The 56,495-nt window shown below is 57.5% G+C and carries 56 protein-coding genes and 5 tRNA genes (2 of these 61 only partly in view); 30 read left to right on the top strand and 31 right to left on the bottom strand.

The window, feature by feature from the left end:
* On the top strand, positions 1-106 hold the final stretch of the coding sequence (locus QC816_RS13200) for an efflux RND transporter permease subunit (protein ID WP_309782738.1). The gene continues 3,008 nt to the left of window position 1, outside the view; only the last 106 of its 3,114 coding nucleotides appear in the window; the start codon falls outside the window, past its left edge; its stop codon occupies positions 104-106.
* A 132-nt stretch (positions 107-238) separates the two neighbouring features.
* Here QC816_RS13200 and QC816_RS13195 read toward each other — a convergent pair whose 3' ends face one another.
* Complete coding sequence (locus QC816_RS13195) at positions 239-664, bottom strand: DUF3617 domain-containing protein (RefSeq protein WP_085917432.1); 426 nt, start codon at positions 662-664, stop codon at positions 239-241.
* Between the two features lie 113 nt (positions 665-777).
* On the opposite strand from QC816_RS13195, the gene QC816_RS13190 reads away from it, so the two are divergent.
* Positions 778-987, top strand: a complete 210-nt coding sequence (locus QC816_RS13190; RefSeq protein WP_066322201.1) for a zinc ribbon domain-containing protein — start codon at positions 778-780, stop codon at positions 985-987.
* Here QC816_RS13190 and QC816_RS13185 read toward each other — a convergent pair.
* The 4 genes from QC816_RS13185 to QC816_RS13170 form a co-directional block, all read right to left on the bottom strand.
* Positions 984-1,820, bottom strand: coding sequence for an ABC transporter permease subunit (locus QC816_RS13185; protein ID WP_085917431.1), 837 nt, complete (start codon positions 1,818-1,820; stop codon positions 984-986). The two genes, QC816_RS13190 and QC816_RS13185, sit on opposite strands and share 4 nt — an antisense overlap.
* Complete coding sequence (locus QC816_RS13180) at positions 1,817-2,728, bottom strand: ABC transporter permease subunit (RefSeq protein WP_085917430.1); 912 nt, start codon at positions 2,726-2,728, stop codon at positions 1,817-1,819. The genes QC816_RS13185 and QC816_RS13180 overlap by 4 nt, the downstream gene beginning before the upstream one ends.
* A gap of 63 nt (positions 2,729-2,791) precedes the next feature.
* A complete protein-coding gene (locus QC816_RS13175) occupies positions 2,792-3,973 on the bottom strand; it encodes an ABC transporter ATP-binding protein (protein ID WP_199285058.1) in 1,182 nt (393 codons plus the stop codon).
* 106 nt (positions 3,974-4,079) lie between these two features.
* Entirely contained in the window at positions 4,080-5,183 is a 1,104-nt protein-coding gene (locus tag QC816_RS13170; RefSeq protein WP_199285057.1) for a polyamine ABC transporter substrate-binding protein, read from the bottom strand.
* Between the two features lie 318 nt (positions 5,184-5,501).
* Between QC816_RS13170 and ahpC the strand changes: the two genes are divergently transcribed.
* Together ahpC and ahpF are read left to right on the top strand one after the other, a co-directional pair.
* A complete protein-coding gene (gene ahpC, locus QC816_RS13165) occupies positions 5,502-6,065 on the top strand; it encodes an alkyl hydroperoxide reductase subunit C (protein WP_085917427.1) in 564 nt (187 codons plus the stop codon).
* A gap of 135 nt (positions 6,066-6,200) precedes the next feature.
* On the top strand, positions 6,201-7,757 hold the full coding sequence (ahpF, locus tag QC816_RS13160) for an alkyl hydroperoxide reductase subunit F (protein WP_085917426.1): 1,557 nt from the start codon (positions 6,201-6,203) through the stop codon (positions 7,755-7,757).
* A gap of 118 nt (positions 7,758-7,875) precedes the next feature.
* On the opposite strand, the gene QC816_RS13155 is transcribed toward ahpF, so the two are convergent.
* A complete protein-coding gene (locus tag QC816_RS13155; protein WP_176243618.1) occupies positions 7,876-8,307 on the bottom strand; it encodes a bactofilin family protein in 432 nt (143 codons plus the stop codon).
* A 352-nt stretch (positions 8,308-8,659) separates the two neighbouring features.
* Between QC816_RS13155 and QC816_RS13150 the strand changes: the two genes are divergently transcribed.
* Positions 8,660-9,232 carry a bactofilin family protein gene (locus QC816_RS13150; protein WP_085917424.1) on the top strand — a complete coding sequence of 191 codons (573 nt, stop codon included), beginning with the start codon at positions 8,660-8,662 and terminating at the stop codon, positions 9,230-9,232.
* On the opposite strand, the gene QC816_RS13145 is transcribed toward QC816_RS13150, so the two are convergent.
* The 5 genes from QC816_RS13145 to hemA are packed head-to-tail and all read right to left on the bottom strand — an operon-like array spanning position 9,229 to position 13,764.
* On the bottom strand, positions 9,229-9,984 hold the full coding sequence (locus QC816_RS13145) for a HesA/MoeB/ThiF family protein (protein ID WP_085917423.1): 756 nt from the start codon (positions 9,982-9,984) through the stop codon (positions 9,229-9,231). The genes QC816_RS13150 and QC816_RS13145 overlap by 4 nt on opposite strands.
* 3 nt (positions 9,985-9,987) lie before the next feature.
* The gene (locus tag QC816_RS13140; protein WP_085917422.1) at positions 9,988-10,488 is read right to left on the bottom strand and encodes a winged helix-turn-helix transcriptional regulator; all 501 of its coding nucleotides are present in this window, start codon (positions 10,486-10,488) and stop codon (positions 9,988-9,990) included.
* An 11-nt stretch (positions 10,489-10,499) separates the two neighbouring features.
* A complete protein-coding gene (prmC, locus tag QC816_RS13135) occupies positions 10,500-11,366 on the bottom strand; it encodes a peptide chain release factor N(5)-glutamine methyltransferase (RefSeq protein ID WP_309782732.1) in 867 nt (288 codons plus the stop codon).
* Positions 11,366-12,454, bottom strand: coding sequence for a peptide chain release factor 1 (prfA, locus tag QC816_RS13130; protein WP_085917420.1), 1,089 nt, complete (start codon positions 12,452-12,454; stop codon positions 11,366-11,368). The genes prmC and prfA overlap by 1 nt, the downstream gene beginning before the upstream one ends.
* Positions 12,451-13,764 (bottom strand): glutamyl-tRNA reductase, encoded by a 1,314-nt coding sequence (hemA, locus tag QC816_RS13125; RefSeq protein WP_085917419.1) that lies wholly within the window; start codon positions 13,762-13,764, stop codon positions 12,451-12,453. Before hemA ends, prfA begins: the two co-directional genes overlap by 4 nt.
* A 201-nt stretch (positions 13,765-13,965) precedes the next feature.
* Here hemA and QC816_RS13120 point away from each other — a divergent pair, with 201 nt between their 5' ends.
* The 10 genes from QC816_RS13120 (at position 13,966) to QC816_RS13075 (ending at position 22,747) form a co-directional block, all read left to right on the top strand.
* A complete protein-coding gene (locus tag QC816_RS13120) occupies positions 13,966-15,720 on the top strand; it encodes a tetratricopeptide repeat protein (RefSeq protein ID WP_309782730.1) in 1,755 nt (584 codons plus the stop codon).
* A gap of 63 nt (positions 15,721-15,783) precedes the next feature.
* Positions 15,784-16,437 carry a lipoprotein insertase outer membrane protein LolB gene (gene lolB / locus QC816_RS13115; protein ID WP_264826336.1) on the top strand — a complete coding sequence of 218 codons (654 nt, stop codon included), beginning with the start codon at positions 15,784-15,786 and terminating at the stop codon, positions 16,435-16,437.
* Between the two features lie 10 nt (positions 16,438-16,447).
* A complete protein-coding gene (ispE, locus tag QC816_RS13110) occupies positions 16,448-17,296 on the top strand; it encodes a 4-(cytidine 5'-diphospho)-2-C-methyl-D-erythritol kinase (RefSeq protein ID WP_199285053.1) in 849 nt (282 codons plus the stop codon).
* Between the two features lie 29 nt (positions 17,297-17,325).
* Positions 17,326-17,400, top strand: a tRNA-Gln gene (locus QC816_RS13105).
* A gap of 58 nt (positions 17,401-17,458) precedes the next feature.
* A complete protein-coding gene (locus tag QC816_RS13100; protein ID WP_175474729.1) occupies positions 17,459-18,400 on the top strand; it encodes a ribose-phosphate pyrophosphokinase in 942 nt (313 codons plus the stop codon).
* A gap of 96 nt (positions 18,401-18,496) precedes the next feature.
* Positions 18,497-19,159 carry a 50S ribosomal protein L25/general stress protein Ctc gene (locus QC816_RS13095; protein ID WP_085917415.1) on the top strand — a complete coding sequence of 221 codons (663 nt, stop codon included), beginning with the start codon at positions 18,497-18,499 and terminating at the stop codon, positions 19,157-19,159.
* Positions 19,160-19,318: 159 nt separating this feature from the next.
* The gene (pth, locus tag QC816_RS13090) at positions 19,319-19,903 is read left to right on the top strand and encodes an aminoacyl-tRNA hydrolase (protein ID WP_199285052.1); all 585 of its coding nucleotides are present in this window, start codon (positions 19,319-19,321) and stop codon (positions 19,901-19,903) included.
* Between the two features lie 82 nt (positions 19,904-19,985).
* Positions 19,986-21,077 carry a redox-regulated ATPase YchF gene (gene ychF, locus QC816_RS13085; protein ID WP_085917413.1) on the top strand — a complete coding sequence of 364 codons (1,092 nt, stop codon included), beginning with the start codon at positions 19,986-19,988 and terminating at the stop codon, positions 21,075-21,077.
* Between the two features lie 104 nt (positions 21,078-21,181).
* Positions 21,182-22,609: a membrane-bound lytic murein transglycosylase MltF gene (gene mltF, locus QC816_RS13080; RefSeq protein ID WP_199285051.1), complete on the top strand. Its 1,428-nt coding sequence runs from the start codon at positions 21,182-21,184 to the stop codon at positions 22,607-22,609.
* A gap of 61 nt (positions 22,610-22,670) precedes the next feature.
* A tRNA-Met gene (locus tag QC816_RS13075) sits at positions 22,671-22,747 on the top strand.
* A 63-nt stretch (positions 22,748-22,810) separates the two neighbouring features.
* On the opposite strand, the gene QC816_RS13070 is transcribed toward QC816_RS13075, so the two are convergent.
* The gene (locus QC816_RS13070; RefSeq protein ID WP_199285050.1) at positions 22,811-24,127 is read right to left on the bottom strand and encodes a M18 family aminopeptidase; all 1,317 of its coding nucleotides are present in this window, start codon (positions 24,125-24,127) and stop codon (positions 22,811-22,813) included.
* Between the two features lie 140 nt (positions 24,128-24,267).
* Between QC816_RS13070 and QC816_RS13065 the strand changes: the two genes are divergently transcribed.
* Positions 24,268-26,361 carry a carboxy terminal-processing peptidase gene (locus tag QC816_RS13065; protein WP_309782725.1) on the top strand — a complete coding sequence of 698 codons (2,094 nt, stop codon included), beginning with the start codon at positions 24,268-24,270 and terminating at the stop codon, positions 26,359-26,361.
* A 73-nt stretch (positions 26,362-26,434) separates the two neighbouring features.
* Here QC816_RS13065 and QC816_RS13060 read toward each other — a convergent pair whose 3' ends face one another.
* From QC816_RS13060 to QC816_RS13045, 4 genes are all read right to left on the bottom strand, one after another.
* Positions 26,435-26,821 carry a metalloregulator ArsR/SmtB family transcription factor gene (locus QC816_RS13060; protein ID WP_176243617.1) on the bottom strand — a complete coding sequence of 129 codons (387 nt, stop codon included), beginning with the start codon at positions 26,819-26,821 and terminating at the stop codon, positions 26,435-26,437.
* 183 nt (positions 26,822-27,004) lie between these two features.
* Positions 27,005-27,080 (bottom strand) — tRNA-Asn (locus tag QC816_RS13055).
* A gap of 47 nt (positions 27,081-27,127) precedes the next feature.
* Positions 27,128-27,203, bottom strand: a tRNA-Asn gene (locus QC816_RS13050).
* A gap of 35 nt (positions 27,204-27,238) precedes the next feature.
* A tRNA-Asn gene (locus tag QC816_RS13045) sits at positions 27,239-27,314 on the bottom strand.
* A gap of 179 nt (positions 27,315-27,493) precedes the next feature.
* Between QC816_RS13045 and miaB the strand changes: the two genes are divergently transcribed.
* The 6 genes from miaB (at position 27,494) to QC816_RS13015 (ending at position 33,366) form a co-directional block, all read left to right on the top strand.
* On the top strand, positions 27,494-28,837 hold the full coding sequence (miaB, locus tag QC816_RS13040) for a tRNA (N6-isopentenyl adenosine(37)-C2)-methylthiotransferase MiaB (RefSeq protein WP_309782722.1): 1,344 nt from the start codon (positions 27,494-27,496) through the stop codon (positions 28,835-28,837).
* An 86-nt stretch (positions 28,838-28,923) separates the two neighbouring features.
* A complete protein-coding gene (locus tag QC816_RS13035; protein ID WP_085917408.1) occupies positions 28,924-30,003 on the top strand; it encodes a PhoH family protein in 1,080 nt (359 codons plus the stop codon).
* Positions 30,000-30,467: an rRNA maturation RNase YbeY gene (gene ybeY, locus QC816_RS13030; protein ID WP_085917407.1), complete on the top strand. Its 468-nt coding sequence runs from the start codon at positions 30,000-30,002 to the stop codon at positions 30,465-30,467. The genes QC816_RS13035 and ybeY overlap by 4 nt, the downstream gene beginning before the upstream one ends.
* A 101-nt stretch (positions 30,468-30,568) precedes the next feature.
* Positions 30,569-31,459, top strand: a complete 891-nt coding sequence (locus tag QC816_RS13025; protein WP_085917406.1) for an HlyC/CorC family transporter — start codon at positions 30,569-30,571, stop codon at positions 31,457-31,459.
* Positions 31,460-31,499: 40 nt separating this feature from the next.
* Positions 31,500-32,966, top strand: coding sequence for an apolipoprotein N-acyltransferase (gene lnt / locus QC816_RS13020; protein WP_264826342.1), 1,467 nt, complete (start codon positions 31,500-31,502; stop codon positions 32,964-32,966).
* Positions 32,941-33,366 (top strand): hypothetical protein, encoded by a 426-nt coding sequence (locus QC816_RS13015; protein ID WP_264826343.1) that lies wholly within the window; start codon positions 32,941-32,943, stop codon positions 33,364-33,366. The genes lnt and QC816_RS13015 overlap by 26 nt, the downstream gene beginning before the upstream one ends.
* A gap of 1 nt (position 33,367) precedes the next feature.
* Here QC816_RS13015 and QC816_RS13010 read toward each other — a convergent pair whose 3' ends face one another.
* The 7 genes from QC816_RS13010 to prmB all read right to left on the bottom strand — a co-directional run bounded on the left by QC816_RS13010 (position 33,368) and on the right by prmB (position 39,738).
* A complete protein-coding gene (locus QC816_RS13010; protein ID WP_264826344.1) occupies positions 33,368-33,949 on the bottom strand; it encodes an SCO family protein in 582 nt (193 codons plus the stop codon).
* A 24-nt stretch (positions 33,950-33,973) separates the two neighbouring features.
* Positions 33,974-34,426 (bottom strand): copper chaperone PCu(A)C, encoded by a 453-nt coding sequence (locus QC816_RS13005; protein ID WP_264826345.1) that lies wholly within the window; start codon positions 34,424-34,426, stop codon positions 33,974-33,976.
* A 239-nt stretch (positions 34,427-34,665) separates the two neighbouring features.
* Positions 34,666-36,513, bottom strand: coding sequence for a class I poly(R)-hydroxyalkanoic acid synthase (gene phaC, locus QC816_RS13000; RefSeq protein WP_309782718.1), 1,848 nt, complete (start codon positions 36,511-36,513; stop codon positions 34,666-34,668).
* A 111-nt stretch (positions 36,514-36,624) separates the two neighbouring features.
* Positions 36,625-37,059 carry a phasin family protein gene (locus tag QC816_RS12995; protein ID WP_085917401.1) on the bottom strand — a complete coding sequence of 145 codons (435 nt, stop codon included), beginning with the start codon at positions 37,057-37,059 and terminating at the stop codon, positions 36,625-36,627.
* Positions 37,060-37,213: 154 nt separating this feature from the next.
* Positions 37,214-37,600, bottom strand: coding sequence for a hypothetical protein (locus QC816_RS12990; protein WP_085917400.1), 387 nt, complete (start codon positions 37,598-37,600; stop codon positions 37,214-37,216).
* Between the two features lie 73 nt (positions 37,601-37,673).
* Positions 37,674-38,765, bottom strand: coding sequence for a chorismate synthase (gene aroC, locus QC816_RS12985; RefSeq protein ID WP_085917399.1), 1,092 nt, complete (start codon positions 38,763-38,765; stop codon positions 37,674-37,676).
* Between the two features lie 13 nt (positions 38,766-38,778).
* Complete coding sequence (gene prmB, locus QC816_RS12980; protein WP_085917398.1) at positions 38,779-39,738, bottom strand: 50S ribosomal protein L3 N(5)-glutamine methyltransferase; 960 nt, start codon at positions 39,736-39,738, stop codon at positions 38,779-38,781.
* A 156-nt stretch (positions 39,739-39,894) separates the two neighbouring features.
* Here prmB and QC816_RS12975 point away from each other — a divergent pair, with 156 nt between their 5' ends.
* Positions 39,895-40,464, top strand: coding sequence for a Smr/MutS family protein (locus QC816_RS12975; protein WP_085917397.1), 570 nt, complete (start codon positions 39,895-39,897; stop codon positions 40,462-40,464).
* A gap of 5 nt (positions 40,465-40,469) precedes the next feature.
* Here QC816_RS12975 and QC816_RS12970 read toward each other — a convergent pair whose 3' ends face one another.
* Both QC816_RS12970 and QC816_RS12965 read right to left on the bottom strand, forming a co-directional pair.
* Positions 40,470-41,507, bottom strand: coding sequence for a patatin-like phospholipase family protein (locus QC816_RS12970; protein WP_085917396.1), 1,038 nt, complete (start codon positions 41,505-41,507; stop codon positions 40,470-40,472).
* Positions 41,508-41,517: 10 nt separating this feature from the next.
* Entirely contained in the window at positions 41,518-42,414 is an 897-nt protein-coding gene (locus QC816_RS12965) for an alpha/beta fold hydrolase (RefSeq protein ID WP_309782710.1), read from the bottom strand.
* Between the two features lie 337 nt (positions 42,415-42,751).
* Between QC816_RS12965 and QC816_RS12960 the strand changes: the two genes are divergently transcribed.
* Together QC816_RS12960 and QC816_RS12955 are read left to right on the top strand one after the other, a co-directional pair.
* Positions 42,752-43,195, top strand: a complete 444-nt coding sequence (locus tag QC816_RS12960) for a LexA family protein (RefSeq protein ID WP_085917394.1) — start codon at positions 42,752-42,754, stop codon at positions 43,193-43,195.
* 10 nt (positions 43,196-43,205) lie between these two features.
* The gene (locus QC816_RS12955; protein WP_309782706.1) at positions 43,206-44,519 is read left to right on the top strand and encodes a Y-family DNA polymerase; all 1,314 of its coding nucleotides are present in this window, start codon (positions 43,206-43,208) and stop codon (positions 44,517-44,519) included.
* 6 nt (positions 44,520-44,525) lie between these two features.
* Here the strand turns inward: QC816_RS12955 and QC816_RS12950 are convergent, their stop codons facing one another.
* Together QC816_RS12950 and QC816_RS12945 are read right to left on the bottom strand one after the other, a co-directional pair.
* Positions 44,526-45,989: a sodium-dependent transporter gene (locus tag QC816_RS12950; protein ID WP_199285041.1), complete on the bottom strand. Its 1,464-nt coding sequence runs from the start codon at positions 45,987-45,989 to the stop codon at positions 44,526-44,528.
* Positions 45,990-46,072: 83 nt separating this feature from the next.
* Entirely contained in the window at positions 46,073-47,299 is a 1,227-nt protein-coding gene (locus QC816_RS12945; RefSeq protein WP_309782703.1) for a YbfB/YjiJ family MFS transporter, read from the bottom strand.
* Positions 47,300-47,467: 168 nt separating this feature from the next.
* On the opposite strand from QC816_RS12945, the gene QC816_RS12940 reads away from it, so the two are divergent.
* The 3 genes from QC816_RS12940 to QC816_RS12930 all read left to right on the top strand — a co-directional run bounded on the left by QC816_RS12940 (position 47,468) and on the right by QC816_RS12930 (position 51,117).
* Entirely contained in the window at positions 47,468-48,733 is a 1,266-nt protein-coding gene (locus QC816_RS12940; RefSeq protein WP_199285039.1) for a M20/M25/M40 family metallo-hydrolase, read from the top strand.
* A gap of 341 nt (positions 48,734-49,074) precedes the next feature.
* Entirely contained in the window at positions 49,075-49,290 is a 216-nt protein-coding gene (locus tag QC816_RS12935; protein WP_085917389.1) for a hypothetical protein, read from the top strand.
* A gap of 243 nt (positions 49,291-49,533) precedes the next feature.
* A complete protein-coding gene (locus QC816_RS12930) occupies positions 49,534-51,117 on the top strand; it encodes a methyl-accepting chemotaxis protein (protein ID WP_199285038.1) in 1,584 nt (527 codons plus the stop codon).
* Positions 51,118-51,191: 74 nt separating this feature from the next.
* On the opposite strand, the gene QC816_RS12925 is transcribed toward QC816_RS12930, so the two are convergent.
* The 3 genes from QC816_RS12925 to QC816_RS12915 form a co-directional block, all read right to left on the bottom strand.
* The gene (locus tag QC816_RS12925) at positions 51,192-52,412 is read right to left on the bottom strand and encodes a glycosyltransferase family protein (protein WP_085917387.1); all 1,221 of its coding nucleotides are present in this window, start codon (positions 52,410-52,412) and stop codon (positions 51,192-51,194) included.
* Positions 52,409-53,317, bottom strand: coding sequence for an HAD-IIB family hydrolase (locus QC816_RS12920; RefSeq protein WP_199285037.1), 909 nt, complete (start codon positions 53,315-53,317; stop codon positions 52,409-52,411). The genes QC816_RS12925 and QC816_RS12920 overlap by 4 nt, the downstream gene beginning before the upstream one ends.
* Positions 53,318-53,741: 424 nt before the next feature.
* Positions 53,742-54,731 (bottom strand): OmpA family protein, encoded by a 990-nt coding sequence (locus tag QC816_RS12915; protein WP_264827636.1) that lies wholly within the window; start codon positions 54,729-54,731, stop codon positions 53,742-53,744.
* A 173-nt stretch (positions 54,732-54,904) separates the two neighbouring features.
* Between QC816_RS12915 and QC816_RS12910 the strand changes: the two genes are divergently transcribed.
* Positions 54,905-55,582 (top strand): hypothetical protein, encoded by a 678-nt coding sequence (locus tag QC816_RS12910; RefSeq protein WP_085917520.1) that lies wholly within the window; start codon positions 54,905-54,907, stop codon positions 55,580-55,582.
* Positions 55,583-55,586: 4 nt separating this feature from the next.
* Complete coding sequence (locus QC816_RS12905) at positions 55,587-56,177, top strand: FlgO family outer membrane protein (RefSeq protein WP_176243616.1); 591 nt, start codon at positions 55,587-55,589, stop codon at positions 56,175-56,177.
* Positions 56,178-56,254: 77 nt separating this feature from the next.
* Here QC816_RS12905 and QC816_RS12900 read toward each other — a convergent pair whose 3' ends face one another.
* A protein-coding gene (locus QC816_RS12900) for a GlsB/YeaQ/YmgE family stress response membrane protein (RefSeq protein WP_085917384.1) crosses the window boundary here: on the bottom strand, positions 56,255-56,495 show its 3' portion. 2 nt of this gene lie beyond the right edge of the window; only the last 241 of its 243 coding nucleotides appear in the window; only part of the start codon is in view: it crosses the right edge, with 1 base visible at position 56,495; the stop codon is at positions 56,255-56,257.

The raw sequence follows: 56,495 nt of genomic DNA, 5'->3' as shown, positions 1-56,495 counted from the left end.
TGTGGTGCCGGTCGCCTACGATTTACTGTCTCGACACAGTGGCTCGCCAGGGGCGGTCAAACGTCGACTGGAGCATGAAATCGCTCAATCGACATCGGAACGTTAGCCAAGGCGTGCCCCTGTATTTCGGTTGGCAATAAGCGTTTCCAATACCCCTTTTCCAATAACCCTTTTCCAATAAACAAAGAGGGCGCGCCTCAGCGGCGCGCCCTCTTTGGCATGTCGCGTCAGACTAAGCTCAACAATCGCCTAAGCGCTGACCTTCAATCTGGGTTTGCATGTTCAGCTCGCCCATGGGCGATTGCGTCATGATATCGACAGACCCTTCGATGCGCTCCCCCATAAACTGCATATCACCATCGATATTGGCTTCGCCGCCGTCAGCCCGGCATACCATGCTGTAGGAAAGGCCGTCAGCACTGGTGTCCTGATTGAGCAACTCGCAGCCTTCCTCTTCTTCAATAAAGCCCAAATCGGCATCGTCCAGATCTTCCTGGGTGATGCACTGCTGTTCGGTATCGGTCTGGTCAGGAATCGGCATGTCGCCGGTCACGGTGGTGGTGCTGACAAATTCCCACGACCCGGGCGTTATGTTGGGTGTTTCCGCCCATGCGGCTACCGGCAAGGCCACCAAGGCCGCTATGGCCAACTGTCGTAACTTCATCGCTGCTCTCCATTGCGTTATAAAACGGCGTTTAGCCTAACTGATTGCATACGGCAATGCCTCTCGATGACACGGCTGCTACACTTAAGTGTCAATTGCAAAAGGATCGCACCATGCAAGAAGATACCTTAGTAGAGTATGACGCCTACTGCCCCTACTGCGATACCTTGTTAACACTATTGATTGATCCTTCACAGGGCAGTCATGTTACCTGGGAGGATTGCCACCAGTGCTGCGCGCCCATCCAGTTGGCTATCGAGGTATCGCTGGTCACCGGCGAACTGGAAAGCGTCAGTCTGGGCAGCGATGACGATGTGCTCTAACCTGATGCTTTCAACACCTGTTGTCGCTTGGCCTCGTTGCGACGCATGATATACCACGCCAGCAGCGTTGCCAGGGATACCGCTAAAATGATCAGCGTTGCCAGCGCATTAATTTTTGGCGATACGCCCATTCGCACCGATGAAAACACCACCATTGGCAGCGTATTGGCCCCAGGCCCCGATACAAAGCTGGCAATCACCAGGTCATCCAGCGACAGCGTAAAGGCCAACAGCCAACCTGCCACCAACGCTGGTGCAATTACCGGCAGCGTTACGCAGAAAAAGGTTTTCATCGGCGGCGATCCCAGGTCCATCGCGGCCTCCTCGATAGACCGATCAATCTCACGCAGGCGAGCTGCCACCACCACGGCGACGTAAGCACTGCAGAAGGTGGTATGCGCAATCCAGATGGTCGCCATCCCCCGGTCGGCAGGCCACCCCGTGATCTGGGCCATTTGCACGAACAGCAGTAATAGCGACAGCCCGGTGATCACTTCAGGCATTACCAATGGGGCCGTTATCATGGTCGAAAGCGCCGTTTTGCCGCGAAATTGCCCATAACGAGTCATCACAAACGCCGCGATGGTCCCCAGGCATACCGCCATGCTGGCGGAGAAAAAGGCAATGCGCAGGCTCATCCATATGGCTGAAAGGATTTGCTCATCGCGAAACAGCTCCCCATACCATTGGGTAGAAAACCCCGCCCATACCGTCACCAGTTGGGAGGCGTTGAACGAGTACACCACCAGCACCAGCATCGGCACATACAGAAAGAGCAGCCCCAGGACCAGCATGACGCTGCTAAAACGGAGACGTGGCTTGGCAAGGCTCATTCGTTCAACTCCCGAGACTGATGACGGTGGAACCAGACAATGGGGATCAACAGCAGCAGCAACATGACCATGGCAAGCGCCGAGGCCACGGGCCAATCGCGATTGTTGAAGAACTCCTGCCACAGTATCTTGCCGATCATCAAGGTATCCGGGCCGCCCAGCAGTTCAGGGATCACAAACTCGCCCACGGCAGGAATGAACACCAGCATGGAGCCAGCAATAATGCCGCCCATCGACAGGGGCAACGTGATCTTGATGAAGGTATTCAACTTGCGCGACCCCAGGTCTGATGCTGCCTCGAGCAATGCATTATCCAGCCGGGTCAAGTGAGCATAGAGCGGTAGCACCATGAATGGCAGGTAGGCATAGACAATCCCGATAATCACCGCAAACTGGGTATTCATCATACGCAAGGGGGAGTCGATCAGCCCCATGCCTATCAGCAGGTTATTCAGTAAGCCGCTGTTGCTGAGGATGCCCATCCAGGCGTAGATCCGGATCAGAAACGATGTCCAGGATGGCAGCATCACCAGCAGCAATAAAATCATCTGCCAACGGGCACTCGCTCGCGCCATGGCATAGGCCATGGGGTAACCGATCAACAGGCAGGCCAGGGTCGAGATGAAGGCGGTTTTCAGCGACCCCCAATACGCCGCCACATACAACGAATCCGATGCCAGAAAAAGATAATTTCCCAGGTTGAGCGCAATATTCAGGGTTTGGTCGACCACCTCAACCAGGGGCCCGTACGGCGGCACCGCGATGGCGGCCTCAGAGAAACTGATTTTCAGCACCAACGCAAAGGGCAGCAGAAAGAATAGCGTCAGCCACAGAAGGGGCAACGCAATCACCGCACGCCGTCCCAGTTGCAGGCGCTTCAGCATGGCGGAAAATCGAGCAGGCATCATTTAGGCGATCTCCTGAGCGCCCACCGCAAAAGGCGCTTTTCATAGACGAGTAAGGTGCCCATGCTAACGGTTCAGCACCATGGCGCTATGATCTTCCCAGTACACGTACACTTGATCTTCCCAGGTAGGTCGGTCGCCACGACGCTCGGTATTGGCCATACTGACCTTGATGAGCTGACCACTGGGAGTGCGCACGTAATAAAGCGAAAAGCCGCCCAAATAGGCGATATCTTCCACCTTGCCTTCGCTCCAGTTATGGGGGGCGGATGGGCACTCGCGGGTCAGCCAGATCTTCTCAGGCCTAAGCGCGGCCCACACCCGCCGGTCCACGGCCTGGGTGGTGATCCCATGGTCGATATAAATCGGCCGCTCAAGCACTGGTGACACAATTTTGCAGTGGTCCGCAGCGTCCTCGACGATTTCCCCCTCGAACAAGTTTACGGTGCCTACAAATTCGGCCACCATGCGGCTGACCGGGCTTTCATAGACATCGATCGGTGAGCCCACCTGCTCGATCCATCCGTCGGCCATGATCGCCACCCGGTCGGCCATGGTCATGGCTTCTTCCTGATCGTGGGTGACCATGATGCACGTCACCCCGACTTGCTCAATGATCTCGACCACTTCCAGCTGCATTTCGGTACGCAGCTTCTTGTCCAGTGCCCCCATCGGCTCATCAAGCAGCAGCAGCTTGGGGCGTTTGGCCAGCGAGCGCGCAAGCGCCACACGCTGGCGCTGGCCACCGGAAAGCTGGTGTGGCTTACGCTTGGCAAAACGCTCCATGTGCACCAGCTTGAGCATGTGCGCGACCCGCGCCTCAATATCTGCCTTTGGCAGTTTGTCCTGCTTTAGCCCGAATGCGATGTTCTGGGCCACGGTCAAGTGCGGAAACAGCGCATAGGATTGAAACATCATGTTGATGGGCCGCTTGTGCGGCGGCACGGCGGTAATATCGTCGCCGCCCAGCAAGATACGTCCCTCGGTGGGTGTTTCAAACCCCGCCAACATGCGTAGCAACGTCGACTTGCCAGAGCCGGACCCCCCCAGCAGGGCAAAAATCTCACCGCGCTTTACCTGCAGATTGACGTCATCTACCGCCAGGGCATCATCAAAGCGTTTGCTTAACCGCTTCACCTCCAACACGATGTCATCCGCAAACCGAGGGGCTTTGCCCAGGGCACGCATAGCAGCCGCATTGGCAGGAAGATTGGATGACGCGTCGTTCGATAGCGGCGTGGTCACCATTCGCCACTCCCATGAAAAGGCCCGCAGACAACGGGCAATCAAAAAACGAACAGCGAGCCCAGGCCAATCGTGTAGATGCCTGGGCTCGCCGTCGGATGAACGTATCTTAACGGCCGGATTTTACGCGGTTCCAGATGCGAGTGCGAGCGCGCTGGATGTCCTGAGGCTTTTCAACCTGCACGTAGAGGTTATCCATCACGTCGGTATCAGGGTAGATGGCGGGATCGTTGAGAATCTCATCAGAAAGGTATTCATCCGCCGCAGCGTTAGGGTTGGCATACCGCACGTACTCGGTTATTTCGGCGGCGATTTGCGGGTCGAGAATAAAGTTGATAAAGGCATGGGCGTTATCAGGATTGGGCGCATCGGCGGGAATCGCCATCATGTCAAACCAGAGTGCCGCGCCTTCTTTGGGAATGCTGTAGGCAATTTCAAAGTCACGCCCGGCTTCTTCTGCCCGGTCGGCCGCCTGGAAAATATCACCTGAGTAACCGGCCGCGACACAAATATCACCGTTGGCCAGATCCGACACATAGCGAGACGAGTGGAAGTAGGTTATGTCATCACGTACTTTAGCAAGTAACTCACCTGCCGCCTCAAGGTCTTCACGGCTTTCATTTGTGGGGTCCAAGCCCAGATATACCATCGCGGGCGAGAGCATTTCATCGCCGGAATCCAGCATTGACAGCCCGCAACCTGCCTCGCTGAGTTGTCCGGTAATCTCAGGGTCAAAAAGCAAGGCCCAGCTGTCGACCGGGGCATCCTCACCCAGGATTTCTTTGACGCGATCAACATTATAGCCGATCCCGTTGGTACCCCACATATAAGGCACCGAGTACTCACTGCCTGGATCAACCGCTTCCAGGTTCTCCATCAATGCCGGGTTCAAGTGCTTTAAATTGGGAATCTTGTCGTGATCCAGCGGTTGATAAACATCGGCTTTCATCTGCCGCGTGAGGTAGTAGGTAGACGGTACCACCACATCGTAGCCGGACCGGCCCGAAAGCAATGCCGCATCCAGTATTTCGTTGCTGTCAAACACGTCGTACGTGACGTCAATGCCCGTGCGTTCCGTGAATTTTTCCAATGTATCGGGTGCAATATAGTCGGACCAATTGTAAACCCGGACTTCATCGGCATTAACGGTGGTTGCCGCTGCGGCAAGTGAAATGGCCGCAACGGCCCTGGAAAGTTTGTGGATGTTCCCCATTAACCTGCTCCTTAGTGAAACTAACGATAAACTCAAGTAAGGTTCTTGACCTTACCCGTTCGCCACTGCGCGACTGACCGTGCGAATTTTGCGACGCGGAGCCCGCTATCGCAAGACGATTGAGAAAAGTATTATTTCCGCAGGTAGTCGGCCCACCTCCAGCGTAGCGCAACACATCACCTTGATGAATGGTGGTGCCTTCAATAGTTTTTTTCTATCTAACCGATGTTTTTTCCCAATTTTATTAGACATGACTTAATCCTTAGTCTAATAAGCAAGTTATTTTACTGTCATTCGCTGCCAATGGAGATGTTCTGAATGTCTTTGATCAATTCTGAAGTTAAACCTTTCAACGCAACCGCTTACTTGAACGGAGAGTTCGTTGACGTTTCTGATGCCGATCTACAAGGCCAGTGGAGCATCTTCTTTTTCTACCCAGCTGACTTTACCTTTGTCTGCCCCACTGAGCTTGGCGACCTGGCAGACAACTATGAAGAGTTTAAAAAGCTGGGTGTCGAAATTTACAGCGTCTCAACTGATACGCACTTTACTCACAAAGCCTGGCACGATAGTTCAGAGACGATCGGCAAACTGCAATTCCCAATGATTGCCGACCCGACGCTGCGCATTTCACGCAACTTTGACGTTTTGATTGAAGACGCGGGTCTCGCCGAGCGCGGCACCTTCGTTGTCGACCCCGACGGCAAGATTCAAATCGTTGAAATCAATGCCGGCAACATTGGCCGCAACGCCGAAGAACTTCTGCGCAAGGTGAAAGCGGCTCAATACGTTCGCGCCAACCCGAACGAAGTCTGCCCTGCCAAGTGGAAAGAAGGCGAAGAGACCCTCGCACCATCGCTGGATCTGGTCGGCAAGATCTAACCCAATTAACGGCACCGCAACGCGCTAGTTTTCAACAGGCACCCGGGCATCACCCGGGTGCCGTTGTCTGATCCCCTTGAAACGACGACCCAGTTGCCGTCACACACCTTTGCCAGCCAAGAGGTTGTTTCGATCATGCTCGACGCCAATTTAAAAGATCAGCTAAAAGCGTATTTGGAGAAAGTGACGCATCCACTTGAGCTTGTCGCCTCGCTGGATGACGAAGATAAATCAAAGGAATTGCTCAGCCTGCTACAAGAGATTAGCGGCTTGAGCGACAAGATCACCCTGTCAACGGAAGGCGACAATCCGCGCACACCGTCTTTTGCCATTACCCGGCCCGGCGAAGACACTGGCGTCGTGTTTGCTGGCATTCCCATGGGCCACGAGTTCACCTCTCTCGTGCTGGCTTTACTGCAGGTTGGTGGTCACCCGCCCAAGACCAGTGAGGATGTACTCGACCAGATCCGTGCGCTTGATCAGGAACTGGTATTTGAAACCTACTATTCCCTGTCTTGCCAGAACTGCCCCGATGTTGTTCAGGCACTCAACCTGATGGCGATTTTCAACCCCAACATTCGCCACGTTGCCATCGACGGCGCGCTGTTCCAGGACGAGGTGGAAAACCGTGAGATCATGTCGGTGCCCAGCATCTACCTCAATGGCAAACCCTTTGATCAAGGCCGCATGACCCTTGATCAAATTCTTGCCAAGGTGGATACCGGTGCCATCGAGCGCGAGGCCAAAAAGCTCAGCGAAAAAGCCGCCTTTGACACCCTGGTGATTGGCGGTGGTCCCGCCGGCGCCGCCGCGGCCATTTATTCGGCACGCAAAGGCATCAATACCGGCATTGCTGCCGAACGGTTCGGCGGTCAGGTGGCCGACACCATGGGCATCGAGAACTTTATCTCGGTATCGCACACCGAAGGACCCAAGCTGGTCAGCGCGCTTGAAGAACACGTCAAGGACTATGAAGTGGACGTGATGAACCTGCAGCGCGCCAACTCGCTCAAAGCTGCCGATACCGAAGGCGGCCTTCACGAAGTGATACTGGCGTCCGGTGCCACGCTTAAAAGCAAGACCCTGGTACTGGCCACTGGCGCGCGCTGGCGTGAAATGAACGTGCCCGGTGAACAGACCTACCGTAACAAAGGCGTGGCTTACTGCCCTCACTGCGATGGTCCGCTTTTCAAGGGCAAGCATGTCGCCGTGATCGGCGGCGGCAACTCTGGCGTAGAGGCCGCGATTGACCTGGCAGGCATTGTCGGGCACGTGACGCTGATCGAGTTCATGGGCGAAATGCGCGCCGACGCTGTCCTGCAGAAAAAGCTCAAGAGCCTGCCCAACGTGGATATTATCCTCAACGCCCAGACCACCGAAGTGATCGGCGATGGCAGCCGCGTGAATGGCTTGACCTACAAGGACCGCACCAACGACGAAATCAAGCACGTCGCGCTGGAAGGTATTTTTGTGCAGATTGGCCTGGTACCCAACACCGAATGGCTGAAAGACTCGCCCATCGAGATGAGCCCGCGCGGCGAAATCATTGTCGATGCACATGGCATGACATCAGTACCGGGCATTTTTGCCGCCGGGGACGTCACCACCGTACCTTACAAACAGATCGTCATTGCCATGGGCGAAGGCGCCAAGGCATCACTGGGCGCCTTTGACTACCTGATCCGTCTCTAGTGCCGACCCCAAAGTCCCCTGACCGATCCACGGGTAGTTGCTAACTACGTTTGGATAGGTTCCCTTTGACGTTGATCACACTGACGTCACGCCCGCTACCAAGCGGGCTTTTTTATGGTCATCTACCCGTGGGCTGACAGGCTGCGACGGTACCTGTGACCTTGGCACCTGAATGGCATTCAAAGCGGTTCGTTGACATCGCACCACGCACGTTGGCACTCGGCATCAGTGTCAATCGATCACTGGCATGGACATCACCGTCAAGGTAGCCGTCTATACACACATGCCCTCCCTCCAGGTCAGCGCTGACCACGCTACTGGCGCTCAACTGGATCAGTTGATGCCTGGCAATCACAGCCCCCACAACGCGCCCTTTAATCGACACGCCTTCATTGGCAATGATGTTGCCTGCTATCTGCGTCGCGGCGCCCAGATAGCTTCCCTCTCTGCGTGGGGGCTCAAGCGATACACAACCGTCGCGAAGGGGCGACTCGTCAGGCGCCGTGAGCACACCGGACAAAGCTGGCAGGCTCTGTACATTATCAACCATTGCTGCATCATCGGTTCGGGCGCTTACGCTTGAAGCGTTATGGCTGCTCGCTGCCCGTTTTTTCAGTTTTCTACGCCTGCCATCCAAAATAATCAACGTCATAACCGTAACGCCAAGCAAAATCAGCCATGTTTCAGTACCCATGAGATGCGATGCCCCTGCTCTTCATTCAGCGTCAATGTTATAGACCCAAGCTGATAAGCTAACGTCAAGAATACAAGGCGAGTTGCGCGGTATCTTTGCGCTTTGACTTAACAATGTTCAGCGTAAATTAATATTATCGCATGAACCGATGCCATCATTTTGCTATTGACGCCTTGGCACCCCCTATCAACCCCAACAGGTATATCGCATGTTCAGTAAAACCAAACCGCCTACCGCGCCACACAGCACGACTGACGCTCAACAGGAAATACCTCAAACCGAGGAGACCATCAGTCTCCCCAAGGCGTCACGGCAAAGCACCTCGGTCATTGGCAGCAATACGCAGGTTCATGGGGATATCAACAGCGACGAAGACATTACCATCGAAGGCCAGATCACTGGCGTCGTGACCTGCAAACAACACACGGTGACACTGGGCAAAAATGGCAGCCTCAGTGGCGATGTCTACGCGCATACCTTGCGTGTTTCGGGTAGCGTGGACGGCAACCTGGTTGCCCTGCATAAGATAACGGTTCATGACGGGGCGCACGTGACCGGCACCCTCACCACTCCCTGCCTCGTTCTGGAGGACGGCAGCGTCTTTCATGGCAGCATCGACATGAATCCGGATAACGACATTTTCAACAGTGTCTTTTCATCGCAACCGCCGAAGGACTTCAACAGCAAGGGGAAAAACGAGTCGTCAAAGCCACAGGGTCCGCAGAAAGCCAGCTTCCCGGCTGACGACGCCGCCAATAGCAAAGAAACCGATACCCCTTAATGGGCAGGCGCGCACACCGGGCAGGCAGGATCCCTGGGGACATTAAAGTGCCGCCAGTGTCCGCTTAACGCCTCGAAAAGCGACAGTCCCTGGTGGGCTTTGCCTGCACCACTAAGCAGCTTGAATGCCTCAACGGCCTGAAAACAGCCAATCACGCCGACCAAGGGAGCCATCACGCCGCTTTCTGCACAGCTCAACGCATCGTCGCCCTGCCCATCGGGTGGGTACAAACAGGCGTAACAGGGCGCCTCGGGCAGACGCGGGTCAAATACCGCCAATTGACCTGAAAAACGAATCGCGGCCCCGGATACCAGCGGCACCCTGGCTTTTTGCGAAGCGGCATTGATAGCGTAACGGCTGGAAAAGCGATCCGTGCAATCAAGCACCACATCGGCGGCGGCAACCAATCGCTCGAGCAGCTCACCCTGGGCGTGCTCCTCAACCGTAATGACACGGCACTCGGGGTTGAGCGCCTGCACACTGGCCTTGGCTGAATCCGCCTTGTTGTGACCGATACTCGCCTGCTGGTGAGCAATTTGACGCTGCAAATTGGAAAGCTCAACGCTGTCCGCATCGACCAGCGTGATATGCCCGACCCCCGCCGCCGCCAGGTACAGCGCCGCCGGCGACCCTAACCCACCGGCACCGACAATCAGCGCATGGCTATCGATCAGCCGCTCCTGACCCTCGATATCAACCTCTGGCAGCATTATCTGGCGGCTATAGCGCAGCAGCGCGTGATCATCCATCATGGGCTACTTTTCCTCGAATTCCTCAAACTCAGGCACATGCAGGCTGAAGCTTTCTTTTACCTCCTCCATGACCACGTAACTCTTCGACTCCTTGACGCCCGGCAGGGTCAGGACAACATCACCAAGCAGCTGGCGATACGCCGACATTTCCGGAATACGGCATTTTAAAATGTAATCAAACTGCCCTGAGACCAGGTGACATTCCTGAATTTGCGGCAGTTTTTCGACGGCGCGTCGGAATTCATCGAAAACGGCGGGGGACTGGGTTTCCAGACTTATCTCGACAAACACCAGTAAATTCGCCTTGAGTGCCTGAGGGTCGAGAATCGCTTGATAGCCGCGAATAATACCGGCTTTTTCAAGACGCTTGACCCGCTCCAGGCAAGGAGTGGTCGACAGCCCCACCTCGGTGGCCAGATCCACGTACGAAATTCGCGCGTTTTCCTGCAGACAGCGCAGAATTTTCAAATCGATGCGGTCCAGCGTTTTGTTTTTTGCTTTCATGGCAGGATCCATTACTGAAGAATCAGGCGGTAGTTAAAAAAACCTAGCGTAACGCGTTCATGGCCTCCGAGGTCGCGAACCGTTTCAACGTTTTGATAGCCCGCTACCAGCATGGCCTCGCGAAGTTCGGCGGCTTGATCATGGCCATGTTCAAGCATCAGCCAACCCGAATCGGCCAGGTAAGCCTTTGCCGTGACGATGAGATGCAGCAAATCAGCCATGCCATCGGCGTCGGCCACCAGGGCAGACGCCGGCTCAAAACGCACGTCTCCCCGTTTCAAATGTGGATCATCCGCCGCTATGTATGGCGGGTTGGCGACAATCACATCGAAAGCTGCCGTTTCACGGGGCACAGCAAAGGCGCTAAACCAGTCACTTTGCTGGAAACAGGCATTGCCAAGGCCCAGCTTTGCGGCATTTGTTTGCGCCAGCGCGACGGCGGCAGGGAGCAGGTCGACGCCGGTCACCTGCCAATCGGGCCGTTCACTGGCAAACGCCAGGGCAATCGCGCCCGTTCCAGTACCGATATCCAGCAAACGGCCCTGAGGCTGTGCCGCGCGGCTTAACGCCAACGCCACCAGTGTTTCGGTATCGGGCCTGGGAATCAGTGTATCCGGCGATGTCATGAGGCGCAGACCCCAGAATTCGCGTTCTCCGGTCAAGTAGGCCACGGGATAGCCCTGGGCGCGGGCAGCCACAAGCGCATCGAATCGCGCCTGTTGCCAGGTTGAACAGCCTTTATCCCCCCAGGTATACAGCCAGGTGCGGTCACGTTGGATAACATGCCCAAGCAACACCTCGGCATCCAGCCGCGCACTGGGCGAGCCTGCCCGCACTAGCCGCTCCGTTGCCTTTCGTAGCAGCACATCCAGGGTCATCAGGCACCCTGCAGGGCAGATAACTGCTCCGCCTGATACTCGTGCACCAGCGGGTCGATCACGTCATCGAGCTGCTCGCCGCTAACCACTTCGGTCAACTTGTAAAGTGTCAGGTTGATGCGATGATCGGTAATCCGCCCCTGGGGAAAGTTATAGGTGCGAATACGCTCACTGCGATCCCCCGAGCCCACCAGCGAGCGGCGGGTATCGGCCTGGTCCTGGCGCTGTGCGTCCTGGGCACTTTGCTTCAATTTGGCCGCCAGCAGTGACATCGCCTTGGCACGGTTTTTATGCTGGCTGCGCTCTTCCTGGCATTCCACGACCACGCCGGATGGCAGGTGGGTAATGCGAATCGCCGAGTCGGTAGTGTTGACGTGCTGACCGCCCGCCCCGCTTGAGCGGAAGGTATCGACGCGCAGATCACCGGCATTGATATCCACATCACCAACATCGTCGACTTCGGGCATCACGGCCACGGTACACGCCGAGGTATGGATACGCCCTTGGGATTCGGTGGCGGGGACGCGCTGAACACGGTGCGCCCCCGACTCAAATTTCAGCCGGGCGTAGACGCCATCACCTTTAACCCGGGAAATAATCTCTTTATACCCGCCTTGCTCGCCATGGCTGGCACTCACCACTTCCACGCGCCAACCGCGCTTTTCTGCATACCGGGAATACATGCGAAACAGGTCACCGGCAAACAATGAGGCTTCATCGCCGCCCGTTCCCGCGCGGACTTCCAGGTAGACGCCACGACCATCATCAGGGTCCTTGGGCACCAGCAGTCGCTTGAGTTCAGCATCTAACGCGTCCAACTGCCCACGTCCGTCGTCGATCTCCATCTCAGCGAGTTCGCGTATCTCGGGGTCGCTGTCCTGGCTAAGCTGCTGTGCTGCGTCAATATCGTTTTCGATTCGGCGATAGCGCTGCCAAGCCCCCACCAGCTCATCAAGTTCGGCATATTCGCGGGAGTAATCGCGAAACCGCTGCTGATCCTGGATCACCTCAGGGTCAGACAACAGCATCGACAACTCTTCAAATCGGTCGGCAAAGCTATCTAAACGTTGGCGCAGTGTTTCTTTCATGCGGGCGTATCATCCTTCTGGCGATTGGCCGTCGATGTCGAGGGTTTCTCAAAGGCTGGCTTGGGAGGCATTAACAGGCGCGGTGCGGCTTCCAATAGTGCGTGATCTTCCTGAGACGCCGCATCGCGCAGCGTTTGTGTCGGCTGGTGCATCAGCCGGTTGGCCAGTTGGTGAGCCAGACGCTCGACAACCTTTGTCGGGTCCTCGCCACGCGCCAGCCGCTCAAGGGCCTGATCTCGCGCTGTATCCCTCAGCGACTCCCCATGGCGGCGATAACCACGAATAAGCTCGCCACCATGGCGAATACGCCGCTCATGCTGCCAGCCGCTAACGCCATGCTCAATCAGTGACTCCGCCTGATCAGCGGCCACCTGACGATGGCGACGGTTTTCCTGAATAACTTCTTCAAGGTCATCAACGGTATACAGGAACACATCGGCGAGGTCGCCCACTTCGGGCTCGATATCCCGAGGCACGGCAATATCGACCATGAACACCGGGCGATGACGACGTTTCTTGAGGGCACGCTCGACCATTCCCTTGCCTAGAATCGGTAGCGGAGACGCCGTGGAGGAAATCACGATATCCGCTTCTTCCAGCGCCGCCGGGATCTCCGGCAGGGTAATCGCCGTGCCGCCGAGCGGCGCTGATACCTGCTCGGCGCGCTCACGGGTCCGGTTGGCCACCGTCAGCTTTCGCACCCCGGCTTCATGGAGGTGTCGGGCGACCAGTTCAATAGTCTCGCCTGCCCCGATCAACAGTGCTTTTGAACGGCCAAAATCATCAAAAATCCGGCTGGCCATGCTGACCGCCGCATAAGCGACTGACACCGGGTTCTTGCCGATACCGGTTTCTGTGCGTACCTGTTTGGCCACGGCAAACGTATGCTGGAATAGCCGTTCGAGCTCGCTGCCCAAGCCTTGGGCTTCACGGGCCTGTTGATAGGCTTCTTTGAGTTGACCAAGAATTTGCGGCTCGCCAAGCACCATGGAATCGAGCCCCACAGCAACCCGCATCAGGTGGCGAACCGCCTCATTATCCAGGTAGTGGTAGGCACAGTGGGCCAGCTCATCGACCTTTAACTGATGAAAGCGGCTCAGCCAGTCAAGGACGGCTTTTTCGCCTGCCGCGTCAGTCACGCAATACAGTTCTGTCCGGTTGCAGGTCGACAGTACCGCAGCCTCACTGATTTGCGGGAGGGCACGCAGCTCCATCAGCGCGTGGTCGAGCTGCGCCGGTGTAAAGGCAACCTGTTCGCGCACGGCGATGCTGGCGGTGCGATGATTAATTCCCAGGGCAAGGAGCGTCATGGGTTAGGCGTCTTCGCTAGTGTGTCGGTCTTCACGTCAATTTGGGCTTGCTCAGGCAAGTCTGGACAGAGATATGAGGGCTAAACGCCGCACGATAAAGTGCACTATCTTATCACAGCACAGAATGATCTGGCGCACACCACTTTGCCGCAGGCAGGCAAGCCGCTATGCTGAGCACTCGGCCAACTGATTGAGATCCGCATGCCACTACGTCTGCTACTATTTTTCCTGGCCACCATCACGTTATCCGTGAGTGGCTGCCAATTGTCGCCCAATGCCAACGACGAGCGGCTTTCATTAACTGCCGACCCCATGGATAACGCCCCGCCTGTTACGCAGGGACTGGATGCTGCTGGCTTGAGCACGCTGCTGCAAGCAGAGTTTGCCGGGCAGCGCGGTGACTTCAAGCGGGCCAGCCAGGGTTACCTTGAGGCTGCCAGACGCTACGGCGCCGAAGCACTGGCTGAGCGGGCCACTTTTGCCGCCCGTTTCAGCAACGACGAAAGCCTGATCGAAGAAGCGGCGCAGAGCTGGCAAACCCTGAACCCTGAGGCCGACACCCCCAATCGACTTCTCGCTGCGCTTTCGCTGCAGCAGGGCAATTGGATGGAAAGCCTGGAGCGCCGTCTGGCCTTGAATGAGGCGAATCAGGATGGCGAACTCACCGGTTTCGCCGAAACCGCCATCGCCGAACAGGGCCCTCTCAACCGGCTGCTAAGCCGCCTTGTCGAGCATTTGAATCAGGCCTCGTTCAGTGACCCGGCACAACAAGCCGATGCCCTGCTAGCGGCGGCGCTCTGGGAAGCGGCACTCGGGCGCACTGAACAAGCTCGTGACTATCTTGATCAGGCCTCAGGCTTGAGCGAGCGTCCCTCCTTGCTGCTGGTAGAAGGCCAACTGGCGTTTGAAACCGGCAACCCCGGCCAAGCCCGCCAGGTTGCCCGCCAAGGCCTGCAGGAAAACCCCGATGATGTGCGCTTTTTATTACTGTTGGCTCAGGCCGAGATTCGACTCGACAACCTTGATGCGGCCCAACAGCAGACCGACGCCCTGCTCGATCGACACACAGGCAGCGATGCGTTACGGGTCGCCCTTGCCCAGCTCTATCTGGATGAGGGCCACCCCGACCCCGCACAGCGGCTTCTTCAGCCACTAATGGGCCGGGATGACACACCCAACCTGGCCTACTATTTACTGGGCGTGATTGCCCAGTCTAAAGGCGATACCGACAACGCACTGCTTTACTACAGGCAGGTCGACAGCGGTGAGGAATTCCTGCCCGCTCGCGCCACGGCGGCGCAAATGCTCATTGATGACGACCGGCTCATCGACGCACGTGCTTTTTTACGTGTCGAACGCATGCGTCACGACGATTACTTCAGCGAACTGGTCAAACTGGAAGTGCAACTACTCGACGAACTGGGCCGCACCAATGATGCCGACACTCTTCTTACCCGTGAGTTGGCACGCACGCCAGACGATACCGACCTACTTTACTTCCGCGCGATGCGCGCCTGGGAGATGGGCGATGTTGAACAAATGGAGGAAGACTTGCGCCATGTGCTTCGCATCGAACCCGACAATGCCGTGGCGCTGAATGCGCTGGGATATACCCTGGCGGATCTCGATCTTCCCGGTCGTCTGGAAGAAGCCCGCGAGTTGATTGAGCGCGCCTATGCGCTTGACGGCGACAACCCCGCGGTACTCGACAGCCTTGGCTGGGTGTATTACCGCCTGGGCGATGCAGAGAAAGCCCTCCCCTGGCTCGAAAAAGCCTATGCGCGCATGCCCGACCAGGAAATTGCCGGGCATCTTGCCGAGGTGCTGCATGCCTTGGGGCGCAGCGAAGAAGCACGCCAAATCATCCGTGATGTACAGCAACGCACCCAGGACCATCCGACGATTGATGGATTAATACAGCGTTATCCCGAACTCGACCCAGCAAACGACCTCTAAAACATCTCCGGCGCTTACCCTCTCGCGACAGCCGTTGACCGATGAACTGACAAGGAGTCCGACATGCCCACTATTGCTTCCACCTGTATACCGCCCCATCCCTTGCGCCGGGCATCGAGGCTTGTGGCCTGTGCAGCGGCATTATTGCTCGCCGGGTGTGCCACTCAAGTCCCCCAGGACGAAGGCAGCCGTCAAGCCGGTGACTGGGACGCCCAGGAAGACCGGGTCAATGACTTTGACACCTGGACGCTGGTTGGCAAGGCCGGGTTGCGCACCCCTGATGAAAACACCAGCGCCAACCTCGACTGGAACCAGCACCCACATTATTTCCGCATGCTGATCAGCGGTCCTTTTGGCGGTGGACGTAACGTGCTGGAAGGACGCGAGGGGCGCTTTACCTTGTCCAACAGCGAAGGCCGCTTCGAGGCCGAAACCCCCGAAGCCCTCATGGAAGAACAATTAGGCTGGGCACTGCCTGTCAGCGCCATGCCCGACTGGGTACGTGGCCTGCCCGGCGGTAATGATAACTACCAGATGGAAACCGACGAATTCGGCTTCCCCAGTCATTTGGTCCAGGCCGGCTGGGAAATCGATTATCGCGACTGGGAGCGATTCGAAGGCATGTGGCTACCGCGCCGCCTGGTGATGAACTACGACGATATCCGCATCACGCTGGTCGTTAACGAATGGCGCTCCACAGACGAAGAAGGCCAGTAAGCCAAGCATTATGACAACCCTGACGCTGCCTGCGCCCGCCAAGCTGAATCGGCTTCTACATATTACAGGTCGCCGTGAGGACGGCTACCATCGTCTGCAAACGCTGTTTCAGATTATTGATTTATGCGACCAGCTAACCATCACCTCCCGCGATGACGGCGTAATTCAACTGACTAGCCGCATGCCTGGCGTCGCCGCCGATGACAACCTGATCGTAAGAGCTGCCCAGCTGTTACAAAAGGTGAGCGGCACCCGCCTGGGTGCCACGCTGACCCTGGACAAAACGTTGCCCATGGGCGGTGGACTGGGCGGCGGTAGTTCCGATGCGGCCACGACACTCGTTGGCCTCAACACGATCTGGCAGCTTGGGTTCTCGCTTGACGAACTCGCCGCACTTGGGCTTCAGCTAGGCGCTGACGTCCCTGTCTTTGTTCATGGCCACACCGCCTGGGCCGAGGGCGTTGGTGAACAGCTCACCCCGGTGGGCCTCGACACCCCCTGGTTTGTGATCATTCACCCCGGTGTCAGCGTCTCGACACAGGCAGTATTCCAGGACCCGCAATTGACACGCGACAGCCGCCCCATTACTATGGCGCGCGCACTGCAGGGGGGAGCGTCGGAGTGGCGCAATGACTGTGAAGCGGTGGTCAAACAGCACTATCCAGCCATTGCACAAGCCCTAGACTGGCTATCACAGCATGCACCAAGCCGGTTAACCGGCACGGGCGCCTGTGTGTTTGCAGCATTCGAAGATGCGCAGACGGCACACGCAGTTGCCGAAGCAGCGGGCCATCATGGCTCCGCCTGGGTAGCTCGCGGACTCAACACCTCTCCTCTACATGATGCTTTGGGCTGCTGAATCGCCCGGTCATCGCATTAGGTCATTACTGGGGTATAGCCAAGTGGTAAGGCACCGGTTTTTGGTATCGGCATTCCCAGGTTCGAGTCCTGGTACCCCAGCCAGCCTAACGCTGACCTGCGTTTTCCTCCCTGAACCCCAACACTGCAAAGGTGGCTGCGCGTGTCAAAACTGATGGTTTTCGCCGGGAACGCCAATCCCGAACTCGCTCAAAAAATTGCCGAGAGCTTGGACAGCCGTATGGGTAACGCCACGGTGGGCCAATTCAGCGACGGTGAAATCGCGGTCGAGATCAATGAGAACGTGCGCGGTAAGGATGTCTTCATCCTGCAGTCCACCTGTGCGCCGACTAACGACAACTTGATGGAGCTGATCCTGATGGTCGACGCCCTGCGGCGCGCCTCAGCCACTCGCATCACGGCCGTGCTGCCCTACTTTGGCTATGCCCGCCAGGACCGCCGAGTGCGTTCGGCACGGGTGCCCATCTCGGCCAAAGTGGTCGCCGACATCATGGTCAAGGCCGGGGTTGATCGCGTCATGACCATGGATCTGCACGCCGATCAGATCCAGGGCTTCTTCGACGTACCGGTCGATAACGTCTATGGCTCGCCGATTCTGCTCGACGATATCGAGCGTCAGAACTACAGCGATCTGGTCGTCGTATCCCCCGATGTCGGCGGCGTTGTGCGTGCCCGCGCCATCGCTAAACAGCTTAATGCCGATCTGGCTATCATCGACAAACGCCGCCCTCAGGCTAACCAAGCCCAGGTGATGCACATCATCGGTGAAATTGAAGGCCGTACCTGCGTGGTTGTCGACGACATGATCGACACCGCCGGTACGCTGTGCAAAGCCGGTGAAGCGCTGAAAGATCACGGTGCCAAGCGCGTCGTCGCCTACGCCACGCACCCGATATTATCCGGCCCTGCCGTCGACAATATCACCAACTCAGAACTTGACGAAGTCGTGGTGACCGACACCATCCCGCTTTCCGACGCAGCGCGGCGGAGCGGTAAAATTCGTCAATTGAGCGTTGCTGGCCTGATCGCGGAAGCCATCCGCCGCGTCAGCAATGAAGAATCTGTCAGCGCGATGTTCCACTAATCGCCTGACATCACAGCCCGCTTACGGGCTCCTGGGGACGTCGTCGTCTGGTCGCGGACGGCGGCGTTTCCTTACTCAAAACCAAGAGGCAATTCCATGTCTGATTTTAGCTTGAAAGCCAGTGTTCGTAACGACCTGGGGAAAGGTGCGAGCCGCCGCCTGCGTCGTGCGAACGAACAGGTACCGGCCGTTGTTTACGGCGGTAACAAAGACGCACAGTCGATCGCCGTTGAAAAGACCGCTTTTTACAAGGCGATTGAAGACGAATCGTTCTTCTCCTCGGTCATCACGCTCGTGATTGACGGCAAAAACGAGCAGGTCGTGGTACGTGACCTTCAGCGTCACCCCTACAAGCCGCTGCTCACCCATGCCGACTTCCTGCGTGTTGACGCCACCCACGAAATCACCATGAACGTGCCGTTGCACGTGACGGGCGAAGAAGCGTGTGTCGGCATCAAAGACCAGGACGGCGAACTGCACGTTCTCGCTAACGAAGTGGCGATCAGCTGCTTGCCGAAAGATCTTCCTGACTACCTGGAAATTGACATCAGCAATGTCGAGGTCGGCACCACGCTGCACCTGTCAGACCTGACCCTGCCGGCGGGCGTCACCTCGGTTGACCTGTCTCACGGTGAAGATCACGACAACGCGATTCTTAGCATCACCAAGATGAAGGTTCGTGCGACTGAAGACGACGAAGATGAAGGTGGTGAAAGCGAAAGCGGCAGTGACGGCGAAGAAGACAAAAGCGCCGAGTAAGCTGCCAGCGTTGGCCGTGCCTGCACGGCCTTCGTAATGTTAAGATCAAGCGCTTCGGCGCTTGATTTTTTTTGCGACCTGCCATGCGTGGCAGACGCCCTCGGGCCGCCGCTGGCGCGGCGTCAAAAATTTCCGGGAGAAATTTTTTGGAGGTGGAAAATGAGCCAGGTAACGGCCATCATTGGACTCGGCAACCCCGGGCCGGAGTATGCGACAACGCGCCATAACGCCGGCTTTTGGCTGGTCGATGCCATTGCAGGCAGCGTGCATAGCGAATTGCGTCCGGAAAAAAAGTTCCTCGGGCACTATGCCAAGGTACGCATCGGCGATCAGGACGTACATCTTCTCAAGCCCGCCACCTTTATGAATCGCAGCGGCGCGGCCGTCGCGGCACTGAGCCAGTTTTTCAAGCTTGCCCCCGAGAACCTGCTGGTAGCCCACGACGAGCTCGACCTGCCTCCTGGTCAGGCGCGTTATAAAACCGGTGGCGGCCACGGCGGCCATAACGGGCTGCGGGATATCGCCAGCGCACTCGGCAACCAGAAGCAGTTTCACCGCGTACGGATTGGCGTCGGCCACCCGGGCGACGCACGCCAGGTGACCAACTACGTGCTGGGCCGCGCTGGCAAGGAAGAACAAGCGGCGATTGAACGCGCGATCGAAGAATGCCAGGCAACCTTGCCCATGGCACTGGCCGGTGACTGGGCCAAAGCCATGAATCAGTTGCACAGCTTCAAGCTGTAGCGTTGCCCCCGTAGCTGGCAGCGGGCTGATCTCGTAGAATGGCCATTATTTCTCGCCTACCATTTTATTTCAGGAACACTTTATGGGTTTTAACTGCGGCATCGTCGGCCTGCCCAATGTCGGCAAGTCAACACTCTTCAATGCGCTTACCAAGTCGGGGATTGATGCAGAAAACTTCCCCTTCTGCACCATCGAGCCCAACGTCGGGATCGTTCCCATGCCCGACCCGCGCCTTAATGCGTTGGCCGAGATCGTCAAACCGCAGAAAGTCCTGCCGACCACCATGGAGTTTGTCGATATTGCCGGCCTGGTGGCAGGTGCATCAAAAGGCGAAGGGCTCGGCAACAAGTTTCTGGCCAATATCCGCGAAACGCAGGCCATCGCCCACGTGGTGCGCTGTTTCGATAACGACAACGTGATTCACGTCTCCAATCAGGTCGACCCACGCATTGATATCGAAACCATCAACCTTGAATTGGCGCTTGCCGACCTGGATACCGTCGAAAAGGCCAGCCAGCGGCTGGTACGGGTCGTCAAAGGCGGCGATAAAGACGCTATTGCCACCAAGGCCGTGCTGGATAAAATTCATCCGCACCTCGCCGAGGGGCAGCCGCTACGCAGCTTTGGCTTGAGCGAAGAAGAACAGCTTCAGGTGAAAAGCTTTGGCTTTTTGACGCTCAAGCCCACCATGTATATTGCCAACGTCAATGAGGACGGATTCGACAATAACCCTTATCTCGACGTGGTCAACGAAATCGCCGCTGAAGAAGGCGCTGTCGTGGTGCCGGTGTGCAACCAGATCGAAGCCGAAATCGCCGAGCTGGATGACGAAGAACGCGAGATGTTCTTAAGCGAGATGGGGATGGAAGAACCCGGCCTGGACCGCGTGATTCGCGCCGGTTATGCGCTGCTCGGCCTGCAGACCTATTTCACGGCGGGTGTCAAGGAAGTGCGCGCCTGGACCGTCAAGCAAGGGGCTACCGCACCGGAAGCGGCTGGCGCCATCCATACTGACTTCCAGAAAGGCTTTATCCGCGCCGAGGTGATCGCCTTTGATGATTTTGTCTCACTGGGCGGCGAGCAAGGGGCCAAAGACGCGGGTAAATGGCGACTGGAAGGCAAGGAATACATCGTCAAGGATGGCGACGTGGTACATTTCCGTTTCAATGTCTAGCCCGCAACCAGCCCCCTCAAGGGTAGCGGCGCACCTTAACGACCGATAACCCAGCGTTTAAGCGCCGCCTTCCTGGCGGCGCTGAAGCCTGCTAGGGTTAATCAATGCCTAATTCCTGCTACCCAGATGACCGCACGATTGGTCATACATCCCGATCCAATCGGGTTATTTTCAGCCTTCTGCTCCCGCTGGTCATGCTTTCAGGTTGCGGCCAGAGCGAGCCGACGATCACGCAGATCGATCCGCCTGAACCGGGCGGATCGCTTAACGTCGTTACCCGCAACAGCGCCACGACCTACTACCTTGATCGCCACGGGAATCCCGCGGGTCCCGAGCACGACCTTGTGGAAGCGTTCGCCGACGCCAACGACTGGGAGGTTGAATGGACACTTGCCGAGTCCACTTCAGGGGTGCTCCAATCTTTGCAGGGCGGTGAGCAACAGCTCGCCGCCGCTGGGCTGACGCACCTGCCCTCCCGGGATGAACACTTCCGCCAAGGCCCCACTCACACCGATATTGTCGAGCAACTGGTCTGTCACCGCGACATGCGCCCCATGCCACGCCAGGTAGAAGAAATGGCCGGGGTCGATATCCGGGTCACGGAAGACTCCAGCTACGCCGCAAAACTGCAGAGCCTGGTCAACCAGCATACGGGCATCGACTTCGAGGAAGATCCGCGCACCACTGAGATATTACTGACCGAAGTGGCCGAGAAGCGTATTGACTGCACCGTTGCCGACTCCAATATCGTGCAGTTGGTCCGCCGCCACTTCCCACACCTGGAAGTGGCCATCAACCTCACCAGCGGCGACCGGCTGGGCTGGTATCTACCCGCCAACCAACAGGCCCTGGCCAATATGGCCGACAGGTGGATGGCAACCCCCGAGGGCCAGGAAAGCATCAACGAGGTGCAGCAACGCTACTACGCCTATATCAGCGAGTTCGACTTTGTTGATCTGCGTGCGCTCAACCGGCGCATCGACGAACGCCTGCCGGACTTCCTCGACCTTTTCCTGGAGGCTCAGGAAGAGACCGGCATGCCAGCCGACCTGCTCGCCGCACTGGCCTACCAGGAGTCGCACTGGGACCCGCAAGCGGTCTCCCCTACCGGTGTGCGTGGCATCATGATGCTGACGCAGAACACGGCCCAATCCCTGGGTGTCGACAATCGCCTGAACCCGGCAGCGTCCATCGATGGTGGCGCCCGCTATCTTGCCGACCGCCATCAACGCCTTCCCGACAACCTCCCCGAACCGGATCGCACCTACCTGGCCCTGGCAAGCTACAACATTGGCCGCGGCCATGTGCTGGATGCGCAAAAGCTGGCCCGGGAGCTGGGCAAAGACCCGAATTCCTGGGAGGACATGAAGGAAGTCCTGCCGCTCAAAGCCGACAAGCGCTACTACCCGCAGACACGCTATGGTTACGCCCGAGGGTATGAGCCGGTGCACTATGTACAACGAATCCGTAACTACCAGGACGTGATTGCGCCCGCCATGCAATGGTTACCGCTATCGGCCGGTGAACCGTAACGCCGAGCATGGCGGGCTTGACGCGGCCAAGGCAGATGCGTATCATGCGCTTCCGTTGAATGGCTACGTAGCTCAGCTGGTTAGAGCACATCACTCATAATGATGGGGTCCCCTGTTCAAATCAGGGCGTAGCCACCAAGCAAATATTAAAAAAAGCCCGCTGACTCTGTCAGCGGGCTTTTTTATGGGTGACAGATAGGCTCAATTCAGCATCTTGCGGTTTAAAAAGCCGACCAGCGCCCGGGTAAGGTGCTCGACGTCGTGGGTACCCGCCGTTTCGCGCACCGAGTGCATCGCCCACTGGGGTAGCCCCACATCAATGGTGGGCACGCCGACCTCAGTGGCGGTAATCGGGCCGATGGTGCTGCCGCAGCCCATGTCAGACCGTGTCACAAACGACTGCACCGGCACGTCGGCGGCGCGACAGATATCCCGAAACAACGCGCCTGTCACGCTATTGGTCGCGTAGCGCTGGCTGGCATTGATCTTGATGACCGGCCCGGCATTCAGCAACGGTCCGTGCTGCTCATCGTGCTTTTCGGCAAAGTTGGGATGCAGCCCATGAGCGTTATCACAAGAGATCATCAGCGATGACTGGATCAGTTGAATCAGTGATTCGTCGCTGCCCTTTTCACTCCCCCTGCCCATTTGTGCATTGATACGCTTCAGCACATCGCCCAGAAACGGCCCCTGAGCACCGCAGGCGCTGGCACTGCCGACTTCCTCATGATCATTGGCGACCAGCAGCGCCCCCTGCTGACCGTCGCAGTCGAGCAACGCTTCCAGGCCTACAAAACACGACAGCAGGTTATCCAGCCGCGCGCTTGCGATCAGTTCCTGGTTGACGCCCACCAGCGAAGGCGGTTGAACGTCGTAAAAGCCCAACTCAAAGTCCACCACGTCGACCGCCCGCAGGCCATGCTCGGCTTCCAGCCAGCATGCCAGCAGATCCTCGAGCCTTTCGGTATCGCTTTGCATCAGCACGGGCGCCATCTGGGTCTGCGGGTTGATGCTGCGACCGGTATTGACGTCACGATCAAGGTGAATCGCCAGACTCGGAATCATCGCTACCGGCCGATCAACGTTAAGCAGCACACTTTCCAGTTGCCCATCGGCGTGGCGGATATGCACCCGTCCCGCGATCCCCAGATCGCGATCAAACCACGGCGCAAGCAAGGCACCGCCATATACCTGCACCCCCAACTGAAGCCAACCAGCGGCATGCTGGGTGGCATTGGGCTTTAAACGCAGCCCGGGGCTATCGGTATGAGCCCCCAGCATACGCATGCTTTGCAGTGGCCCTTTGGGCAGTTGAAAGGCGATCAAGGATGAATCGTTGCGTGTCACGTAGTAGCGCTGACCGGGCGACAATTGCCAATTGGCCGTTTCTTCCAGACGCTCGAAACCCGCTTGCGCCAGACGTTCCGCCATGGCATGAGTGGCGTGCCAAGGAGTGGGGGACTGGCGCAAGAACTCGCATAACCGCGAAACGCGATCAGCGTTGAATATTTCGGACATTGAAATCCTCATTTACCGACATGTTTGAGTCTCAGCAAAGCAGGTGACCTGCTACAATGCTCCTTCGGCCTTCGCAACTCATTGGTCAGATGCGGGTCTAGGAAAGCATGAGTGTACACAAATCCGGGAGAGCTTGACTGATGAGCTTGTTTGCAACGCTTTCGCGCTCAGTCGCCCTAACCATCATGCTGGTTGTCACCAGCCCGATGGCAATAGCGCAACTTGAGCCGACCGAAGAACAGCGCCAGGCGGCGGTCGAAATTGCCGATTCGCTCCGCTATGGCCACTACGCCGATGTCAGCTTTGATAAAGCCTGGTCGCAAGAAGCCTTTGATCGCTACTTGGATATCCTGGATGGCCAACGGGCCTACCTGCTAAGCAGCGACATTGAGCCCTACCGTCACCTGGAAACCGATCTGGCCGACACGCTTTTCGACGGCGATCTGGATGAGGCGTTCGCCCTTTACAACCGCCTCAACGAGCGCCATACCGCTCGGATTGAATGGCTGCTCGAACACCTCGATGACGAGGCGACGTTCAACTTCCAGGGCAACGAGCGCCTTGAGCTTGACCGCGAGGACGCCGCCTGGGCCGAGAGTCAGCGCGAGCTGGATGCATTGTGGCAAAAACGGCTGAAAAATGATGCCCTGACGCTGGCCCTGAGCGATCAGGACGAGGAACAGATCGTTGATAATCTTCGCCAGCGTTACGAGGGGCAGCTTTCACGCCTGGAGCAAACCGAACCGGAAGACGTCTTTGGCTTGATCATGGCCGCGGTGACCGGCACCATTGACCCGCATACCAGCTACCTCTCACCACGCCAGGGCGAATCGTTTGATATTCAAATGAGCCTCTCGCTGGAAGGCATCGGCGCACTCCTGCAATCCGACGGCGAATACGTCAAAGTCTCCAGCCTGGTCGCGGGTGGCCCCGCTGAGCGCGCCGGTGTACTTGAGCCCGCCGATCGAATTATCGGCGTCGGCCAGGAAGACGGTGAGATGGTCAACGTGGTTGGCATGCGCCTGGACAACGTGGTCGACCTGATTCGCGGCCCCAAAGGTTCCGTGGTAAAGCTGGATGTCGTGCCCGCCCAGGCGGTCGACATGACCCGCTCACAAACCGTTGAAATCACCCGCGATACGGTCGACCTGGAAGACCAGGCCGCCCAGAGCGAGGTGATTAATGTCGAACGTGATGGCGATACCCACCGCCTCGGGGTGATCGAAATCCCCACCTTTTATGTCGACTTCGACGCCTGGCAGGCGGGAGAAGATGACTACCGTAGTACCACCCGCGACGTTGCCAAGGAAATCGAGCAGTTAAAACGCCAGGATGTTGAAGGTATCGTGCTTGACCTGCGCAACAACGGCGGCGGCGCCCTTCAGGAAGCCAACTCGCTGATTGGCCTGTTTATCGACCGTGGCCCCACCGTTCAGGTTCGCGACGCTGATGGGCGTATCAACCTCTACGGCGACAGTGAAGCAGGCACGCTTTACGACGGTCCAATGGGCGTGCTGGTGAACCGGCTATCAGCTTCGGCGTCAGAGATTCTCGCTGGGGCCATCCAGGACTATGGCCGAGGTATCGTGATGGGTAGCCAGACCTTTGGGAAGGGCACGGTGCAGACGCTGAATGATTTGAGCCATGGCGAAATCAAGCTTACCCGCGCCAAGTTCTATCGCATTTCCGGCGCGAGTACCCAGAACCGCGGCGTCGAACCCGACATCGAGTTCCCTAGCCTGATCGACCCGGAGCGCATTGGCGAAAGCAGCCTGGACCACGCCCTGGAATGGGATACGGTTCAGGACGTCCAGTACCGGCGCTACGGAGAACCTGAGCGTTACCTTGATGCGCTTCAATCAGCCCACCAGAATCGCGCGGAGGAAAATCCCAACTTCCGCTACCTGGAGCGGCAATCGGCGTTGTCCCGGGAGCTTCGCGAGCAGAATACCAGCGTCAGCCTGAATCGTGAGCAGCGCGAACGTGAAACCCAGGCTCAGGAAGCCGAGCAGTTGGCACTGGAAAACCAGCGTCGTCGCGCCCTGGGGCTTGAAGAACTGGAAGAGTGGACCGACGCTCGCGACGAAGCCGCGCTTAGCGACAGTGACGGTGAAGACAGCAATACCGACGAGGAGGATGACACCTCAGTAGAGCGCGCCCAAGTGCTGGAAGCCGCCAAAATTCTGCTCGATTACGCGCACCTGGAAAGCACCCAGCGGTTCGTCAATCGGTAAGCGAATTAGCGTAAAAAGGAAAGGCTGCAACCGCGCCGGTGTCACAATGGCATCGGCGCTGTTTTTTAGCGGGCTAGCAGAGCGCCGCTCGACGCGTTGGTCGGTCGCCCATGGCAGCCAAGCGTTGCGTCAAACGGGCCAATCGGGCCGCACTGCCCTGCTGTGCAGACTCGAGAATATGCCGCGCCCAAGTCGGCAATTGCGGCGCTAGCTGATAATACACCCATTGCCCGTCCCGCTGGTCCACCAGCAGCCCGCACTGGCGAAGCTGCGCCAGATGACGCGACACCTTGGGCTGGGACTCTTCAAGCACATAGGTCATTTCGCACACGCACAGCGATTGCTCATGGGCAATCAACAGCATCAGCATCAATCGCGTTTCATCGCTCAAGCACTTGAATACCTGCAGTGCATTCAACGGAGTGGATTTTCCCAAGACGATTATCCCCACCTGATCCATAATGCGGATAGTTTACGCCACTGGCGTAAGCATCGGCAAAGCCGCTGGCAATACGCGTCAAGCAGCCACGCAGAAGCAAGACATCAGGCGCTCGACAATAGTAGCGTCAAGAAGAATTAAACAAAGGACAAGCGGAATCGATTAATGGCTGGCGTCATAAAAGGAAGGAAAACAGACGCTAGATGGCTCCCCGAGCAGGACTCGAACCTGCGACCCAATGATTAACAGTCATTTGCTCTACCAACTGAGCTATCGGGGAACAATAGAACTACCGTAAACGGTAGGAATATATCGTGCGGGGCAATTTGGCTCCTCGAGCAGGACTCGAACCTGCGACCCAATGATTAACAGTCATTTGCTCTACCAACTGAGCTATCGAGGAACAATCTAATATTGCCGTATTTGAGATCAGTTTATTGGCTCCCCGAGCAGGACTCGAACCTGCGACCCAATGATTAACAGTCATTTGCTCTACCAACTGAGCTATCGGGGAACTGCTCAAACACGGTGCGTAGTATACTGATAGAAACGTAACGGTCAAGCATCGATTCCGCGTCAACGCTAGCCGCCCGTTGGTTGTGTCCGTATAATGCGCACAATCATAGGCGCCCAGGCGCAACGACACTCCATTCATCCCTCGTCCTTCCGACGACCCATAGATGACAGGTACCGATGGCGAAGAAGCTCTTCATCAAAACGCACGGCTGCCAAATGAACGAGTATGACTCCTCCCGCATGGCGGACATGCTCGGCGTTTCTCATCAGCTCGAACTGACTGATAACGAGCGCGAAGCCGATGTCATTCTTCTCAACACCTGCTCCATTCGTGAAAAAGCGCAGGAAAAGGTGTTCCATCAGCTGGGACGCTGGAAAAAACTCAAGGACGCCAATCCCGATCTGGTCATTGGCGTCGGTGGCTGCGTTGCAAGCCAGGAAGGCGAAGCATTGCGCAAGCGTGCACCCCATGTGGACATGGTGTTTGGGCCGCAGACACTGCACCGGGTGCCATCCATGCTGGATGCACGCCGCGACAATCAAATTGCCGCGGTGGATGTGACCTTTCCGGAAATCGAGAAATTCGACCACCTGCCTAAACCGACCTCAGACGGTGCCACCGCCTTTGTGTCGATCATGGAAGGCTGCTCGAAGTACTGCTCGTTCTGTGTGGTGCCCTACACCCGCGGCGAAGAAGTCTCTCGGCCGTTTGAAGCGGTGATGGATGAGGTCATTCACCTCGCCGACCAGGGCGTGCGCGAAGTCAACCTTCTCGGCCAGAACGTCAACGCCTATCGGGGCGAAAACCAGCTGGGCGATGAAATTGACCTTGCTGAACTGATCGCCTGTGTCGCGGCGGTCGAGGGCATCGACCGCATTCGCTTCACCACTTCGCACCCGGTTGAGTTCACTGACAGTCTGGTGGATGCCTACGCCGATATACCCGAGCTGGTCAGTCACCTGCACCTGCCGGTGCAATCGGGCTCGGACCGCATCTTGAGCGCGATGAAGCGTGGCCACACGGCAGAGTCCTATATCGAAAAGATGGAGCGGATTCGTGCCAACCGCCCGGATATAAGCTTTTCCTCCGACTTTATCATTGGCTTCCCCGGCGAGACGGAAGAAGACTTTGAAGCGACGATGGACCTGATCCATCGCATAGGGTTCGACCACTCGTTCAGCTTTGTTTTCTCGGCACGCCCCGGTACACCAGCCGCCGCGCTTGAGGATGAAACACCGGAAAGCGTCAAGAAAGAACGTCTGGCGATTTTGCAGGCGCGTATTCTCCAGCAAGCTGGCCAGATCAGTCGTCGCATGGTGGGCACTACCCAGCGCATCCTGGTGACCGGCTTTTCGCCAAAAGACCCAGGTCAACTGTCCGGGCGCACGGAAAATAACCGGGTGGTCAACTTCCGCGCCGCCAATCCCACCGAGCTGATCGGCTACTTCGTGGACGTGGAAATCACCGAGGCCCTGCCCAATTCACTGCGCGGTGAACTCGCCTCCCCTGAGCGTTATTGAACATCGCTTATCCCAGGTAATTGCCCCAACACCGCTTGGGGCAGTAAGCTGACATTGACACCCATCAACCGACAGGTTTTTCACTCTTGAGCCAGCCATCGCCTCAGGCCAACCGCATTACCACATTAAGCCTTGAACCCAATGACCCACAGCGCCTTGCCAGCCTGTGTGGTCAGCAGGATGAGCACCTGAAGTTGATCGAAAGCCGCCTGGACGTAACGCTGCGCAACCGAGGCAATGTGTTCCAGTTGGCTGGGCCCGCCAATCGCATCAAAGCCGCTGCCAACGTGCTGGAACACCTCTACCGTGAAACAGCGGCGGAAGAAGTATCGGCCGACACGGTCCACCTGTTTCTCCAGGAATCCGGCCTGGAAGCGCTGGAGGAAGAAGACGATATTGAAGGCGACAGCGGCGAAGTGATCATGCGCACACCGCGCACCATGATCAAACCCCGAGGCCTGAATCAGCAGCGCTACGTCACCAGCATTCGCGAACACGACATTAACTTCGGCATTGGTCCGGCGGGTACCGGTAAAACTTACCTTGCCGTCGCGGCCGCCGTGGAAGCGCTCAACCAGCAGGCAGTGCGACGTATTTTACTGGTCCGCCCGGCAGTGGAGGCCGGTGAGAAGCTCGGCTTTCTGCCTGGCGATCTCGCCCAGAAAATCGATCCTTACCTGCGTCCGCTCTACGATGCGCTCTACGAAATGATCGGCTTCGAACAGGTCGCCAAACTGATCGAACGCCAGGTGATCGAAATTGCCCCGCTGGCTTACATGCGTGGCAGGACGCTCAACAATGCCTATATCATTCTGGATGAGAGCCAGAACACCACGCCCGAACAAATGAAAATGTTCCTGACGCGTATTGGCTTTGGCTCCACCGCCGTAATTACCGGTGACGTCACCCAGGTCGATCTGCCCAAGGGCCAGCGCTCGGGCCTGATTCAGGTACTCGACGTGCTGAAAGACACGCCTGGGATTGGCGTCACCCACTTTGCCGCCAAGGACGTGGTTCGCCACCCACTGGTGCAGCGAATAATTGAAGCCTACGACGCCTTCGAGTCCCAGCAGGAAGCCGAGGAACGCGCCCGCCGGGAAACGCGCCAGCAAGAGCGGGAAGCCCGCCTGCAAGGCCGCGAAGGCCCAGGGGATACCAAGCGATGAGTGATATCGTGATCGATCGTCAGGCGGCTATCGACGACCAACAACTACCGACGCAGGCACAGCTCATCCGCTGGGTGGGCGATGTGCTTGCCCGGCACCCCGACGACCCACGTCAGGAATTGACCGTGCGTTTCGTCGATCTCGCTGAAAGTCAGTCGCTCAATCATGATTACCGGGGCAAGGATAAGCCCACCAACGTATTGTCGTTCCCGTTCGAGAATCCACCGGGCATCACGCTGCCATTACTCGGCGATCTGGTGATTTGCCATGCCATTGTTGTAAAAGAGGCTGCAGAACAGCATAAAGCCCTTGAGCATCATTACGCCCATATGGTGATTCACGGCACCTTGCATTTGTTGGGCTATGATCACATTGAGGAGGAAGACGCCGAGGTGATGGAGCAATGTGAGCGCGAGCTGCTTGCCACCCTGGGTATCACCGACCCTTATATTGGCGACATATGAGACTTAAGGCCCATACGTTGAACTGGTACCGCGCCCCCGGTCAGTGATAAAACGTCCTTTCGAATCACGCTACCTGAGTCCGTCAACAAGAGATTACCTGCATGAGCGAAGACCGATCGAGCAACGCCAATCAACGATCCTGGCTCGAGAAACTCTTTAGCGCCCTTTCGGGCGACAACGACGAACCCAGCTCCCGCGATGAGTTACTGGAATTTTTACGCCACGCGGCAGGGCGTTTAAAGCTTGATCAGGACGCCATCATGATCATTGAAGGCGCACTGGAAATCAGCGACCAACAGGTTCGCGAAATCCTTATCCCCCGCTCACAGATCTCGGCGATCACTCTTGATCAGACCAGCGAAGAGTACCTGGCGCTCATTCAAGAGACCGGTCACTCACGCTATCCGGTGATTGGCGAAAACCTTGACGATGTAAAAGGCATTCTGCTGGTCAAGGATTTGTTACCGCTGCTTTCACAGACCCAGGCCGAGCGCGATGCGTTTCAACTGGCTGATATCGTTCGCTCGGCGATGTTCATTCCTGAATCCAAACGACTCAACAGCCTGCTTAAAGAGTTCCGCGACACCCACAACCACATGGCCGTTGTGGTCGACGAATACGGTGGCACGGCGGGCATTATTACCATCGAAGATATTCTTGAGCAGATTGTCGGCAACATTGAAGATGAGCACGACGCCGACGAGGAAGAGGATATTCGCGAGCTCGACAACAAGCGCTATGCCATCCGTGCCCTCACCACCATCGACGACTTTAACGAGCACTTCGATACCCAGTTCTCTGACGATGAATTCGATACCATCGGCGGACTGGTGATGCAGCAATTTGGCCACCTGCCGCAACGCGGCGAATATACCCACCTGGGCGGTTGGCGCTTTGAGGTCCTCAACGCCGACAACCGCCGCATCCGCCTGCTTGAGGCCTACCGGGAACAACGCCCTGACAGCAGCGACGACGAGCAGAACGACACCTAGCCTTCACGCCTCAACGTTCAGGACATAAGGATATCTCGCTATGGGTAGCATCCCAGCTGTGTATCGACAGCTAATCGCCGCACTGATGGCTGGCGGCTTCACAACGCTGACGGCGTCGCCATTTGAGCTATGGTGGTTAGGGCCGGTTGCCGCAGGCTTGATGTACGCAGGCACTCATCAACTGACCGCCGCCCAGGCGGCCCTCAAGGGCTGGCTCTACGGGGTGGCGTTGTTTGGCAGCGGTGCTTCCTGGGTCTACGTATCGATCCACGACTACGGCTATACCGGCGTACCGCTTGCGCTGTTTCTCACCGCCCTGTTCGTCTGCGTACTGGCGCTGTTTTACGCTGGCACGCTGTGGCTCTACCGCCGCTTTACCGGCCCCCGACTGGCCCTTGTCAGCTTTGCCGGCATCTGGGTGCTGGGAGAAGTCCTGCGCACCTACCTATTCACCGGTTTTCCCTGGCTATTACTCGGCTCAGGCTATGTAGACTCGCCGCTGGCCGGCTGGGCGCCCATCGGCGGTGTCTATCTGCTATCGCTGCTGGTTGCCCTCAGTGGCACACTCGGCGCGGCGCTGCTGCTGCGCCGCCAATGGTGGACACTCGCGCCACTGGCGGCTGTCTGGCTGTTACCACTGGCGTTGCCCTCGCAGTGGACCACACCCGTCGAAACACCCACGCGGGTCGCACTGCTACAGGGCAATCTTCCCCAGCTCGAAAAATGGACCCCTGAAGGCCAGCGCAATGCCGCCAACATTTACAGCGACTTGACCCGCGACGTCGCCGATAACGTTGACCTGATTGTGTGGCCGGAAACGGCCCTGCCCATGGTGGAAACCCAGGCACGCCCGGTGCTTGAGCGCGTACAGAGCAATCTGCCCACCGACACGGCACTGATGACCGGCATCGTTCAGCGTGACATCAACGAGCGCTACTTCAACAGCGTGGTAGGTGTGGGTAATGTCGAAGGCAGCTATCAAAAAGAGCATTTAGTGCCCTTTGGCGAATACCTGCCATTGGAAAGTCTGCTGCGCGGGGCTATCGACTTTTTCAACCTGCCCATGTCGAGCTTTACCAAAGGGGAGTCCGACCAGGCGCCAATGCAGGCTGCAGGGGTCAGCATCGGCAATGCCATCTGCTATGAAATCATTTACCCGCAATTGGTGGCCGACCGCGCCAGAGACAGCGATGTATTGATGACGCTGTCCAACGATACCTGGTTTGGCGCCTCGATCGGCCCGCACCAACACTTGCAGATGGCGCGTCTCAGGGCGCTGGAAAATGGCCGCTACGTGCTTCGTGCGACCAGCAACGGCATTACCGCGATCATTGATGCACAGGGTCGCGTGGTCGAGCGCGCGCCCCAGTTCGAGACCACATCGCTCACCGGCGAGTTCTACGCCACCCAGGGGTTAACGCCGTTTACCCGGATGGGAAGCTGGCCGGTGTGGTTTTTAGCCGCACTCATGGTGCTGGTGGGTGTGCCGCAGACTCGCCGCCGGTAAACTGGGCATTCAGGTCGGTATGCGGCCGGGTGTCGATAACGCCGTTACAGGTATTGCCATGCTTAAATCTCGCCCCTTCTTATTGCTCGTCGCGCTTCCGGTAATCCTGGCGTTGCTACTGGGCGGCGCCATTTTTGGCGGACAGGCATTATCCGACAGCAATGTCGACGATGATATTCAGCGTGCGCTGTCGCAAACCCTCGGCTCCCCCGGTGACATCGAGCTTGCCAAGCTACAGAAGGTGCAATACGGCTACACCATTTGTGGGCTGTACCGAACCGCTTCGTCTGACCGCGGCTACGCGTCGTTCATGTACGATACGCAAAGCGACGACGTGATCCTGGATATAAAGTCACGACGTTATAAGTCGCGCTGCAGTCTATCCGTCGCCTGCCAGTAACCTAGTCTCCCTGCTCCACCAGCTGGTTGATATCGGCAACGGCGTCAGTGATCGGATGGCTGTCACGGATCAGGAATCGTGCCTCTCCTTCCCGGTCAAATGCAAAAACCGCGCTTGTGTGCGTCACAATATAGTCACCACGCTGGTTGGGTTCTTCGTAATCATACGTGACACGCATACGGTTGGTCAGGGCGTCTATTTCCGCCAGGTCTCCCGTAATGCCAATAAACTCAGGGCCGAAGGCATTGGTGTAGCGCTTTACGACCTCGGGGGTATCACGCTTCGGGTCAACGGAGATGAACAGCACCTGGATGTCGTCACGGACGTCATCGTCCAATCGGTTCAACGTGCCTGCCAGTCTGGCCAGCGTAATCGGGCACACATCCGGGCAATAGGTATACCCAAAGTAAACCAGTGTGACCTTACCCCGATACTCTTCAGCCTCGACGGCCTGACCGTTTTCGTCAATCAACGAAAAATCCAGCGGCGGCATGATCTCGTGGGTTTCTGCCGTGCGCCAGCTTCGATCAACACAGCCGACGAGCCACAGCGCAGCCAGCACAATAAACAACTGTTTAATCATTAACTCGTCCTGCGTGACAGCGTATTAAAGCGATACAGGGGATACCACATCGAACGTGACCGACAGCTGCTGAGCATCGTCAAACTCCAGCATCACCTCGACATCATCACCTTCAGAAAAGGTTTTCAGACGCCCGATAAACATCAAGTGATGGCCTTTTGGGGCAAACTCGAAACGCTCCCCCGCCTCGATTTCCACTTGCTCCATGGCGTGCATATGCGCCATGCCATTTTCCTCGCTGCTCATATGGATCTCGACGTCTTCAAAGGCCTCGCTTTGCGCGCCGACTAAAACAGCTGTCTCGTCGCCGGTATTATGTAGCTGAAAATACCCCGCTCCCGGCTGCTCACCGGGCAACAAACTCAATCGCGCGTTACTGACCTGCACGTCCTGTCCACTGGCATGTCCGGCGGTTATCAGCATCAGCAGCATGCCACCGGCTAACAGCCGAGGGGCCTGGAATAGGTGACTGACCATCTTATTTCTCCTTTTGGGGAAGGACTGAGTTTTTCGGTGCTGTTCTAGTCAACTGACACGCTAGACGCTTTGCGCGCTGACGTTGTTGAGCATCTCAAAAGCTTCATCACCATAGCCAGATTCCAGGTTTCCGCAACCCTGATGCGACATTATGTCAGCGACACCGTCGATTGTCTGGTTATACGAAAAAAGCCCCACCGTTAAGGCAGGGCTTCATCAGGCGGAACGTACTTGGTCACCTATTCAGGTATTTCACCCAACACTTCAGGAATCGTGGTCTTTACATAGCGCCCTGGGGCGGGCTCGATCACGCTTAACTCGCCCTCACCTGGCTGACGTGCGGCGACCATTTTTTTCGGATCCGGGTCCGCATAGCCATTTTCGGTGACCCAGGCCTGCCAGTGAGGCCACCACGACCCTTCATTGAAGGTCGCCCCCTCAAACCAGGCTTCATGGCTTTCAGGCAGCTGATCGTTCGTCCAGTGGCCATATTTTTGCTTATGGGGCGGATTGACGATACCGGCAATGTGCCCCGAACCGCCCAGCACAAAGGTTGATGGCCCTTTTGGCAACAGCGCGCCGTAATAGGAGCTGTTCCACTTGGCAATATGGTCTTCCTTGGCCGACACAAAATAGCTGGGCGCCGATATTTTCCTGAGATCGATCTTCACCCCGTCAAGTTCGATGCCGCCGGGCTCGACCAGCTTGTTCTCCAGGTACATGTGCCGCAGGTACCAGGCATGGGTTCCGGCAGGCAGGTTGGTACCGTCCGTGTTCCAGTAAAGCAGGTCGAAGGCAGCCGGGGTTTCACCTTTCAGATAATTATTGATGTAGAACGACCAGAAAAGATCGTTTTCACGCAGCAGGTTAAAGGTATAGGCCATCGAGCGCCCGTCCAGATAACCTTTCAACTGCATACTCTCTTCAATGCCCTCTACGACGCGTTCGTTGAGGAATACACCGATATCGCCGGGATCACGGAAGTCCTGCAGGGTGGCCATGTAGGTCACCGATTTAACCTTGCGGCCACGCCGTGTGCTGGTGAGATAGGCCACGGTCGATGCCGTCAGCGTGCCGCCAACGCAGTAACTCAACAGATTGACGGACTTTTCACCGCAAGCCTTTTCAATCGCTTCCATGGCGGTAACCGGGCCCAACTGCATGTAATCGGCCCAGGTGATGTCATGCTGTTCCGGCCCCGGATTGCGCCAGGAAATCAGAAATACGCTATGCCCCTGGTCGACAAGCCACTTCATCATCGAATTATCTTCGCGCAGATCCAGTACGTAGTACTTGTTGATCCACGGTGGCACGACCAGCAGTGGTGTTTTATAGGTTTTTTCGGTGGTGGGCGTGTACTGGATCAGCTGCATCAACTCATTTTCATACACCACGGCCCCAGGGGTAACGGCGATGTTTTCGCCAACGCCAAAGGCACTGCGATCCGTCATACGGACGTTGATGCCCTCGGCAGAATTGGCCAGGTCATCGCGCAGCCGCTCAAGCCCCTCCACCAGATTCTGCCCCTTGGTTTCCAGCGTGCGGCGCATGACCTCGGGGTTCGTCGTGACAAAGTTGGTCGGCGACATCGCGTTGACGACCTGACGCGCATAAAAGGCCAGGTTGCGCTTATGGGTTTCGTCCATCCCGCTCAGACTGTCCACCAGCTCATCCACCATCTGGGAAAACAGCAGGTACTGCTGCATGATGGCCATGAAGTGGGGTTCCCGGGTCCAGGCCTCGTCCTTGAATCGCCGGTCGCCTTTCTCCGGCGTGACCATTGGCGATACCTCTTCACCGGCCATCGCCCGCATGCCCTGCTGCCACAGCAGCCACTGGTCCTGCAACAGGCGTGACTGGGTCTGCCATAATAGCGTCGGGTTCTGCATTAATGACTGCGCGCCGGCTTCAAAGCTTTCCCGCATGTCGCTATACACGGAGTCTGCCGCTTCGCTTGGCGCAATGCGCGATAACAGATCCTGCATGAGACCTTGATACTGCTCACCAATATCTTTCAGCTGTGCATTCCACGCTTCCAGCTCTTCTTGAGAAAGGCCATGGGGCGGTAATTCCCACTCTGCTGACATCTTCGTTCTCCTTTACCGGCGCGGCAACGCTAACGCAGCCTGTTTGATGGCAGGTAATCAAAGGCTCAAAATAGGCGCGGCGCCCTTGGGCGCCGCGATCAATCGGGTCAATCAGCTTTTACGCGAGGATTGGCTGCTCGCTTTTGCGGACTGCTCACCCTTGGCGGCGGCTGGCTGCTCGCCTTTGGCCGCGGCGCTGGCCTGGTCGGCCATCTGCTTGCCTGCTTCACCAAACAGCTTTTCCATCTCTGCCTTGAATTCAAGGCTCATCTCGCTCATCACGCGAGCGTCTTCCTGCATTTTCTGAGACAGCTCGTTCATCATCGCCGCTTGCTGCGTGCCGAAGTCGCGCAGGCTTTCAGCATCCTGAACGTCGGTTGCGCTGCGCAGGCGCTCGGTACCCATCTGGCTGTAGCGCTTCATCGCTTCCAGCTGATATTGGGTCATCTTTTCCATGTTGTTGAGCATCAGCGAGTTCATCTTGCGCATCGGCTCAAACATTTGGCGGGTCTGGGCGTTGAAGGCGTCCATCATTTTATCTTGCATGGTATCTACTCCTCTATTCGTTCCTTGGCATGAGCCGTGAGTGACTCACTTGAACACGAATTGCTGCACTGCAAAAAGAGTAATGATTGACAGGGCATGTTGCAACTACCTTGACGAAAACGGCCTCTAGCGCTTTGGTCGTGTCCGGGTTTCATTACTCCGATTTCCGTTTTGCCCGTGACCGGGAAGATGCCGTTGCCTTGGCATTAGCATTGGCGCTCTTGGTACTTGTCGTGCCACTTTGAGCCTTTTCCTCTTCAGGTGCATCGCTGCTACTGGCATTCCCGGCTTGTTTCAACATATCCAGCATCATCTGCTGATAGGTGCCGAAATTGGACAACCCCTGTGAAAGGCCCTGCTGCATCATGGGCTGCTGCAGGAAAGGCCGCATCAGGCTCATGGGGTCATACCCCTCAACGCCGGACTCCATTTGCCGCTGGATGTTCTCAAGCAGGTGTTGCTGAAACGCTTCAACGTCGGGCAACCCCAGCGCTTGGCGAAACTCATCGGGGGTGAGATCGAACTCAACGTTAATCTTCATTGGCGGCTCCTGCTTCATTAACCAATATTGTTTTATTAGAGTGTAGCAGCGATATGCGAGGGACACCTTGCCGCTAGCGTTGGGTTAAACGTGGTGTATCAACGCTTACTGCACCGTTTTGCCCACGCTGCCGCAACCAGTGATCCATCAACGTTATCGCCATCATCGCTTCCGCGATGGGCGTTGCGCGAATACCCACGCAAGGGTCATGACGACCTTTGGTCACCACCTCGACGGCGTTGCCGTTGACGTCGATCGAGCGCCCCGGCGTGGTGATGCTCGACGTCGGCTTGAGCGCCAGGCGGGCCACAATGGGCTGGCCGCTGGAAATCCCCCCCAGAACACCGCCGGCGTGGTTGGACAAAAAGCCTTCCGGCGTCATCTCGTCGCGATGCTCACTGCCTCGTTGATCGATGCACCCAAACCCGGCGCCAATCTCAATCCCTTTTACCGCATTAATACTCATCAAACCATGCGCCAGATCAGCATCCAGGCGATCAAATACCGGCTCACCCAGCCCGACCGGAACGCCTTCGGCCACCACGGTGATCTCCGCGCCGACGGAATCCTGATCGCGGCGCAATTGATCCATGTAGTCCTCAAGCTCGGGCACTTTGGCGGGATCGGGGCAGAAAAACGCGTTCTGCCCGACGGCATCCCAGGAATTGAAATCTATCTTGATCGGGCCAAGCTGGCTCATATAGCCACGCACCTGCACTCCCTGAGCCGCCAGATACTGTTTGGCAATGGCACCCGCGGCGACCCGCACCGCGGTTTCCCGCGCGCTTGAACGCCCTCCCCCACGATAGTCACGGTGACCATACTTGTGGTGATAGGTGTAGTCCGCGTGGGCAGGGCGAAACTGGTCCTTGATTTTTGAATAATCTTTCGAGCGTTGATCGGTGTTCTCGATGATCAAACCAATCGAGGTGCCGGTCGTTTTGCCTTCGAAAACGCCCGACAGGATTTTCACCTGGTCCGCTTCCTGGCGCTGGGTGGTATACCGCGAGCTACCGGGGCGGCGGCGGTCCAGGTCGTGCTGCAGATCCGCCTCGGAGAGAGGCAACCCTGGCGGGCAGCCATCGACGATCGCGCCTAGCGCCGGGCCGTGGCTTTCCCCGAAGGTGGTAACGGTAAATAGTTTGCCAAATGTATTGCCGGACATGAGCCTTAGTTCCTCACGCAAAAGACGCCGCATGGGCGTCGAGTTCAGCAGCGCTCAGAGCAAAGACACCCTGGCCGCCACGCTCGAATTCAAGCCACATGAACGCCACTTCTGGAAAAGCAGCCTCCACGTGGCGGTCTGAGTTGCCCACTTCGACAATCAGCCACCCCTCATCGGTCAGGTGCGCACGTGCCTCGCGCAGAATGCGTCGTACGATATCCAGACCGTCGCTACCCGCTCCCAGCGCTAAGGCAGGCTCGTGGCGAAATTCGGCGGGCATGGTGGCCAAGTCACGCTGATCGACATAGGGCGGGTTCGAAATAATGACATCAAAGCGCTGGCCCTCCAGCCCGCTGAACACGTCGGCTTCCACCGCACGTACGCGCTCGCCGACATCGTGGCGGGTGATATTCTGGCGCGCCACGGCAAGGGCTTCCTGGCTAATGTCGGCCAGCGTCACCTCGCAAGTGGGCAAATAAAGCGCGGTGGCAATGCCGATACAACCGGAGCCGGTGCACAAATCCAGTACCCGCTCGGGCGGCTCCTCGGGGAACCAGGCCGCGAAGCCGTCCTCGATCAGCTCCGCCATCGGTGAGCGCGGGATCAGCACGCGTTCATCAACGTTAAACGGATAACCGGCAAAAAAAGCCTCACCTAACAGGTAAGGCAGCGGTCGGCGCGTGGTGATTCGCTCACGGGTAAGGACCACTATGCGCTCGCGCTCCATCGGCAACAACCGCGCATCCTGTACACCCGGGTCGACATTCCAGGGCAAATGCAGTGCCCCCAGACACAGCGCAACGGCTTCGTCCCATGCCGACTCGGTGCCATGGCCGTAATAGAGTCCCGCCAAATAGAACTCGCTGGATACCCAGCGCAGGTAGTCACGTAAGGTTATGAGCTCGCTCACCAGCGCCGTATCCGGCAGGGTGAGGGAGGAAGGCGAAGTCTCGGCGTTGAGAGGCTGGGTCACATTGGCTCCTGGTCAACAAAGGCGACCATCCCCATCGGGAGACGGCATGGCTAAAGAAAAGATTGTACCTTTGACGCTGCCCGGTTCACAGCAGCGTGCATCTCGCTATACTGTGCGCCTGTTCTCCGTTTTGCCCATTTGCCATTTGAGCCTGTCATGACACGACACCGCCACCTGCCCGATGATGACGATATCAGTGCTTTCCGCCAGGCGCTGAAAGCCGCGGGCGTGCGTCGCATGGCCACCAATCAGGCCGACCCCGGCAAACCCAAGCGCAATGATGATGCCCAGCAGGCCAGACGGCAGGCGGCGGTGGAAAGCAGTACCTTTGCCACCAGCGGCCGCACCTCCGACGGCCGGGTCGAGGCGGTACGTCCTTCCGAATACCTGGAATTCAGCGTCGCCGATTTGCCCTGGCGCACCTTCAGCCAACTCAAGCGCGGCCAGACGGCTTGGCAGGCTGGCCTAGATTTACATGGCTACACCCTTGAAGAAGCCCGGCTGGAGCTAGAGAGCTTTCTGCGTGACGCGACCGCTCAGGGGCTTCGCTGCGTGCTGGTTGTCCACGGCAAGGCCTGGGGCACCACTGCCGATTTTCCAGTACTTAAAAGCCACACCAATGCTTGGCTGCGCGAGTGGCCCGGGGTCCTGGCATTCTGTTCCGCCATCGAGATCGACGGCGGCACCGGTGCGGTCTATATCCTGCTACGTAAGCGCGGTCAGTAGGCTCGTTATTCTGCCACACCCGATTCTTGCGCATCCGACGCACTATCGGGCACGTGCCGCGCCAGGGCTTCATCGGCCAGGTGACGGCCCAGGCGGATCAGATCCTTGGCACGGTGAAACTCGTAGGTACTGCACACCGTTTTGGGCACTTCGATGAGAATATCGGGCGGGTAACCGGCAATTTTATATTTGGCCAGTGCCGCCTGGGTAATATCGAATGATTCGAGGATCATATCCAGCTTGCCCCATTCCCGCTTGCCGCGAAGGTCCATCGTTTCATCCACCTCACCCTCTTCTTCGCTACTGCTGCCCAGTTCGCTCCATAGCCGCCGCGTGGTGGCGCGCACCTCGTCCATCCAGCCGCCAATATTGGCATCGCGATCACGCTCCCGGGTGGTGCGGCTGTCGTTATTCTCATCCTTGGGAAGCAGTGCCTCCAAAGACACCGGCTGCGGGCTGTGGGCAGTCACGTTCACCGCCACCACAAAATCTGCCTCGTGGGCGGCCAGTATGGGCATCATGGGCAGCGGGTTCAGCAGACCTCCGTCGACCAGTACCTGATCCCCCAGATGCACAGGGGTAATCACGCCGGGGACGGCGATTGATGCCCGTATCGCGCGCAGCAGCGGGCCGTTTTGAAACCATACCTCGCGCTGGCGCACCAGATCAGTGGCCACGGTGGTCACCGGAATCGGCAGGTCTTCCATCAATGTATCGCCCACCAGCCCTTCCAACTTGCTCATGATCTTGCTGGCCCGCATGGCACCCATTGGGCTCCAGGTCACATCGACCAGCCTGAGCACATCCAGATAGTCCAGATCACACACCCATTCGCGATAGTCAGGCAGTTTACCCGACGCATAAATACCGCCTATCAGCGCGCCCATGGAACACCCGGCGATCGAGATGATCTCGTAGCCCCGTGCCTCCAACGCCTCAATCACGCCGATGTGTGCATAGCCCCGGGCACCGCCGCTACCCAGCACCAGTGCCACTTTATTACCTCTCGATACACTGCCATCGGTCAGGCTCTGTTCGTTCATCGCTCGTTTCCTACGACTGATCCCGACGTTTCATTAATGATTGCGTCATCACCTCGGCAACCCCAGATACCGCCTTGGGCTCCAGGTGAAGGTGATGACCGCCTGCCAGTACATGGCGTGTTAAGTGCGGTACCGCCTGGCGGGCTTTTTCTGCCCAGTCGCGCTTGCCTAAGATGCCCTCCTCACCTTCTATCAATAGCACCGGTGCCTGGATGTCGGCCAGTAGCGCTAACACCTGGGAAGGTGTAAAGCGTACCAGCGATGGCTTCAACAAGCGGCTGTCGGTGCGCATCTGCACGTGTCCGTCGGCCGTTACGTCGGCATTGCGCTCCACCAGCGGCGTGGCGGTGATGGTGTCTAACGGTGTAACGCCACCGGCCACTCGAGCCGCCACCGCGGTGGCCAGATCAGGATAACGCGGCGCCCGGGAAATGGGCCGCCTATGCGCCATTAACCCCTTGCGCAGTTGGCTTGTCGTGTCACCAGAGGGCGTATTGAGCGCACCCAAGCCATCCAGCAGCGTCATGAACTCAATGCGCTCCGGCACGGCGGCAGCCAATAGGCAGGCCACCGCGGCGCCCATGGAGTGGGCGAGCAATGCCACTCGCTCAATGGCCAAATCGTCCATGGCATCAAGCACGTCGTGGCAATAATCCCACAGCGCATAATCCTCGCCCGCCGCCGCATGTGCTGAATGCCCGTGACCACGAAAATCGATAGCCACAATGCGAATATCCAGTGCTTCCACCAGCAACGGCGCTAACCGTGAAAAACTCGCCGCGTTATCGAGCCAGCCGTGGAGCGCCAGCCAAGTAGGGGCCGCATCACGCCCCCAGCTCAGCGCCGCCAGACGACCTTGGGCGAGGTAAAGGGAATGAGGATAACGCGTTGCAGTGGGTTGAGACATTATGAACCTATCCTAAGCAAACCAACCGCCCCAGGCGGCAAGATGACGGCATAAAGCACAAACGGTACCATGCCAAACACCAATGTCTGTACAAAATTACGGGCGCTCGCCAACGTCCATCTTTTTCCTGCTAATGAGGCTTTTATGAAACCCCACCGTGACACCCGAACACGCAACTGGGTCTTTTTTATCGCCGTGACCAGCGCCATTGTGGTGGGCCTCTGGCTGGCAAGATAAACCTTCACGAAGGTTCCTAAAGACGGCCAGCCCTTGCAATTTTCTCCTCATGGCCAAATACTGTATATAAATACATATACTGCCAGTGAGGAGGCTGACCATGACGCAGCCGTTATCGCCTATCGCGCCAGCCGTGCCGTTAACGCATCAGTCGCTGCCCTTTCCTCCCCTACATGGCCGCGCTGGGTTTAGCGGCTTCCCCTCCCCCGCCCAGGATTACGAACCGCGCACGCTGGATCTCAACGTGCGCCTGATCAAGAACCCCACCCACACGTTTTACCTGACCGCCACCGGTGACAGCATGGAGGGTTGGGGGATTTTCGATCGCGACCTGCTGGTGGTTGACCGCAGCCTCTCGCCCCGTCTGGGGCATATTCTGGTGGCCATGTTCGACGACGAACTTCTGATCAAGCGCTACGCGCTCTATCGCGGCACGCCGCATTTGTGCTCCGCTCACCCCCATTACCCACCGCTGCCCCTGAAAGACAGCGAGTGTCAGGTATGGGGGGTGGTTCGGGCGGTCATTCACGAATACCTGCGGTGATGTAACGGTCATGATCGGTCTTGTCGACGCCAACAATTTTTACGTCAGCTGCGAACGCGTCTTCCAGCCTTATCTGGAAGGCAAAGCCGTTGGTGTGATGTCCAACAACGATGGCTGCGTTATTGCCCGCTCCGCGGAAATGAAAGCGATGGACATTCCCATGGGCACTCCCGCCTTCAAACTGGAAGGGCTACGCCAGCGCGGCGAGATTCATCTGCTGTCATCCAACTATGAGCTGTATGGCGACATGTCGGCACGGCTCGCCCAACTGCTGCACGACGCTTGCCCCGACATCGCCCCCTACTCCATCGATGAAATGTTTATCTACCTGGAGGGCATGAGCAAGCACCAGTGCCAGGCTCTGGGTGAGCGCCTACATCGGGACATACATCGTTGCCTTGGATTACCGGTATGCATCGGTCTGGCACCGACCCACACCCTGGCCAAGCTCGCCAATCATGCGGCCAAGAAGCAGCCACACTACCAAGGCGTTTGCCTGCTTGGCGGGAATGATGCCAGCACCAAAGCCTTGCTAAAGCAAACGCCGGTCAGCGAAGTATGGGGCGTGGGCAGGCGGCTTGCCGAACGGCTTGCCATTAGCGGCATCCATAGCGCCTGGGCGTTACGCGAGTGCGATAAAAAACAGCTGCGCAAACGCTTTTCCGTGGTGCTGGCACGCACTGCCCTGGAACTGCGTGGCACCCCCTGCCTGGAAATGAACGCGGTGGATCAACCCCGCCAGCGCATCATGACATCCCGCTCTTTCGGTCAACCCACCAGGGTAAAAACTCAGGTACACGAGGCACTGCGCCGCCATGCCCAGCGTAGTGCCGAAAAACTTCGCGAACAGCACAGCCTGGCACGCTCGGTGATGTTGTTCCTGAAAACCAACCGCCATCGTCGAGACCAGCCACAGTACTTTCCCCACACCCTGGTCGCGTTACCCACCCCCAGCGACGATACGCGCGTTATTCTCGACGCCGTCCGCCAGGGCCTTGAACAGATATATCGACCCGGCTATCGGTTCATGAAAGCCGGCGTGATGTTGCTGGATCTCGTCGATGCCCAACAGCATCAGCTATCGCTGCTCGATGCACCCGCTCGACACCATCCGCTGCTAATGGCCACGGTGGACGCCATCAACCAGCGTATGGGGCAAGACACGATCCGCTTCGGGATGACCGATGACGACGCGCCATGGCACCTACGCTGTGCCCACCGTTCCAACCGTTTTACCACGCGCTGGGATGAGCTACTGGAAGCCGGCACTCACCCCGGCGCGATTGCCGATGCCCGGAAAAAACGGCAACAGCCGAAGCCGTAACAGCCCTCAGCGGTGCTTCCACACATGGTGCAGACGCGGGCTTAACGTTTCGCCCAACGCCACCATGGCACCCAGAATCACCAGTAACCACGGCCAGTGCGCGACAAACGAGACCTGATAGATTCCCAGCGCGTCGATAAAGATCACCACAATCCCGAGCGGGCTAACGTAACGCACCATGGTCAGCCACAGCGCATAAGGCAGCGGCGCAAGCCCCAGTTCATCGCGAAACGTCTCGCTCTTCAACACAAAGCCTGCCAGCACGACCATGCCCAGGCCGCCCAGCGGCATCATTAAGCGCGAGGTCAGGTAGTCCAGCCAGTCAAAGAAATTCTTCCCCGCCAGCGTCCAGTCGGCGCCCAGGTTGAACGACAGCATCGCCAGGGTACTGATCAGCCATAGCACGATACCCGTGCCCCACGAGGCTGCTTTACGCGAGATACCTTTGTTATCACATAGCCAGGATACCGTCGCCTCGACCATTGAAATCGCCGAGGTCAGTGCGGCCATCGACAGCATCAGGAAAAACAGAATGCCAAACAGCGTGCCCAGCGGCATCGCTTGAAACGCCAGTGGCAAGCTCATGAAAATAAGCCCTGGGCCTTCAGCAGGATCCATGCCGTTGGCAAAAATCACCGGAAAAATGGCCAGTCCGGCCATTAACGCCACCACGGTGTCGGCAATCGCCACGCTTAGCGTAGTGCGGCCGATGGAAGTCCCTTTTGGTAGATAGCTGCCGTAAGTCAGGATTGCCCCGGAAGCCAGCGATAGCGTAAAAAACGCGTGCCCCAGCGCGGCCAGCATGCCTTCACTGGACAGACTGCCCGCATTGAAAGAAAACAGGAAACTGAACGCCTGACCAAAGCCGCCGGAGAAAACGCCAAACACAATCAACAGTGCCAGCATCAATACCAGCCCTGGCATCATCCAACTGACGTTCTTTTCAATGCCTTCCTGTACACCTTTACCGACGATCAGCATGGTCAGCAGCGTGACCAGGGTGCTCCAGAAGCCCAGATTCCAGGGGTTAGCGTTATTGGCCCCAAACACCGCGGCCATATCGTCAACGCTGCTACCCGAAAGTCCGCCGGTCAGCATCTTCCAAAGGTAGGAGAACGACCAGCCTGCCACAACGACATAAAACGACAGAATCATGAAGCCGCAGAGCATCGCCATCCAGCCGATCAATGACCATGCTGAAGACCGACCGGACTCGTTGACCACCCGCCGAATGGCATCGACCGGGCTACCCAGGCCGCGCCGCCCAAAGGCAATCTCGGTCATCATGACCGGCACGCCCACCGCCAAGATACAGGCGAGGTAGACCAGCACGAAGGCCCCACCACCAAATTCACCGGTGATATAGGGAAACTTCCAAATATTGCCTAATCCAACGGCCGAGCCCGTCGCTGCCAGCATAAAGCCCCAGCGGCCTAACCATTGGATGCGCGGTTGCCCAGAAGACGCCATGATCTACCACCCTGTTGGAAAAAAGCGCTTATCCTAGGGATTTTGCAGCGAATGCGCAAAAAATCGTGGCGCGCGCTCGTCGATTACGAGGCGTAAACCGCCGCTTTGGCGTCGGCATCGAGACGCTGCGCGGTTTGGTCGACGCGCCGCAGCCAGGCGAGCAACAGCGCCCCCAGAGCTACAAAGCCACCCGCCAGCCAGAGGCCGACGTTATAATGGCCGGTCACCTCCGCCAGCATGCCGGTGAGCGCCGGGGCGATGATCTGCGCGCTGCCGTAGGCCAGGGTCATTTTGCCCATCAGCCTTGCCGGGCTGGCGGGATATAACCGACCCGCCATGGTCAGCACCAGGCTGACACAACCCAGAAAGGTGCCGCCATAAAGCACTGCGCTGAGCAGCACCGCCGCCAGATTCGTTGTCATGGCGGGCAGCACAATACCGATAACCTGTAGGCTCATGGCCAGTATCAGGGCTCCCAAATAGCCGATACGGCGCGCCACAAGGTCCCACAGGATGACCGCAGGGGCCGCCGCCAGCCCCACCAATGCGAAGGTCCAGTTACCGGCACCGGCCAATAGCGGTTCGCGTTCCACAATCGTGACAATAAAGGTGGCGCTGATCACATAGCCATAACCCGCACAGAAATAGGCGGCCAGCATCCAGCGCATAAAGGTATGGGTGGGTGGTTTAGCGGCGGCGGTCTTATCCCCCGAGGTACCGGTCACGACAGTCGATGGCCGCGGCAGCCAGCGCCAGGCGGGCACCAACAGCCCTACCGCGAGCACGCTGAACGCCCACCACTGCGCCTGCCAGTCCATTGACAGCGCCAGCATCGCTTCTACCGCAACGGCAGCGATCACAATGCCCAGGCCCAACCCGGCGAAATGCATGCCCAGTTCAACGCGCTGGCGGTGCTGAATCAGCCAATGCATGATCAGCCCAGAGGCCAGCAGCATCGCACCGCTGCTTGAAAACCCCGCCAGAAAGCGCAGTCCCGCCCAGAGCCAGAAATGCTCGGTCAAGGCCATACCCGCCGTGGTGAGCACTGCCAGCACCAGACACAGCCGATACAAGGTATCTTTGACATGGATGCTGCGCACGGTTGCCGCCAGCAGGGCGCCGAGCATATAGCCGGCGTAGTTCAGCGCTGCCAGCCAGCCGCCATCGGCGTCGCCTATCCAACTCTGCTGCTGCATGACGGGCAATAGCGGCGTATAGGCAAAGCGCGCCACCCCAATACACAGCAACTGACTGAACACACCCGCCAGCAGCACCTTGAAGCGCTGGGAGCGAAGGGTAGCGGTGGTCATATCGACGCCCTCGTCGTGAGCTCATGATTGCCATATGCGGCTTTACTAAACCCATCATAAGCTGAACCTCACTGACATGGCATCGTCTAAACGTCGCCTGCCAAGTGCGCGTATGGTTGCATAATCTGGCACACTAGGCTGCATTATCCACCAACGGGAGAAAGCTGAATGAGCGATAGTGCAAAACCCTGGACACAACCGATGCCTGACGCGCAATTCAAACTGATGCGCGATATTCTTGCCGCCCCCAGCCCTGTGGGCCTGGAGGCAGCGATGACGTACGGCGTGCTAAAACCGCATTTTGAGTCTTTCGCCCCTGCGGACTGGCATCTGCACCAGTTCAAGGGCAATGCGGGCGTCGTGCTCGACACCCATCCCGGTCAGGATGACATGTTCAAGGTCATGATCATCGGCCATGCGGATAAAATCCGCATGCAGGTCCGCTCCATTGGTGAAGACGGCAAGATCTGGATCAACACAGACTCCTTCTTGCCCACCGTACTGGTCGGCCATGAAGTGAAGCTGTTTAGCGAAGACCCGGAAGCCCCCGGCAACTACCGCTGCATTGAAGGCGGCACGGTGGAAGCCCTGGGCGCCATTCATTTTTCTGACCCCGCCATGCGCGATGGCAGCAAAGGCCTGAAGAAAGAGCAGATCTATCTGGACCTGCAGATCCACGGCGAAAACAAGAAACAGCAGGTATTGAACCTCGGCGTACGCCCCGGCGACTCGATTATTTTTGATCGCCCTATTCGCCCCGGCTTCAGCCCCGACACCTTCTACGGCGCCTATCTGGATAACGGCCTGGGCTGCTTTGTAACCGCTGAAGTAGCGCGCTTAATTGCCGAGGCAGGCGGCACCCAAAATGTACGCGTATTGTTCGCGATTGCCAGCTACGAAGAGATTGGCCGTTTCGGCAGCCGCGTTATGGCGGGCGAAATGAAACCTGATGCGCTGATTGGCGTCGATGTGAACCACGACTACGTGGCCGCTCCCGGCATCGGCGACAAACGCATGCAGCCGTTAGAGATGGGCAAGGGCTTCACCATGGCGGTGGGCTCGATCGCCAGTGAACAGTTGAACCGCGTGATTGCCGAAGCCGCCAAGGCGAACGAGATCCCCATGCAGCGCGACATGGTCGGCGTTGATACGGGCACCGACGGTATGGCAGGGGTGTTGGCGTCTGTAGACAGTGCCGCCACGTCGATTGGTTTCCCGATCCGCAACATGCACACGATTTCGGAAACCGGCAATACACAGGATGTATTGGCCGCCATCCATGCGTTAACCCACACACTGAAAGCGCTAGATAAGCTGCCTGACCTCAAGCGTGAATTCCTCGATAACCATCCACGCCTTGACCAGGCAAGCCCACTCGGCCATCAGGGCAGCGACAAACCCGACGAGGAAAAAAACGACGATAAAGCCGATTAATTGCGGCGTGTCCCATGAAAAAACCCCGACCATCTCTGGTCGGGGTTTCGTCATGTCTTCCTTGAAAAGTCTTCACGAACGTCCTGTTCGTGCATCCTTGAGTCCATCAAGCGTCCTGCTTGGTTTTCCCTAGTGCGCATCCTCTGCGCTAGATGTTCACAGTGCACTTCTAAAGCCTTGGTTTATCTAACCCAGGATATGAAAGCCGAAAAAAATGATTAATTTGCTCACCGATGTCATCGCAATGGCCTATGGTTAATAGTCCACCACTTGTCGCTGCCGGGTTGTGTGACGAGTAATTCACGGCTAGGCCCAACAACACCCACGGGTAGGAGGTCAGCGTGCAACCTATCATCATCAACTACAAAGTTCGCGGTGTTGACATCATTTGTCGCCGCTGCGGTAATTTCGAATCAACCACCTCAGTATTTTTAGCCCGCTTTCGCCTCGAAGGTACTGGCGAGCAAAGCGCCGTCTTGCGCTGTTTGAGCTGCCAAACCAGCACCGGTATACCGCGAAGTGCGCTCGATACGCTGACGCACGCCCGCGCTGGTTGACGCTGGGCTTTTTAACGCCCCCATCAAACGATGCTATCGGCCAGAGGCGGCAATATTGTCGCCTCTGGCTTGTATAAGCCAATAAATTAGAAGAAATTAATATAAATATTTTACATGTAAACAATAAAATTTATTAACTGGACAACTCGCGTGGTTAGTCAAGATTTTACTGATCGGGTCGATAAGTACTATGTGGCTGGTTCTCACACATAACACATATTATCGACATCATCAGGAAGCATTATGACGCGCATGACAACAACACAAAAACTGTGGGGTACGCTTGCCATTATCTGGATCGCCATGCTGTTAATGGTCGGATGGCTGGCATGGGAAAATCGACAAACCATCGAGAGTGAACGGCGGGATAGCCTGCAGTACGTTATCGAAAGCGTACATAGCCAGATTGAGGCGCTCCAGGCAAAAGTCGATGCAGGAGAACTGAGCCTTGAAGAAGCCCAAGAGCGGGCCGTAGACAACATGGCCAGCGTTCGCTTTGGGGACGGCGAGTATATTTTTGCGTTTGATAACGACCTGAACATCGTTTCTCACCCTAGCCGCGATACCGGCACCAGCATGACGGACTACCAGGATGCCAGCGGCCTACTGCTGTATGCCGAGCTGCTCGAAGTGGCGCAGGCTGGAGGCGGTCACGTGGGTTACTACTCCACCCGCCTGGGCGGTGAGGAGCAAATTCCCAAGTTGAGCTACGTCGACCACTTGCCCGAATGGGGATGGTCGCTGGCCTCCGGCGTGTATGTCGACGATATCAACGCGGCGTTTGTGTCGAGTCTGATTCGCTCAGCCGTTATTTTGCTGATCATTGGGGTGCCGGTGACGCTACTGATGGGCTGGGTGATTCGCGATGTGTCCCGCCGTTTAGGGGGTGACCCACGCTACGCCGCCAGCGTGGTTCGGCATATTGCCGACGGCGATTTAACGCGCACGACACAACTCTCCGCCCGCGATCAGCAAAGCCTGCTGTTTGATATTGATCGTATGCGTGAAACGCTATCAGACACCATTGGCAGCATTCACCAGAGCGCGGATAACGTGAACACCTCTGTTGAACAGATCGTCGGCGTTAACGAAGAGTTATCCACGCGGACAGAACAACAAGCGGCGTCCCTCGCCGAGACCGCTTCCAGCATGGAGCAACTGACGGCAACGGTAAAACAAAACGCCGAACACGCTGACCACGCAAGCCAGTTGGCAAGCAAAACCACCGACAATGCTCAGCAAGGTAGCGAAGCGATGGCATCGGTGATCGATACCATGTCGACGATTAACGATAGCGCGAAACAAATGAGCAGTATCATCGAGACGATCGACTCGATTGCATTTCAAACCAATATATTGGCGCTTAACGCCTCTGTTGAAGCGGCTCGGGCGGGTGAACAGGGGCGTGGCTTTGCTGTGGTCGCCAGTGAAGTCCGCCAACTGGCCAGCCGTTCAGCGGCAGCGGCACAAGAGATTAAGACACTGATCGACAACTCTGACACCCATATCACGCAAGGTAGCCGCCAGGTGCGCGACACCGGTAGCGTGATTAGCGGTATCGTCGACAATATTCGGCAGCTTGATACGTTAGTGAAAGAAATCTCGGCGGCTACCAAGGAACAAAGCTATGGCATCGAGCAGGTCAACGAGGCTGTCACCCAGATGGATCAAATGACCCAGCAAAATGCCGGACTGGTACAAGAAAGCACCGGGGCCACCCAACGCTTGGCGGATCTCAGCTTTGAGCTACGCCAGCGGGTTTCACATTTCCAGATTGCCGGGTCCCAAGCCGCAATGCAGACCCTTCCCTCCTCTCACCATGGCTAAATAAAGCCTTTCTGGCTGGGCAAGTCCCTTACATGGCCTGCCCAGCCAGTCCTCGCACATTGGCTAAAACCACCTTAAACATCGCCCTGGTTATCCAGCTCTACTGCCTCATGCATTCGCGTTAGAATGTCGGGCACCGCTGCCTGAACGCGGTTCCAACTGGGAATAAAGGGTCGTTCGCGGGGATTATCCAGAAACAGGTTGCCCGCTTCCAGCAGGTTGCTGGCGAACAGTTCAACGGCCTGCTCTTCGCTGTGACGATCCAGACTCAAACCGTTCATAGTGGCGTCATGGTCATAAGCCTCGATCAGGTCCAACGCCAGCCGGTAGTAGGTGGCTTTCAGGGTGCGAAAATCTTCACTGCTGAACGTGATCCCTTGAGTGGCCAGCTTTCGGTAAAGGGCTTTGGCGATATCCAGGCTCATGCGGTTCAAACCGGTATCAGGGTTTTCCTCGCTGACCGGCTGGTGCTTATGGTCGTAGGCATCGGCAATGTCGACCTGACAAAGCTGACGCGGCGAGTAATTGCGCTGAAGCTCGGAGAGAACGCCAATCTCAAGCCCCCAGTCTGCCGGGATGCGGATCCCCTCCAACACGTCGCTACGCATGGCGAACTCACCCGAGAGCGGATAGCGGAAGCTGTCCAGGTAATCGAGGTAAGGCAACGGACCACACACAGTTTTTAGCGCCCTCAGCAGCGGCGTCACCATCAGGCGCGATACTCGCCCGTTGAGTTTTCCCTCGGCAATGCGCGGGTAGTAGCCCTTGCAGAAACTGTAGTTAAAACGGGGATGGGCAACCGGGTACATCAATCGCGCCAGCAGCCCCCGGTCGTAGGTCAGAATATCGCAGTCGTGCAGCCCCACCACCGATGACCGCCCAGACGCCAATACATAACCCGCGCAATACCAGACGTTGCGCCCTTTACCAGGTTCAAGTGCGCCCAGCCCGTGCTGTTCAAGCTCGGTGTCCAGGGCACGCAGGCGGGGCCCGTCGTTCCATAGGATACGTGTGTGCTGAGGCAGGCGTGAAAAGAACTCCCGTGCATATAAAAACTGCTCGCGATCGGCCCGGTCCAGGCCAATCACGATCTCGCCGAGATAGGGTACCTTGACCAGTTCATCGACAATGGCCGAAAGTGCCGGACCCTCAAGCTCTGAAAACAATGATGGCAGGATCAACCCCATCGGGCGCCGCCGGGCAAACTGGCTGAGTTCTTCTTCCAGCGCCTCAACCGGGCGACGCGTCAGATTGTGAAAGTCAGTAATCACGCCGTTCTGGTGGAAATCACTCATGCGTTTGCCTCCTTTGCATCACGCGGATTGGTCGGCGTAAACGCGTTACCCCACCAGTGAGACATGCCTTCTACCCAGCCCTCGGGGCCAGTGGCTTGTGTGCGGTAAAGATGGGGGTTAGTAGGGTCAACCGTCAGCTCATGGTGGCCACGGATCACGACCGCCTGATCGACGACGTTTAACATCGACACGTCGTTGGGGCCATCGCCCAGGCCGATGGACAGCGGCTCACGACCGCGCAGCGCCCGGAATCGCCCAACCAGCCAGGTGACCGCACTGCCCTTGTCGGATGCACGACCCATAACATGATAAAAGCGGCCACCCTGGGTAAGTTGCAGGCCGTCACCTTCCAGGGCGCGGCGAAACGTCTCCAGCGACGCGTCATCGTCGTGCCACAGCAAGGGCTCGCTACCCTCGCGCTGGCGGGCAAGTTGTGCCTGGATAGCGTCGAGTCCGGTCAGCCCCGTCAAGTCGTCAAGGGTAAGCTCACTCATCGGGGTAAACCGCACATCGAGCCGTTTGCGCCAGACCTTCAAACGGGCCCGAATAAAACCAATATCAACGCTTGGATGCTTGATGACCATCCCGTCGCGGCCGTTGCCCGGCCGATCCAGCCGCGCGTGGCACCAACCAGGCGGAAGGCCGATGACAGCACCATTTTCAGCCACGAACGGGGTCATCGTTAGCCCAAGCGTTTCACGCAGAGGAAGCAGTTCAGCACGCGTTTTACTGGTCACGGGGATCACCGGTATCTTCGCCTGCTTTAATCGGGCGAGCCAAGTCCTCGCCGGGGAAGCGTCATAGCTATGGTGGTCAAGCAGCGAACCGTCGAGGTCGGTGACCACTAGGCGCGACAGCTCCACTTGGTCATCGGGGGGCGCCGAAGCGCTGGCGTGTTCAAGCATGGCGCAGCCTCTCTACTGCTAAGCGGTGGACGCGCTCAATCACCACTTGTTGGAGATGGCGATGACAGCGTGTTTATTGCCTAGCACAATACGTGCCAACACTTTTAACGCTTTGATATCCATAAGGTGGAGAGGGGGAACACCCAGAGGCGAGAACGGGTGCCCCCGAGGCAGACATTGCAGCGCGCTTTTTTGGTGCACTCAGAGAGGGCATGCACAGGCACCAGCGCCAGGATGGTGCCGCCCAGCATTACATTTGATAACAAAAAAACCAATACAAAGCTTGGCAAGACTTAATAAATAGCTATACTCAAATTGTACCCACTGGCAACCCTGTACACCCCACCCCCCTCTGCCAGTGGGCTGCAGTGAGCCAAGCCCTTTATGCCCGCCTTCCCCGGCGGGCTTTTTTTCTGCAAGGGTTTTATTCTACGTGGATGACAACTTCGACTCGGCGGTTACGCGCCCGCCCTTCTGCCGTGTCATTATCTGCCAGGGATTGAGTAGCCGCCAGCCCAACGGCACGTAAGCGATCCGATGCAACGCCCGCCTCTTCCAAGGCCTCCACAATCGCGATCGCCCGGGCACTGGATAGCGCCCAGTTGGATGAATATTCAGGGGTGTCAATCGTTCGACTATCCGTATGGCCCTCAACCCATACTTCACCGTCATAACGCTGGATGGTGTCAAGCAACGTGCTGATCAGTTCGCTTCCACCATCGGTTAACCCCGCTTCTGCTGAGGGAAACAGCAGCTTGTCCTGCACTCGCAAACTGATACCTTCTTCTACCCGTGAGACTTCGACACCTTCTAAATCAGGTAGATAAGGGGAGCTCTCCATCTGCTCTCTCAGGGCCAATGCAGCGTCAATGGCATTATCGCTGAGCGTCTCGACATTACTTGGGGGATTATCCGTGAGGACCACCATATAATCAGCCAGCGGAAATTGAAGCGCTGACTGTTCAACCGGCACCAAGGGCATCGGCAAACGGCGTTCAGGCAACGCGGCTGGTGATTCTGCTACCGGGTCAGGCATGGCGAGCAGCGGGGGGACACCCCGCGTGGTTCGTCTGGGCCGCCCAGCCACCCCCTGAGCCGCCGTGATCGTGCTGGTCAGCAACTCGCCACCCAGCCAGTTGGTCGAATATCTTCGCTCATCACGCATATTGGCAAGGGCTTCTGGCAGCGGTACTTCAAGCGGCGGAGGCGAATCAAAAAGCGGTTCAGGTGGTGGTTCTGTGGCCATCCACGCCGGGCTTGTGGCACCGGCTGCCGCAATAATGATCACAAACAGCGCCACCAGCAGCGTCATGATATCGATGTAGCTCACCATCCAGATGCTACCGCTGTCATCTTCACGGTACGGGGACATGAGCGAGTCGTGGCGAGGTCCACTGCGGTGATCTTCAAGCATCCGTGTGATTACTCATTCAAGTTTTTGGCCCCCTGGCCGACTATTAATGCGTGGCGTTGTCATTAGCGCTGCCTAGTCTATCAAAAAGCCGTTTCGTAGCGAGAAGGAACCACCCGGTGCGCACCCGTAAAATTGATATACCCTCGTCAGCGCTACGCCCACTCGTCATCGGCATGGCCTGTCTGACGCTAAGTGGCTGCTTCTATGCCAATACCTCGCAAGCGCCCATTGCCACTACGTATCCCTATAGTGAACAGCAGCGCATGCAGGCTGCCCATCACTGGAATGTTCTTGCCCGCCATGAGGCGACGCAGATCCTGAAGCGCGAGCGTGTCCGTTTCCGCGATTTACACATCCCGGATGCCCCGCAAGACGCCAACCACGCCTACAGCGGCGGCGAATTTGGCCGCGGCTTTCGGACTCTGCTCACCAGTGAACTGGTCTCGCGCGGTGCCAACCTGACCACCAAACCTCTGCCCAGCAGCGCCGAGGTTCATATTGACGTTGACGTCGTTGAGCACCGGGATCGAGACTTTGTACGCCCACCGATGGGGGCATTCACCGCCTTGGCAGGCGGTATAGCCGTGGCCGCGATACCGATCAATCAATGGGCGGAACCCGCCCTGGGACTTATCCCGGCCGCTGTCGCCGCTGACGTGACCAGCGGCAGTTGGACACACACCGGTAACGAAGAGATCATCGTCACCACCCAGATTCTCGACGGTGAGCAAATCCTCTATTCATCGTCGAACATTTATTACATTAACAGCGGCGACCGACGTCACTATGCGCCCGACCGTACCCCCTCAGCGCCGTCAACGCCGTCGGTTTCCATTACGGATAGGTGGTAATGCCATGTCTGCGATGTCATTTTCCGTTATGCACTTAACGCGCCCGCTTTCCGCTATCCGGTGGTTAACGGCCGGTCTTTTTGTATTGAGCCTTATGGGTTGTAGTGCGCTTGGCGGCGGTAATACGCAACAACAGGAACCCGCTCCAGACCTGCCCGAACTTGCACAAAAAGCGGCTGAGCAGATGGTGGCAAGCAACCCCGACATAACACGTTATAGCCCCATGATTGCCGCGACGTTCGTGAGCATCGACAACCTGAGTCAATCCTCCACGCTTGGGCGTATCAGCTCGGAACTCATGGCATCGGCACTGGGGCGCCAGGGCATGCAGGTGCGCGAGGTCAAGATGCGCGACAGCATGTTTATCGAAGAAAGCGTTGGCGAGCTGATCCTGTCTCGGCAAGTTCAGCGTCTGAGCGCACAGCACGATGCACGCTCCATCTTGATGGGAACCTACGCACAGGGGCAGGATTATGTCTACGTCAGTGCCCGCGTGGTGCGTTCAAGTGATGCCATGGTCCTGGGGAGTGCCGACTTCAGGCTTGCGTTGAACAACAATACGCGCAGCCTGCTTGAAAGCCAGGGCGGCTGGTAACGCCCAAAACACACGAACCCGCGCTTAACGGCGCGGGTTCGTGGCAAGTGCCCAACGGTTAATTGCCGACTAGGACGCTAGGACTGTTTCACCTTGCTGATAACCCACAGCAACACCACAGCGCCGACGATGGCCGTTACCAGTGACCCGATAAACCCACCGGCCTGCAGACCCAACAGGCTAAACAGGAAACCACCCAAGACGGCGCCCACAATCCCGACGCCGATATTGCCCAAAACGCCAAAACCTCCGCCTCGCATGATGTTGCCAGCAATCCAGCCAGCCAGACCACCAATAATCAACCAAGCAATGAAACCC

Source organism: Vreelandella janggokensis, assembly GCF_031451615.1.
Classification (GTDB): Bacteria; Pseudomonadota; Gammaproteobacteria; order Pseudomonadales; family Halomonadaceae; genus Vreelandella; species Vreelandella janggokensis.
The sequence above is the reverse complement of the archived record's forward strand: the minus strand, read 5'-3'. Positions and strand labels throughout refer to the sequence as shown.

What these genes read in the sequence shown, in the direction of transcription:
- QC816_RS12970 (WP_085917396.1), bottom strand. Translation starts at nt 41,507, where the DNA reads ATGAACGAACAGAGCCTGACCGATGGCAGTGTATCGAGAGGTAATAAA.
- QC816_RS12905 (WP_176243616.1), top strand. Translation starts at nt 55,587, where the DNA reads ATGTCTGCGATGTCATTTTCCGTTATGCACTTAACGCGCCCGCTTTCC.
- QC816_RS12940 (WP_199285039.1), top strand. Translation starts at nt 47,468, where the DNA reads ATGAGCGATAGTGCAAAACCCTGGACACAACCGATGCCTGACGCGCAA.
- QC816_RS12925 (WP_085917387.1), bottom strand. Translation starts at nt 52,412, where the DNA reads ATGAGTGATTTCCACCAGAACGGCGTGATTACTGACTTTCACAATCTG.
- QC816_RS12930 (WP_199285038.1), top strand. Translation starts at nt 49,534, where the DNA reads ATGACGCGCATGACAACAACACAAAAACTGTGGGGTACGCTTGCCATT.
- QC816_RS13170 (WP_199285057.1), bottom strand. Translation starts at nt 5,183, where the DNA reads ATGGGGAACATCCACAAACTTTCCAGGGCCGTTGCGGCCATTTCACTT.
- QC816_RS13180 (WP_085917430.1), bottom strand. Translation starts at nt 2,728, where the DNA reads ATGATGCCTGCTCGATTTTCCGCCATGCTGAAGCGCCTGCAACTGGGA.
- QC816_RS13025 (WP_085917406.1), top strand. Translation starts at nt 30,569, where the DNA reads ATGAGCGAAGACCGATCGAGCAACGCCAATCAACGATCCTGGCTCGAG.
- mltF (WP_199285051.1), top strand. Translation starts at nt 21,182, where the DNA reads ATGCCTAATTCCTGCTACCCAGATGACCGCACGATTGGTCATACATCC.
- miaB (WP_309782722.1), top strand. Translation starts at nt 27,494, where the DNA reads ATGGCGAAGAAGCTCTTCATCAAAACGCACGGCTGCCAAATGAACGAG.
- QC816_RS13195 (WP_085917432.1), bottom strand. Translation starts at nt 664, where the DNA reads ATGAAGTTACGACAGTTGGCCATAGCGGCCTTGGTGGCCTTGCCGGTA.
- QC816_RS12990 (WP_085917400.1), bottom strand. Translation starts at nt 37,600, where the DNA reads ATGAAGATTAACGTTGAGTTCGATCTCACCCCCGATGAGTTTCGCCAA.
- aroC (WP_085917399.1), bottom strand. Translation starts at nt 38,765, where the DNA reads ATGTCCGGCAATACATTTGGCAAACTATTTACCGTTACCACCTTCGGG.
- pth (WP_199285052.1), top strand. Translation starts at nt 19,319, where the DNA reads ATGAGCCAGGTAACGGCCATCATTGGACTCGGCAACCCCGGGCCGGAG.
- QC816_RS13140 (WP_085917422.1), bottom strand. Translation starts at nt 10,488, where the DNA reads ATGAAAGCAAAAAACAAAACGCTGGACCGCATCGATTTGAAAATTCTG.
- QC816_RS13065 (WP_309782725.1), top strand. Translation starts at nt 24,268, where the DNA reads ATGAGCTTGTTTGCAACGCTTTCGCGCTCAGTCGCCCTAACCATCATG.
- lolB (WP_264826336.1), top strand. Translation starts at nt 15,784, where the DNA reads ATGCCCACTATTGCTTCCACCTGTATACCGCCCCATCCCTTGCGCCGG.
- QC816_RS12920 (WP_199285037.1), bottom strand. Translation starts at nt 53,317, where the DNA reads ATGCTTGAACACGCCAGCGCTTCGGCGCCCCCCGATGACCAAGTGGAG.
- QC816_RS13150 (WP_085917424.1), top strand. Translation starts at nt 8,660, where the DNA reads ATGTTCAGTAAAACCAAACCGCCTACCGCGCCACACAGCACGACTGAC.
- QC816_RS13005 (WP_264826345.1), bottom strand. Translation starts at nt 34,426, where the DNA reads ATGGTCAGTCACCTATTCCAGGCCCCTCGGCTGTTAGCCGGTGGCATG.
- hemA (WP_085917419.1), bottom strand. Translation starts at nt 13,764, where the DNA reads ATGACGCTCCTTGCCCTGGGAATTAATCATCGCACCGCCAGCATCGCC.
- QC816_RS12910 (WP_085917520.1), top strand. Translation starts at nt 54,905, where the DNA reads ATGGCCTGTCTGACGCTAAGTGGCTGCTTCTATGCCAATACCTCGCAA.
- lnt (WP_264826342.1), top strand. Translation starts at nt 31,500, where the DNA reads ATGGGTAGCATCCCAGCTGTGTATCGACAGCTAATCGCCGCACTGATG.
- phaC (WP_309782718.1), bottom strand. Translation starts at nt 36,513, where the DNA reads ATGTCAGCAGAGTGGGAATTACCGCCCCATGGCCTTTCTCAAGAAGAG.
- QC816_RS13060 (WP_176243617.1), bottom strand. Translation starts at nt 26,821, where the DNA reads ATGGATCAGGTGGGGATAATCGTCTTGGGAAAATCCACTCCGTTGAAT.
- QC816_RS13120 (WP_309782730.1), top strand. Translation starts at nt 13,966, where the DNA reads ATGCCACTACGTCTGCTACTATTTTTCCTGGCCACCATCACGTTATCC.
- prmC (WP_309782732.1), bottom strand. Translation starts at nt 11,366, where the DNA reads ATGACCCTGGATGTGCTGCTACGAAAGGCAACGGAGCGGCTAGTGCGG.
- QC816_RS13185 (WP_085917431.1), bottom strand. Translation starts at nt 1,820, where the DNA reads ATGAGCCTTGCCAAGCCACGTCTCCGTTTTAGCAGCGTCATGCTGGTC.
- ahpC (WP_085917427.1), top strand. Translation starts at nt 5,502, where the DNA reads ATGTCTTTGATCAATTCTGAAGTTAAACCTTTCAACGCAACCGCTTAC.
- QC816_RS12945 (WP_309782703.1), bottom strand. Translation starts at nt 47,299, where the DNA reads ATGACCACCGCTACCCTTCGCTCCCAGCGCTTCAAGGTGCTGCTGGCG.
- QC816_RS12995 (WP_085917401.1), bottom strand. Translation starts at nt 37,059, where the DNA reads ATGCAAGATAAAATGATGGACGCCTTCAACGCCCAGACCCGCCAAATG.
- QC816_RS13070 (WP_199285050.1), bottom strand. Translation starts at nt 24,127, where the DNA reads ATGTCCGAAATATTCAACGCTGATCGCGTTTCGCGGTTATGCGAGTTC.
- QC816_RS12965 (WP_309782710.1), bottom strand. Translation starts at nt 42,414, where the DNA reads ATGTCTCAACCCACTGCAACGCGTTATCCTCATTCCCTTTACCTCGCC.
- ispE (WP_199285053.1), top strand. Translation starts at nt 16,448, where the DNA reads ATGACAACCCTGACGCTGCCTGCGCCCGCCAAGCTGAATCGGCTTCTA.
- QC816_RS13010 (WP_264826344.1), bottom strand. Translation starts at nt 33,949, where the DNA reads ATGATTAAACAGTTGTTTATTGTGCTGGCTGCGCTGTGGCTCGTCGGC.
- QC816_RS12950 (WP_199285041.1), bottom strand. Translation starts at nt 45,989, where the DNA reads ATGGCGTCTTCTGGGCAACCGCGCATCCAATGGTTAGGCCGCTGGGGC.
- QC816_RS13145 (WP_085917423.1), bottom strand. Translation starts at nt 9,984, where the DNA reads ATGATGGATGATCACGCGCTGCTGCGCTATAGCCGCCAGATAATGCTG.
- QC816_RS12960 (WP_085917394.1), top strand. Translation starts at nt 42,752, where the DNA reads ATGACGCAGCCGTTATCGCCTATCGCGCCAGCCGTGCCGTTAACGCAT.
- QC816_RS12955 (WP_309782706.1), top strand. Translation starts at nt 43,206, where the DNA reads ATGATCGGTCTTGTCGACGCCAACAATTTTTACGTCAGCTGCGAACGC.
- QC816_RS12975 (WP_085917397.1), top strand. Translation starts at nt 39,895, where the DNA reads ATGACACGACACCGCCACCTGCCCGATGATGACGATATCAGTGCTTTC.
- ychF (WP_085917413.1), top strand. Translation starts at nt 19,986, where the DNA reads ATGGGTTTTAACTGCGGCATCGTCGGCCTGCCCAATGTCGGCAAGTCA.
- QC816_RS13095 (WP_085917415.1), top strand. Translation starts at nt 18,497, where the DNA reads ATGTCTGATTTTAGCTTGAAAGCCAGTGTTCGTAACGACCTGGGGAAA.
- QC816_RS13190 (WP_066322201.1), top strand. Translation starts at nt 778, where the DNA reads ATGCAAGAAGATACCTTAGTAGAGTATGACGCCTACTGCCCCTACTGC.
- prfA (WP_085917420.1), bottom strand. Translation starts at nt 12,454, where the DNA reads ATGAAAGAAACACTGCGCCAACGTTTAGATAGCTTTGCCGACCGATTT.
- ahpF (WP_085917426.1), top strand. Translation starts at nt 6,201, where the DNA reads ATGCTCGACGCCAATTTAAAAGATCAGCTAAAAGCGTATTTGGAGAAA.
- ybeY (WP_085917407.1), top strand. Translation starts at nt 30,000, where the DNA reads ATGAGTGATATCGTGATCGATCGTCAGGCGGCTATCGACGACCAACAA.
- QC816_RS12915 (WP_264827636.1), bottom strand. Translation starts at nt 54,731, where the DNA reads ATGCTTGAAGATCACCGCAGTGGACCTCGCCACGACTCGCTCATGTCC.
- QC816_RS13155 (WP_176243618.1), bottom strand. Translation starts at nt 8,307, where the DNA reads ATGGTTGATAATGTACAGAGCCTGCCAGCTTTGTCCGGTGTGCTCACG.
- QC816_RS13175 (WP_199285058.1), bottom strand. Translation starts at nt 3,973, where the DNA reads ATGGTGACCACGCCGCTATCGAACGACGCGTCATCCAATCTTCCTGCC.